General features: G+C 60.9%; 54 protein-coding genes (1 of these 54 only partly in view). 33 read left to right on the top strand and 21 right to left on the bottom strand.

Going from position 1 to position 56,402, the window contains the following annotated elements; translation table 11 throughout:
* Nucleotide 1: 1 nt before the first annotated feature.
* On the bottom strand, nucleotides 2-748 hold the full coding sequence (locus B9Z37_RS07635) for a FadR/GntR family transcriptional regulator (protein ID WP_108312369.1): 747 nt from the start codon (nucleotides 746-748) through the stop codon (nucleotides 2-4).
* A 129-nt stretch (nucleotides 749-877) separates the two neighbouring features.
* On the opposite strand from B9Z37_RS07635, the gene B9Z37_RS07630 reads away from it, so the two are divergent.
* The 15 genes from B9Z37_RS07630 to B9Z37_RS07560 all read left to right on the top strand — a co-directional run bounded on the left by B9Z37_RS07630 (nucleotide 878) and on the right by B9Z37_RS07560 (nucleotide 15,198).
* Nucleotides 878-2,311: an aldehyde dehydrogenase family protein gene (locus B9Z37_RS07630; RefSeq protein WP_108312368.1), complete on the top strand. Its 1,434-nt coding sequence runs from the start codon at nucleotides 878-880 to the stop codon at nucleotides 2,309-2,311.
* 20 nt (nucleotides 2,312-2,331) lie between these two features.
* Nucleotides 2,332-3,228: an NAD(P)-dependent oxidoreductase gene (locus B9Z37_RS07625; protein ID WP_108312367.1), complete on the top strand. Its 897-nt coding sequence runs from the start codon at nucleotides 2,332-2,334 to the stop codon at nucleotides 3,226-3,228.
* Nucleotides 3,225-4,307 carry an isocitrate/isopropylmalate dehydrogenase family protein gene (locus tag B9Z37_RS07620; protein ID WP_108312366.1) on the top strand — a complete coding sequence of 361 codons (1,083 nt, stop codon included), beginning with the start codon at nucleotides 3,225-3,227 and terminating at the stop codon, nucleotides 4,305-4,307. Before B9Z37_RS07625 ends, B9Z37_RS07620 begins: the two co-directional genes overlap by 4 nt.
* A gap of 153 nt (nucleotides 4,308-4,460) precedes the next feature.
* Entirely contained in the window at nucleotides 4,461-5,288 is an 828-nt protein-coding gene (locus tag B9Z37_RS07615; protein ID WP_108312582.1) for a phosphogluconate dehydrogenase C-terminal domain-containing protein, read from the top strand.
* Nucleotides 5,289-5,336: 48 nt separating this feature from the next.
* A complete protein-coding gene (locus B9Z37_RS07610) occupies nucleotides 5,337-6,305 on the top strand; it encodes a TRAP transporter substrate-binding protein (RefSeq protein ID WP_108312365.1) in 969 nt (322 codons plus the stop codon).
* Nucleotides 6,306-6,380: 75 nt separating this feature from the next.
* Entirely contained in the window at nucleotides 6,381-6,893 is a 513-nt protein-coding gene (locus B9Z37_RS07605) for a TRAP transporter small permease (protein ID WP_108312364.1), read from the top strand.
* Entirely contained in the window at nucleotides 6,890-8,182 is a 1,293-nt protein-coding gene (locus tag B9Z37_RS07600) for a TRAP transporter large permease (RefSeq protein ID WP_108312363.1), read from the top strand. The genes B9Z37_RS07605 and B9Z37_RS07600 overlap by 4 nt, the downstream gene beginning before the upstream one ends.
* Before the next feature lie 10 nt (nucleotides 8,183-8,192).
* On the top strand, nucleotides 8,193-9,434 hold the full coding sequence (locus B9Z37_RS07595) for a ribulose-bisphosphate carboxylase large subunit family protein (RefSeq protein ID WP_108312581.1): 1,242 nt from the start codon (nucleotides 8,193-8,195) through the stop codon (nucleotides 9,432-9,434).
* A 5-nt stretch (nucleotides 9,435-9,439) separates the two neighbouring features.
* Nucleotides 9,440-10,822 (top strand): 3-oxo-isoapionate kinase OiaK, encoded by a 1,383-nt coding sequence (oiaK, locus tag B9Z37_RS07590; protein WP_108312362.1) that lies wholly within the window; start codon nucleotides 9,440-9,442, stop codon nucleotides 10,820-10,822.
* Between the two features lie 11 nt (nucleotides 10,823-10,833).
* Nucleotides 10,834-11,538, top strand: a complete 705-nt coding sequence (locus tag B9Z37_RS07585; protein WP_108312361.1) for a transcriptional regulator NanR — start codon at nucleotides 10,834-10,836, stop codon at nucleotides 11,536-11,538.
* A gap of 245 nt (nucleotides 11,539-11,783) precedes the next feature.
* Nucleotides 11,784-12,569, top strand: a complete 786-nt coding sequence (locus tag B9Z37_RS07580; protein ID WP_108312360.1) for a dioxygenase family protein — start codon at nucleotides 11,784-11,786, stop codon at nucleotides 12,567-12,569.
* 22 nt (nucleotides 12,570-12,591) lie between these two features.
* Entirely contained in the window at nucleotides 12,592-13,149 is a 558-nt protein-coding gene (locus B9Z37_RS07575) for a cytochrome b (RefSeq protein WP_108312359.1), read from the top strand.
* Between the two features lie 7 nt (nucleotides 13,150-13,156).
* Complete coding sequence (locus B9Z37_RS07570) at nucleotides 13,157-13,723, top strand: YceI family protein (RefSeq protein WP_108312358.1); 567 nt, start codon at nucleotides 13,157-13,159, stop codon at nucleotides 13,721-13,723.
* A 199-nt stretch (nucleotides 13,724-13,922) separates the two neighbouring features.
* Entirely contained in the window at nucleotides 13,923-14,492 is a 570-nt protein-coding gene (locus B9Z37_RS07565) for a YceI family protein (RefSeq protein WP_205872571.1), read from the top strand.
* A 262-nt stretch (nucleotides 14,493-14,754) separates the two neighbouring features.
* Complete coding sequence (locus B9Z37_RS07560) at nucleotides 14,755-15,198, top strand: universal stress protein (RefSeq protein WP_338066585.1); 444 nt, start codon at nucleotides 14,755-14,757, stop codon at nucleotides 15,196-15,198.
* A 63-nt stretch (nucleotides 15,199-15,261) separates the two neighbouring features.
* Here the strand turns inward: B9Z37_RS07560 and B9Z37_RS07555 are convergent, their stop codons facing one another.
* The 3 genes from B9Z37_RS07555 to B9Z37_RS07545 form a co-directional block, all read right to left on the bottom strand.
* Nucleotides 15,262-16,230, bottom strand: a complete 969-nt coding sequence (locus tag B9Z37_RS07555; protein WP_108312356.1) for a tripartite tricarboxylate transporter substrate binding protein — start codon at nucleotides 16,228-16,230, stop codon at nucleotides 15,262-15,264.
* Nucleotides 16,231-16,278: 48 nt separating this feature from the next.
* Nucleotides 16,279-17,499, bottom strand: coding sequence for an acetylornithine deacetylase (argE, locus tag B9Z37_RS07550; protein WP_108312355.1), 1,221 nt, complete (start codon nucleotides 17,497-17,499; stop codon nucleotides 16,279-16,281).
* Nucleotides 17,500-17,603: 104 nt separating this feature from the next.
* Complete coding sequence (locus tag B9Z37_RS07545) at nucleotides 17,604-18,635, bottom strand: lysozyme inhibitor LprI family protein (RefSeq protein WP_108312354.1); 1,032 nt, start codon at nucleotides 18,633-18,635, stop codon at nucleotides 17,604-17,606.
* Between the two features lie 184 nt (nucleotides 18,636-18,819).
* Here B9Z37_RS07545 and B9Z37_RS07540 point away from each other — a divergent pair, with 184 nt between their 5' ends.
* Nucleotides 18,820-19,137 (top strand): NIPSNAP family protein, encoded by a 318-nt coding sequence (locus B9Z37_RS07540; RefSeq protein ID WP_108312353.1) that lies wholly within the window; start codon nucleotides 18,820-18,822, stop codon nucleotides 19,135-19,137.
* Nucleotides 19,138-19,156: 19 nt separating this feature from the next.
* On the opposite strand, the gene B9Z37_RS07535 is transcribed toward B9Z37_RS07540, so the two are convergent.
* On the bottom strand, nucleotides 19,157-19,615 hold the full coding sequence (locus tag B9Z37_RS07535; RefSeq protein WP_108312352.1) for a YccF domain-containing protein: 459 nt from the start codon (nucleotides 19,613-19,615) through the stop codon (nucleotides 19,157-19,159).
* A gap of 156 nt (nucleotides 19,616-19,771) precedes the next feature.
* Here B9Z37_RS07535 and B9Z37_RS07530 point away from each other — a divergent pair, with 156 nt between their 5' ends.
* The 6 genes from B9Z37_RS07530 to B9Z37_RS07505 are packed head-to-tail and all read left to right on the top strand — an operon-like array spanning nucleotide 19,772 to nucleotide 25,200.
* Nucleotides 19,772-20,746: a Bug family tripartite tricarboxylate transporter substrate binding protein gene (locus tag B9Z37_RS07530; RefSeq protein WP_108312351.1), complete on the top strand. Its 975-nt coding sequence runs from the start codon at nucleotides 19,772-19,774 to the stop codon at nucleotides 20,744-20,746.
* Nucleotides 20,747-20,756: 10 nt separating this feature from the next.
* On the top strand, nucleotides 20,757-21,656 hold the full coding sequence (gene ltnD / locus B9Z37_RS07525) for an L-threonate dehydrogenase (protein WP_240606650.1): 900 nt from the start codon (nucleotides 20,757-20,759) through the stop codon (nucleotides 21,654-21,656).
* Entirely contained in the window at nucleotides 21,653-22,918 is a 1,266-nt protein-coding gene (gene otnK, locus B9Z37_RS07520; RefSeq protein ID WP_108312350.1) for a 3-oxo-tetronate kinase, read from the top strand. Before ltnD ends, otnK begins: the two co-directional genes overlap by 4 nt.
* On the top strand, nucleotides 22,915-23,580 hold the full coding sequence (locus tag B9Z37_RS07515; protein ID WP_108312349.1) for a class II aldolase/adducin family protein: 666 nt from the start codon (nucleotides 22,915-22,917) through the stop codon (nucleotides 23,578-23,580). Before otnK ends, B9Z37_RS07515 begins: the two co-directional genes overlap by 4 nt.
* 15 nt (nucleotides 23,581-23,595) lie before the next feature.
* Nucleotides 23,596-24,429: a 2-oxo-tetronate isomerase gene (gene otnI / locus B9Z37_RS07510; protein WP_108312348.1), complete on the top strand. Its 834-nt coding sequence runs from the start codon at nucleotides 23,596-23,598 to the stop codon at nucleotides 24,427-24,429.
* A gap of 27 nt (nucleotides 24,430-24,456) precedes the next feature.
* Nucleotides 24,457-25,200, top strand: a complete 744-nt coding sequence (locus tag B9Z37_RS07505) for a sulfite exporter TauE/SafE family protein (protein ID WP_108312347.1) — start codon at nucleotides 24,457-24,459, stop codon at nucleotides 25,198-25,200.
* A gap of 6 nt (nucleotides 25,201-25,206) precedes the next feature.
* Here the strand turns inward: B9Z37_RS07505 and B9Z37_RS07500 are convergent, their stop codons facing one another.
* Nucleotides 25,207-26,208 carry an XdhC family protein gene (locus tag B9Z37_RS07500; RefSeq protein ID WP_108312346.1) on the bottom strand — a complete coding sequence of 334 codons (1,002 nt, stop codon included), beginning with the start codon at nucleotides 26,206-26,208 and terminating at the stop codon, nucleotides 25,207-25,209.
* Between the two features lie 12 nt (nucleotides 26,209-26,220).
* The gene (locus B9Z37_RS07495) at nucleotides 26,221-26,895 is read right to left on the bottom strand and encodes a nucleotidyltransferase family protein (protein WP_240606649.1); all 675 of its coding nucleotides are present in this window, start codon (nucleotides 26,893-26,895) and stop codon (nucleotides 26,221-26,223) included.
* 160 nt (nucleotides 26,896-27,055) lie between these two features.
* Between B9Z37_RS07495 and B9Z37_RS07490 the strand changes: the two genes are divergently transcribed.
* Nucleotides 27,056-28,537, top strand: a complete 1,482-nt coding sequence (locus B9Z37_RS07490) for a M20 family metallopeptidase (RefSeq protein ID WP_108312345.1) — start codon at nucleotides 27,056-27,058, stop codon at nucleotides 28,535-28,537.
* The gene (locus B9Z37_RS07485; RefSeq protein WP_108312344.1) at nucleotides 28,537-29,403 is read left to right on the top strand and encodes an alpha/beta hydrolase; all 867 of its coding nucleotides are present in this window, start codon (nucleotides 28,537-28,539) and stop codon (nucleotides 29,401-29,403) included. The genes B9Z37_RS07490 and B9Z37_RS07485 overlap by 1 nt, the downstream gene beginning before the upstream one ends.
* On the opposite strand, the gene B9Z37_RS07480 is transcribed toward B9Z37_RS07485, so the two are convergent.
* The 3 genes from B9Z37_RS07480 to B9Z37_RS07470 form a co-directional block, all read right to left on the bottom strand.
* Complete coding sequence (locus B9Z37_RS07480) at nucleotides 29,369-30,547, bottom strand: MFS transporter (protein ID WP_108312343.1); 1,179 nt, start codon at nucleotides 30,545-30,547, stop codon at nucleotides 29,369-29,371. The two genes, B9Z37_RS07485 and B9Z37_RS07480, sit on opposite strands and share 35 nt — an antisense overlap.
* An 82-nt stretch (nucleotides 30,548-30,629) precedes the next feature.
* A complete protein-coding gene (locus B9Z37_RS07475; protein WP_108312342.1) occupies nucleotides 30,630-31,331 on the bottom strand; it encodes a 16S rRNA (uracil(1498)-N(3))-methyltransferase in 702 nt (233 codons plus the stop codon).
* 7 nt (nucleotides 31,332-31,338) lie between these two features.
* Nucleotides 31,339-32,457 (bottom strand): aminoglycoside phosphotransferase family protein, encoded by a 1,119-nt coding sequence (locus B9Z37_RS07470; protein ID WP_108312341.1) that lies wholly within the window; start codon nucleotides 32,455-32,457, stop codon nucleotides 31,339-31,341.
* Nucleotides 32,458-32,537: 80 nt separating this feature from the next.
* On the opposite strand from B9Z37_RS07470, the gene B9Z37_RS07465 reads away from it, so the two are divergent.
* From B9Z37_RS07465 to rsmA, 3 genes are read left to right on the top strand one after another with little or no spacing between them, the layout of a single operon-like run.
* Nucleotides 32,538-34,973 carry an LPS-assembly protein LptD gene (locus B9Z37_RS07465; RefSeq protein ID WP_240606648.1) on the top strand — a complete coding sequence of 812 codons (2,436 nt, stop codon included), beginning with the start codon at nucleotides 32,538-32,540 and terminating at the stop codon, nucleotides 34,971-34,973.
* Nucleotides 34,966-36,330, top strand: coding sequence for a peptidylprolyl isomerase (locus tag B9Z37_RS07460; protein ID WP_108312340.1), 1,365 nt, complete (start codon nucleotides 34,966-34,968; stop codon nucleotides 36,328-36,330). Before B9Z37_RS07465 ends, B9Z37_RS07460 begins: the two co-directional genes overlap by 8 nt.
* Nucleotides 36,327-37,103, top strand: coding sequence for a 16S rRNA (adenine(1518)-N(6)/adenine(1519)-N(6))-dimethyltransferase RsmA (rsmA, locus tag B9Z37_RS07455; RefSeq protein WP_108312339.1), 777 nt, complete (start codon nucleotides 36,327-36,329; stop codon nucleotides 37,101-37,103). Before B9Z37_RS07460 ends, rsmA begins: the two co-directional genes overlap by 4 nt.
* A 109-nt stretch (nucleotides 37,104-37,212) precedes the next feature.
* Here rsmA and B9Z37_RS14335 read toward each other — a convergent pair whose 3' ends face one another.
* The 7 genes from B9Z37_RS14335 to B9Z37_RS07425 form a co-directional block, all read right to left on the bottom strand.
* Nucleotides 37,213-37,416, bottom strand: a complete 204-nt coding sequence (locus tag B9Z37_RS14335) for a hypothetical protein (RefSeq protein ID WP_146179719.1) — start codon at nucleotides 37,414-37,416, stop codon at nucleotides 37,213-37,215.
* Nucleotides 37,395-37,820 carry a barstar family protein gene (locus tag B9Z37_RS07450; RefSeq protein ID WP_019429907.1) on the bottom strand — a complete coding sequence of 142 codons (426 nt, stop codon included), beginning with the start codon at nucleotides 37,818-37,820 and terminating at the stop codon, nucleotides 37,395-37,397. Before B9Z37_RS07450 ends, B9Z37_RS14335 begins: the two co-directional genes overlap by 22 nt.
* 29 nt (nucleotides 37,821-37,849) lie before the next feature.
* A complete protein-coding gene (locus B9Z37_RS07445; RefSeq protein WP_108312338.1) occupies nucleotides 37,850-38,263 on the bottom strand; it encodes a ribonuclease domain-containing protein in 414 nt (137 codons plus the stop codon).
* Between the two features lie 154 nt (nucleotides 38,264-38,417).
* Nucleotides 38,418-40,721, bottom strand: coding sequence for an NADP-dependent malic enzyme (locus B9Z37_RS07440; RefSeq protein ID WP_108312337.1), 2,304 nt, complete (start codon nucleotides 40,719-40,721; stop codon nucleotides 38,418-38,420).
* Nucleotides 40,722-40,918: 197 nt separating this feature from the next.
* Nucleotides 40,919-41,512, bottom strand: a complete 594-nt coding sequence (locus B9Z37_RS07435) for an MOSC domain-containing protein (RefSeq protein ID WP_108312336.1) — start codon at nucleotides 41,510-41,512, stop codon at nucleotides 40,919-40,921.
* 5 nt (nucleotides 41,513-41,517) lie between these two features.
* On the bottom strand, nucleotides 41,518-42,906 hold the full coding sequence (locus tag B9Z37_RS07430; protein WP_108312335.1) for an aminopeptidase P N-terminal domain-containing protein: 1,389 nt from the start codon (nucleotides 42,904-42,906) through the stop codon (nucleotides 41,518-41,520).
* A gap of 104 nt (nucleotides 42,907-43,010) precedes the next feature.
* Nucleotides 43,011-43,724 carry a nucleotidyltransferase family protein gene (locus B9Z37_RS07425; protein WP_108312334.1) on the bottom strand — a complete coding sequence of 238 codons (714 nt, stop codon included), beginning with the start codon at nucleotides 43,722-43,724 and terminating at the stop codon, nucleotides 43,011-43,013.
* Nucleotides 43,725-43,877: 153 nt separating this feature from the next.
* Here B9Z37_RS07425 and B9Z37_RS07420 point away from each other — a divergent pair, with 153 nt between their 5' ends.
* The 3 genes from B9Z37_RS07420 to gap (B9Z37_RS07410) all read left to right on the top strand — a co-directional run bounded on the left by B9Z37_RS07420 (nucleotide 43,878) and on the right by gap (B9Z37_RS07410) (nucleotide 48,286).
* The gene (locus tag B9Z37_RS07420; RefSeq protein ID WP_108312333.1) at nucleotides 43,878-44,972 is read left to right on the top strand and encodes an aromatic ring-hydroxylating dioxygenase subunit alpha; all 1,095 of its coding nucleotides are present in this window, start codon (nucleotides 43,878-43,880) and stop codon (nucleotides 44,970-44,972) included.
* A 97-nt stretch (nucleotides 44,973-45,069) separates the two neighbouring features.
* Nucleotides 45,070-47,100, top strand: a complete 2,031-nt coding sequence (gene tkt / locus B9Z37_RS07415; RefSeq protein WP_108312332.1) for a transketolase — start codon at nucleotides 45,070-45,072, stop codon at nucleotides 47,098-47,100.
* A 178-nt stretch (nucleotides 47,101-47,278) separates the two neighbouring features.
* Entirely contained in the window at nucleotides 47,279-48,286 is a 1,008-nt protein-coding gene (gap, locus tag B9Z37_RS07410) for a type I glyceraldehyde-3-phosphate dehydrogenase (protein ID WP_108312331.1), read from the top strand.
* 71 nt (nucleotides 48,287-48,357) lie between these two features.
* Here gap (B9Z37_RS07410) and B9Z37_RS07405 read toward each other — a convergent pair whose 3' ends face one another.
* The gene (locus tag B9Z37_RS07405; protein WP_167394341.1) at nucleotides 48,358-48,987 is read right to left on the bottom strand and encodes a Crp/Fnr family transcriptional regulator; all 630 of its coding nucleotides are present in this window, start codon (nucleotides 48,985-48,987) and stop codon (nucleotides 48,358-48,360) included.
* Between the two features lie 207 nt (nucleotides 48,988-49,194).
* Here B9Z37_RS07405 and B9Z37_RS07400 point away from each other — a divergent pair, with 207 nt between their 5' ends.
* Both B9Z37_RS07400 and B9Z37_RS07395 read left to right on the top strand, forming a co-directional pair.
* Entirely contained in the window at nucleotides 49,195-50,430 is a 1,236-nt protein-coding gene (locus tag B9Z37_RS07400; protein WP_108312329.1) for a sterol desaturase family protein, read from the top strand.
* The gene (locus B9Z37_RS07395; RefSeq protein ID WP_108312328.1) at nucleotides 50,427-50,984 is read left to right on the top strand and encodes a DUF6962 family protein; all 558 of its coding nucleotides are present in this window, start codon (nucleotides 50,427-50,429) and stop codon (nucleotides 50,982-50,984) included. Before B9Z37_RS07400 ends, B9Z37_RS07395 begins: the two co-directional genes overlap by 4 nt.
* 48 nt (nucleotides 50,985-51,032) lie before the next feature.
* On the opposite strand, the gene B9Z37_RS07390 is transcribed toward B9Z37_RS07395, so the two are convergent.
* Both B9Z37_RS07390 and B9Z37_RS07385 read right to left on the bottom strand, forming a co-directional pair.
* A complete protein-coding gene (locus B9Z37_RS07390; protein WP_108312577.1) occupies nucleotides 51,033-52,634 on the bottom strand; it encodes a GMC family oxidoreductase in 1,602 nt (533 codons plus the stop codon).
* A gap of 116 nt (nucleotides 52,635-52,750) precedes the next feature.
* A complete protein-coding gene (locus tag B9Z37_RS07385; protein WP_108312576.1) occupies nucleotides 52,751-54,034 on the bottom strand; it encodes a hypothetical protein in 1,284 nt (427 codons plus the stop codon).
* A 274-nt stretch (nucleotides 54,035-54,308) separates the two neighbouring features.
* Here B9Z37_RS07385 and gap (B9Z37_RS07380) point away from each other — a divergent pair, with 274 nt between their 5' ends.
* On the top strand, nucleotides 54,309-55,307 hold the full coding sequence (gene gap, locus B9Z37_RS07380; protein ID WP_108312327.1) for a type I glyceraldehyde-3-phosphate dehydrogenase: 999 nt from the start codon (nucleotides 54,309-54,311) through the stop codon (nucleotides 55,305-55,307).
* Between the two features lie 59 nt (nucleotides 55,308-55,366).
* Here gap (B9Z37_RS07380) and B9Z37_RS07375 read toward each other — a convergent pair whose 3' ends face one another.
* Nucleotides 55,367-56,402, bottom strand: the 3' portion of a protein-coding gene (locus B9Z37_RS07375; RefSeq protein ID WP_108312326.1) for an amidase family protein. Its footprint extends 389 nt past the window's final position; the window shows 1,036 of its 1,425 coding nt (coding positions 390-1,425); its start codon lies beyond the right edge, outside the window; its stop codon occupies nucleotides 55,367-55,369.

Raw genomic sequence — 56,402 nt, 5'->3', positions numbered from 1 at the left:
CTCAGTTAGGCGAGGGCTCCAGCATCCGAATGCGTGCTTTTTCGATGTGACTGCGCATGGCGCGACGGGCACTTTCAGCATCCTGCTGCTCGATGCTGCGGTAAATATCCCGGTGTTCATCCAGCACGTCACGTGTGCGTTGCCAGGGCTTGAGCCGGACCAGGTGCCGGGTCATGTTGACGGCATGGCTAACGTCGTACTGCAGGGTCTCGATGACCTGCAGCATGCGCGGGTTGGCGCTGGCGCGGGCGATGGCTTCGTGGAACTGGAAGTCGAAATGGTGGGCCACATCGCCCTTGGCCGCTGCCTGCTCAAAGCCTGCGAGTGCATCGGCCATGCTCTGGAGGTCGGCCTGGCTGCGGCGCAAGGCGGCCCAGTAGGCGCATTCGGGTTCCAGCACCAGACGCAACTCCTGGCCGTGCAGCCAGTGGCTGATGTCGGGTTCCTGGGGCGGGCGGGCCGAGACCTGCGGCCAGTCCGGCCGCACAAAGGTGCCCGAACCGCGCACCGACTCGATCAGTTGGTCACTGCGCAGTCGGTCCAAAGCCTGGCGCACGACAGGGCGCGAAACCTGAAAAAACGTGGCCAATTGCTGCTCGGAAGGCAGGCGTGTGGTCGGTGCCAATTTGCCGGTCAGGATGGCATGGAACAGGCTTTCGTACACCCGCTCGGCAAAGCGCTCGTGCTTGACGGGCTCCAGCCGCGCCAAGGCACTGTGCGGGGCAGATTCACGCTCGGGTGGTGTCATGGAGGGGCCTGTTGAAGAGATCAATCCATTTTACAAATCAGCAGGGCGCGGGTAAGCCCTGTCAAAGCGTGTCGAATTTCGGTTGCGTCATCCTGTAAACTGAGTTGACAACTTTTCAGGCCATTCCCCATGAAACTGCACTACATCGCCAACCAGCACATCGCGCCCGCATCGGGGCAAGACATCCCGGTCATCGACCCTTCCAGCGGCGAGCAGTTCGATGCCATCGCCCGAGGCAACGCCGCCGACATCGATCAGGCCGTGCAAGCCGCGCGCGAAGCCTTCAACGGTGACTGGGGTCGCCTGACGGCCACCGAGCGGGGTCGTTTGCTGCAGCGCCTGTCGCAGCACATGCTGGCGCACATCGACGAGCTGGCGGCCATCGAGTCGCGCGACTGCGGCAAGCCCACCACCCTGGCGCGTGGCGACGTCACGGCCGTGGCACGCTATTTCGAGTTTTATGCCGGTGCGGCCGACAAGCTCATGGGCGAGACCATTCCCTTCTACAACGGCCACACCGTCTTCACCCTGCGCGAACCGTTTGGCGTGACCGGCCATGTGATCCCCTGGAACTACCCGCTGCAGATTTTTGGCCGCAGCGTGGCAGCATCGCTCGCGGTGGGCAATGCCTGCGTGGTCAAGCCGGCCGAAGACGCCTGCCTGTCGATCTTGCGTGTGGCCGAGATGGCCACCGAGGTGGGCTTTCCGGCGGGGGCGCTGAACATCGTCACCGGCTACGGTCACGAAGCGGGTGACCTGCTGGTGCGTCACCCGGGCGTGGACCATGTGTCGTTCACCGGCTCGCCCCGAGTGGGCCAACTGGTGGTGCAGGCTGCGGCCGGGCACCATGCGCCCGTGACGCTGGAGCTGGGTGGCAAGTCGCCGCAGATCATTTTTGGCGACGCCGACATGGACGCCATGACCACGGTGGTGACCAATGCCATCGTGCAAAACGCCGGGCAAACCTGCTCGGCCGGCAGCCGCGCCTTGGTGCACCGCCCGGTGTACGAGGCGGTGGTCGAGCGCCTGGCCAAGTCCTTTGCCGCCACCCGCACCGGCCCCGCCAGCATGGACCTGAACTGCGGCCCCTTGATCCGCGAGTCGCAGATGCAGCGCGTGCGCAGTTTTGTGGAACTGGCCAAGAGCGACGGCCTGCCGATTGCCGCACAAGGCCAGCTGGTGCCCGAAGCGCCCCAAGGCGGTTTTTACCAAGTGCCCACGCTGATCCGCGATGTGCCGATCGAACACCGCATCGCCCAAGAAGAAATCTTCGGCCCGGTGCTGGCCATCACGCCCTTTGACGACGAAGACCACGCCGTCGAACTGGCCAACGGCACCGAATACGGCCTGGCGGCAGCGCTGTGGACGCAGGACGGCGGGCGCCAGTTGCGCATGGCGCGTCGCCTGCAAAGCGGGCAAGTGTTCGTCAACAACTACGGCGCGGGCGGCGGCATCGAGCTGCCTTTTGGCGGCGTCAAGGCCAGCGGCCACGGCCGCGAAAAAGGCTTTGAAGCGCTCTACAGCTTCACCACGCTCAAGACCGTCACCATCAAACACGGCTGAACGCCACACAGGAGTTTCCAATGAACAACACCCGCATCGGCATGATCGGCCTGGGCCTGATGGGCCTGGGCATCGCCACCAACATCGTCAAAAAAGGCTTCACCCTCACGGCCATGGCGCACCCGGGCAACCAGCCACTGGCTGAGCTGATCGCCGCAGGTGCCACCACCGCACCCACCGCACAGGCGGTGGCGCAAGCCAGCGACATCGTCATCCTCTGCGTCAACGGCTCGGTCCAGGTCGAGGCCATCCTGGCGGGCGACACCGGCTTGCTGGCCGGTCTGCGCGAAGGCATGACCGTGATCGACTGCTCGACCAGCATCCCCGCGTCCACCCAACAGGTGGCGGCCACGCTGGCCAAGCAGGGCGTGCGCTTCATGGACGCGGCCATGACCCGCACCCCCAACGAGGCCATGCAGGGCCGCCTAAACCTGCTGATCGGTGGTGACGCGGCGCTGCTGGAAGAAGTGCGCCCCTTGCTGTCCACCTTTGCCGAAAACATCGTGCATGCCGGGGGCGTGAGCGCCGGCCACAGCATGAAACTGCTGCACAACTTCGTCTCACTCGGCTCGGTCACACTGCTGGCTGAGGCGGCCGCCTGCGCGCGCCGCTCGGGCATCGACGACGCGGTGTTTGTCGAGGTGCTGGAAAAAGGCGGTGGCTGGGGCGCGGCGCTCGAGCGCCTCAAGCCCTACCTGCTGCGCGGCGAAACCTCGGGCCTGCGTTTTTCGATGGGCAACGCCCTCAAGGACCTGGGCTACTACGCCGACATGGCGCGCGAAACTGGCTCGCACGACGCCGCAGCCCAAGCCATGCAGGCCACACTGGCGGCCGCTTGCCAAGTGGTCGACCCGCAGACCTTGCTGCCCGAGTTGGTGGGCCAGTTGGCTCAAGGTGCCTTGAAGGCCAAAGCATGAGCTACGACATCGTCACCATCGACGGCGATGGCATTGGCCCCGAGGTCTGCCAGGCCTCGATCGCTGTGTTGCGTGAAGCCTGCGGCAGCGATCGGCTGAACTTCATCGCTTGCGAGGGCGGTGCGCTGCATTACCAGCGCAGTGGGCAGGTGCTGCCCGACGACACGCTGGCGGCTTGCCGCAGCGCACACGCCATGCTTCACGGTGCGGCAGGCCTGCCGGGCGTGACCTACCCCGACGGCACCGAGGTGGGCAACGACCTGCATTTGCGCCTGCGCTTCAAGCTCGACTTGTTTGCCAATGTGCGTCCCATTCGTTTGCTGCGCGGTGTGCAGTGTCCTTTGAAAGACTGGCAGCCTGGCCAGATCGATTACGTGATCGTGCGCGAAAACACCGAGGGCCTCTACGCCAGCCGGGGCGGCGGTGTGCGTTTGCGCGATGAACTGGCCACCGACACCCTGGTCGTGACCCGCAAGGGGGTCGAGCGTGTGGCGCGTTTTGCCTTCAACCTGTCGCGCCAGCGCCAGGGCGCGCCCCGCGATGGGCAGCGCCGCGTGACGGTGTGCGACAAGGCCAACATCCTCAACAGCTACGCCTTCTTCCGCGCCGTTTGCACCGAAGTCGCCCAGACCTATGCCGATGTGGCCATCGACTACGCCTACGCCGATGCCATCACGGTGCACATGATCAAGAAGCCCGATTTTTATGACGTGATCGTGGCTGAAAACATGTTCGGCGACATCATCTCTGACTTGGGCGCAGGCACTGTGGGTGGCCTGGGTGTGGCGTCGTCGGCCGAGCTGGGTGAACACCACGGCCTGTTTCAGGGCGCGCACGGGTCGGCCCCCGACATCGCAGGGCAAGACGCGGCCAGCCCGGTGGCCACCATGCTGTCGGCGGCGCTCATGCTGCGCTGGCTGGGCGAGCGCCATGCGGACGCCGCTTTGCTCGGCGATGCCAAGCGCATCGAAACCGCCGTGGAAGAAGTGCTGGCGCAAGGCCTTGTGGTGCCTGCCGATCAAGGGGGCAAGGCCCGCTGCTCTGAATTCACCCAGGCGGTTTTGCACCAGTTGCGCTGACAGGCGCTGAACACGGGGACTGCCCGGCCTCTGCATCAGCAGGGTTCGGGTAAGTCTCTATTTTCTTGCCTGGTCAACTCGTCATACCATCAGACCATTAACCCATTGTCCAAGTCGGTTCAGGCCGACCCCATCAACTTTCAGGAAAAACACATGAGCTCCATCGCATTGTTGGGTGCCGGCGGCAAGATGGGCGCCCGCCTCGCCAAAAACCTACAAGGCTCGCCGTTCGAGGTGCGCCACGTTGAAGTCAGCGAAGCAGGCCAAAAGCGCCTGCAAGACGAATTGGGCATCCGCTGCTGCAGCATCGACGACGCGCTCCAAGGTGTGGACGCTGTGATCCTGGCCGTGCCCGACACGCTGATCGGGCGCATCGCCGCCGACATTTCGCCCAAATTGGCCTCAGGCACCATGGTCATCACGCTTGACGCTGCAGCCCCTTTCGCGGGCCATCTGCCCCAGCGAAACGACCTGGTCTACTTCGTCACCCACCCTTGTCATCCCAACATCTTTAACCCCCAAGTGCATGTGGAAGGCTCGCCTGATTATTTTGGCGGTCTGCGTGCGCCGCAATCGATCGTCAACGCGCTCATGCAAGGCCCTGAAGAAGCCTATGCCCTGGGTGAATCGATTGCCAAACTGATTTACCAACCCATCGAACGCTCTTACCGCGTCACGGTAGAGCAAATGGCGCTGCTCGAACCCGGCTTGTCGGAGACCGTCTGTGCGACTTTGCTGGACGTCATGCGCGAAGCCATGGACGAGGTGGTGGCCCGCGGCGTACCCGCCGATGCCGCGCGCGATTTTCTACTGGGTCACATGACCATTCTGTCGGCCGTCATTTTCAAGCAGATCCCGGGCCAATTTTCGGACGCTTGCAACAAGGCCATCACCTTTGGCAAGCCACGTCTGATGCGCGACGACTGGAAAAAAATCTTCGACCGCCAGGAAATCGCCGACAGCATCCAGCGCATCACCTGAGACCTTCATCCCGCCAACCCTTCTCACCACAACTTACAGGAGACATCAATGAAAACATGGCGATTAGCAGCGACCGCAATTTGTGCGGCCATGGGCCTGGGCGCACAAGCGCAAACAACCCTCAAAATTGGCTACACACCCGCGGCCACCTCGCATTACGGCGTGGGCTCCACGGTGCTGTGTGACGAGATCGAAAAAGGCACACAGGGTCGCTACAAGTGCCAGCAATTCCCGGCAGGTTCCCTGGGCGGCGAGCGCGAAATGATCGAAGCCGTACAACTGGGCACACTCGACATCGTCAACACCTCCACCGGCCCAGTCGGCAACTTCGTACCCGAAGTCAAGATCGTGGACATTCCCTTCCTGTTCCGCGACTACGACCACGCTCGCCGATACCTGGACAGCGCAGCCGGACAGGATTTGCTGACCAAATTCCCCTCCAAAGGTTTGGTGGCTTTGGCATGGACCGAGAACGGTTTCCGCCACATGACCAACAGCAAACGCGCCATCGTCAAACCCGCTGACGCGGCCGGCCTGAAGATGCGCACCATGGAAAACAAAGTGCACATGGAAGGCTACAAAGCCTTCGGCATCCAGCCCACTCCTATGGCTTTCCCTGAAGTGTTTGGCGCATTGCAGCAAGGTGCCGTAGACGGTCAAGAAAACCCCATCCCCGTGATCCTGGCTTCCAAGTTCTCGCAGGTGCAAAAGCACCTGTCGCTCACAGGCCATGTGTACTCGCCCGCGCTCTACCTGACATCGCCGCGCCTGATGAACAAGCTCAGCGAAGCCGATAAAAAAGTCTTTTATGAAGCCGCCAAAAAAGCCACAGCGGCCCAGCGCAAGAAAGTCAATGAGGACGAAGACAACGGCATTGCCCAGCTCGAAAAAGAAGGCATGAACGTGGTGCGCAAGGTCGATGGCGCAGCTTTCCGCTCGGCACTGGCCCCGGCCATGGCGTCCTACACCAAGGAATTCGGCGCTGACAACATCCGCAAGATCCAGGACTTCAAGTAATTTCCGACCCTTTCGGCAGCGGCCTGTGCGGAAGCTTCTGCACAGGCCGTTGTTGCAAAAAATCCAGGATGCGCCATGAAAAAATTCGAAGACTATTTCCTCGCCTTCAACCGCTGGGCGTTGATCCTGATCCTCGCCGCCATGTCGGTGATCATCTTCACCAACGTGGTGCTGCGTTACACCACAAGCCAGTCCATAGAATGGGCCGAAGAAGTCGCCCGCCACCTGATGATCTGGCTGACCTTCATTGGCTGTGGCCCCGTGCTGCGTTACGGCGGGCACATCGCCATCGACAACCTGCAAGACAGCCTGCACACCCGCGGCGCCCAGCTCTTGCGCCTGCTGATCGCCTTGCTGATCACCGGCTTTTGCCTCTTTTCCATCTGGTTTGGCATGCAGTACATGGACCGCACCCAATACCAAAGCACCCCGGCCACGCAAATTTCTTTTGCCTGGATCTACATGGCCCTGCCGCTGGGTATGGCCATGACCCTCATCCACTGGTTGTTGATCGTTCGCAGCTACATCGCCCGCCGCGAGTTTGCCAGCGACGCCCACTTTGACGCCACCGCGAGTGCATCCCTATGAGCGCCAGCCTGATCCTCCTGATTTCCGCCTGCATCTACCTGGCCATCGGCGTGCCGGTGGCTTTTGCCTTGGGCCTGTCCACCGTCACCGCGCTGGTCATCTCGGATGCCTATCCCATGCTGGCCTTGCTGAAAGAGACTTTCACCGGCGTGGACAGCTTTCCGCTGATGGCCGTGCCCTTTTTCATTCTGGCGGCCGAGCTGATGAGCGGAGGCTCTCTGACCGAGGTACTGCTCAAGTTTGCGGGCCAGTTTGTGGGCCACAAACGCGGAGGCCTGGGCTACACCAACGTGGTGTCGCTCACCTTCTTCTCTGGTATCTCAGGCTCTGCGCTGGCCGACGCCGCGGGTCCCGGCTCCATGCTGATCCGCATGATGGACAAGGCCGGCTACGGTCGCCCCTATGCCGCAGCACTCACAGCCTCCACCGCCATCGTGGGGCCCATCATCCCGCCTTCGATCATCATGATCATCTACGCACTGGCCGACGACAACGTCTCGGTGGGGGCGTTGTTCATCGCGGGGCTGGTGCCGGGGGTGCTGATTGCCGCAGCCATGTGCCTGGTCAACTACTACATCTCCAAGCAGCGCAACTACAAGGGCGACGGCCAGATGCCCACGGGTGCGGAGATTCTGGCCACCACATGGAAGGCTCTGCCCGCCATCTTGTTGCCCGTGCTGATCCTGGGCGGCATGCGAGCGGGCTGGTTCACCCCCACCGAGGCCTCGGTTGTGGCGGTGTTCTATGCGCTCATTTGTGGCAAATTTATCTACCGCACGCTGGAGTGGAAAGCCGTGCCGGACATCCTCTCACGCTCAGCCCTGCTCACCGCCTCGGTGCTGCTGATCATTGGCACGTCTGCCTCGTTTGCCTGGATCTTGACCATCGAAGGCATGCCGCAAACGGTGGCCACTTGGCTATCGAGCATGCATCTGAATGCCTGGACTTTCCTGATCGTCATCAACGTGTTTTTGCTGATCTTTGGCATCTTCATCGAGCCGCTACCGGGCGTGATGGTGCTGGTGCCGATCCTGGCACCCGTGGCGGCCAAACTGGGCATTGACCCGATCCACTTTGCAATGGTGGTGATTTACAACCTGACGCTGGGCATGATCACACCGCCGGTGGGGGGCTTGCTGTTTGTGACCTCGAACGTCTCCAAGGTACCTCTGACGGAACTGACACGCGAGCTTAAGCCGTTTTTGTGGGCACACGGCGTGGTGCTGGTGCTGCTGACGTTTGTGCCTGCGCTGTCGAATTGGCTGCCGCATGCGATGGGCTTCAAATAAGGAACCGATGATGACGCAAAGAATTGTGGCCAAGTATTGGATGGAGACTGGCGACGACCCGATGCGGGCGGCAGAAACCATTGCGGGTGAACAGTCCAGTGGCACTTTCCTGAAGCTGGCGGCCGAAACCCCGGAGCTCAAGGAACGCTCAGGCGCACGGGTGGAAGCGCTGGACATTCTGGACGTTGTTGATGCCCCCAGTCTGCCCGGCGGCATGGCGTCCAAGCGGTACACACGCTGTCTGCTCACGCTGTCCTGGCCACTGGAGAACCTGGGGCCGTGTCTGCCCACCTTGATGGCCACCGTGGCGGGCAATCTGTTTGAGCTGCGGCAGGTTTCGGGCTTGCGACTTTTGGAATTGCAGCTGCCCGAGGCTTTTGCCCAGGCCTATCCGGGGCCAGCTTTTGGCATGGCAGGCACACGGCGCCTGAGCGGTGTGCAGCAGGGGCCGCTGATCGGCACCATCATCAAACCCAGCGTAGGCCTGAACCCACAGGAAACCGCAGAGCAGGTGAAAATGCTGGTCGATGGCGGCATCGATTTCATCAAGGACGATGAGCTGCAAGCCAATGGCCCACACTGCTCTTTTGAAGAACGCGTGACGGCGGTCATGCGGGTGGTCAACGACGCCGAACAACGCAGCGGCCGCAAGACCATGGTGGCCTTCAACATCACGGGCGAGCTGGACCAGATGAAGCACCGCCACGATTGGGTCTTGCGCCATGGCGGCACCTGCGTGATGGCCTGCCTGAATTCGGTGGGCTTGGTGGGCATGAGCGCATTGCGCCGCCACAGCGCCTTGCCCATCCACGCACACCGTGCGGGCTGGGGCTTCTTGAGCCGCAGCCCGGCGCTGGGCTGGGACTTTGCGGCCTGGCAGCCCTTTTGGCGCTTGGCCGGGGTGGACCACCTGCACGTCAATGGCTTGCGCAACAAGTTCAGCGACAGCGACGAGACGGTGATCGCTGCGGCGCGTTCGGTGATCCGGCCGCTCTTCAAGGACCAGGCCATGGCGGCCGTACCGGTGTTCAGCTCGGCCCAGACCGGTTTGCAAGCGCATGACACCTTCAAGGCACTGGGCAATGCCGACCTGATTTGCACCGCCGGTGGCGGCATCTTCGGCCACCCGCAGGGGGTATCGGCGGGGGTCACAGCGCTGCGCGAAGCCTGGGACGCAGCGCAGGCCGGGATTGACTTGCGCACCTATGCCGCCACGCGGCCAGCGCTGCAAAGCGCGCTCGGTTTTTGGTGAGCGCCATGACCCATCCCGCGCCAGACCACTTGCCCGATGAAGGGCTTTGGCTCGCCTATTACGGCGACGATTTCACGGGCTCTACCGACGTGCTGGAGGCCTTCACAGCGGCGGGCGTGCCCACGGTGCTCTTTCTGCAGCCACCACGCCCGCAAGATTTGGCGCGCTTTCCCGATGTGCGCTGCGTCGGCGTGGCCGGTCAGTCGCGCGGCAAAAGCCCAGCCTGGATGCGCGCAGCCCTGCCCGAAGTGTTTGAGCGCCTGTCGGCCTTGGGCGCACCCATCGTGCAATACAAGGTGTGCTCGACCTTTGATTCATCCCCCGAAGTGGGCTCCATCGGTCAGGCCATTGACTTGGGGGTGCAGCACACCCATGCCCACTGGTCACCCATGGTGGTGGGGGCTCCACGCCTGCAGCGTTACCAGGTTTTCGGGCATTTGTTTGCCGCAGCCCAAGGTGAGGTCTGGCGCATTGACCGCCACCCGACCATGTCGCGGCACCCGGTCACGCCCATGCACGAGAGCGATCTGCGCGTGCACCTGGCGCAGCAAACGCCACGCCGCATCGGACTGGTCAATCTGGCGCAAATGACCCAAGGCCAAGCCGACGACATCCGGCAAGGCTTGCAAGGCCCGGACCAACCGGTGGTCATGCTCGATGTGGCCGATACGCTGTCCCAACGCGAGGCCGGGCGGCTGGTCTGGCAGCAGCGCGGACAAGGGGTGTTCAGTGCCTCGTCTTCCGGCCTGCAATACGCCTTGACCGAATACTGGCGCAGCTGCGGCTGGCTGACGGCACAGCCCTCCTTGCCCCAAGCGCAAGCGCAAACTTGTATCGCGGTGGTCAGTGGCAGTTGCTCGCCCATGAGCGCAGCCCAAATTGATTGGGCTGAAAAGCACGGTTTTCTGACCGAGCGACTCGATGTAGCGAAATGCCTCGACCCGGTGCAGATGGAGGAAGAGATCGTGCGTCTGGTGACGCTGGCCACCGATGCTGTTGCACGTGATGTATCGCCCCTGATTTACTCGGCGCGAGGCCCGGACGACCCGGCAGTCCAAGGTTTTGACGCGTGGGTCCGGCGTGCCGCTTGCGACAAAACCCAGGCGAGCGAGCGCATTGGCATGGCGCTGGCCGAAGTCATGCGTCGCCTCCTGGACCGCACAGCGCTGCGCCGCATCGTGGTGGCTGGAGGCGACAGCTCCGGTGCTGTGGCCAGTCACCTGGGTGTTCAGGCCTTGACGGTATGCGCCGGCATGGCCCCTGGCGTGCCTCTGTGCCGGGTTTGGTCGGATAATCCACACCGCGACGGTCTGGAAATGGCACTCAAGGGTGGGCAACTCGGTGCCCCTTCTTTTTACGGTGATGTGCGTGCGGGACGTGTCGGTTAAGGAATCATGAAGTGGCAGAGCAGATACAGCGGCGCAAGCTCTATCAGGAGGTGCTCGATCGCCTGATGGCAAGGATCACCTCCGGCGAAATCGCGCCAGGTGATCAATTCCCTTCGGAACGCGAACTCATGGAGTTCTACGGCGTGGGCCGTGTGGCCGTTCGCGAAGCCTTGCAGGAGCTGGCTCGCTCGGGCATTGTCGAAATTTCGCACGGCGAGCGTGCCCGGGTGATGGTGCCGACCGCCCATTTGTTGATTGAGCAGATCGCCGAAGGTGCCCGCCATCTGCTGCGCATGCAACCCGAGACCCTGGCACATCTCAAGGATGCGCGGCTATTTTTGGAAGTCGGCATGGTGCGGCAGGCGGCCGAAAAAGCGACACCAGATGACGTGCAACACTTGCGGGAACGGCTGTCGGCACACCAGGCATCGCTGAGCACGCTCGACCAGTTCCTCAAGCGCGACATGGAGTTTCACCGGGAGATCGCCCGCATCAGCGGCAATCCAATATTTCCAGCGATCGTTGAAGCCCTGTTTGGCTGGGCCAGTGAGTATTACCACACCATCGTCCGTGCACCCGGTGCCGAGTCGCTCACGCTGGCCGAGCACCAGCGCATCATCGATGCCATTGCCCAAGGCAACGCCGAAGAAGCGGCCCAGGCCATGACCGATCACCTCACCCGGGCCAGCGATCTGTACCGCCAGGCCGGGCTTTGACGCCCGGGCGTCGGCTAGTCCCCCCCTTGAATGACAGCAAGCCAACGGGGCCAAACGGGGCCAGCGCCAGCTTGCCCGCATAGGATTGCCCTATTGTTGCAATTAATGCAACAAATATTTGTAAATTTGCTACTTTTTCTAATCGATTGAAGCACCTAAAGTTCGATCCATCGGTGGCACACACGCCTGTTTTGGAGTCACCCCTTTAACCCGGACTTGTACCGAACTTTTCACTGCCCACCACCATGACCGCCCCACGCTCTGTCCTGTTTGTGCCCCACGGCTCCCCCATGTTTGCCCTGCACCCCGGTGCGGCAGGCGCGGCCATGAGCCAGCTCGCCACACGCTTAAGCACCCCCCGCGCCATCGTCGTCGTCAGCCCGCATTGGGAAACCGCCGTGCCCACCGTGGGTTTTGCCACCCGACCCGAAACCATCCACGACTTTGGCGGCTTTGACCCCCGGCTGTACGAGATGCAATACCCCGCCACCGGCTGCCCCGAAGTGGCCGCGCAAGTGGTCACGGCTTTGCAAAACGCCGGTTTGCCCGTGGCGCAAGACGCCCAGCGCGGCCTGGACCACGGTGCCTGGATTCCGCTGCGCCAGATGTTCCCAGATGCCGACATCCCGGTGGTGCCGCTGTCGATGCAAAGCCGCCTGGGCCCTGAGCACGCTTACCGCGTGGGCCAGGCGCTGGCGTCTCTGGCAGCACACAACATCCTCGTCATTGCCTCCGGCAACATCACCCACAACCTGCGCGACTTCATGATGGTCAGCATGCAAGGCGGCGCCACACCGGCGTATGTGCAGGCCTTTGCCGACTGGATTCACACCCACATGGTGGAGCGCGATGTGCCTGGCCTGCTGGCGTATCGCCAACAAGTCACGGGGCAGCGCGCCCACCCCACCGACGAACACCTGCTGCCCCTGTTCACCGCTTTAGGCGCTGCGGGCGCTGACGCGCAACCCGAGGCGTTTTTCCGGGGTATCAGTGACCACGTCATCGCCATGGATGGCTACACATTCCACTGAACCCGCATTGAAAGAAAACCCCATGAGCACCCCCACCACTGCGCACTACACCCGCACCGCCAAAAGCCTGCACTGGCTCATGGCCCTGATGATTTTTGGCCTGCTGGCGCTGGGCTTTTACATGAGCGACCTGCCCTTGTCGCCCGAGAAATTGCAGTACTACTCGTGGCACAAATGGGCTGGCGTGAGCGTGTTCATGCTGGTCTGGCTGCGCCTGCTGTGGCGCGCCACGCACCGCCCACCCGCCATGCCGGACCACATGCCCGCCCACATGCAATGGGCCGCCCACGCAGGGCACGCCCTGCTGTATGTTCTGATGATCGCCATCCCTGTGAGTGGCTGGCTCATGAGTTCGGCCAAGGGCGTGCAGACCGTCTGGTTTGGCGTGCTGCCAATCCCCGACCTGCTGGCCAAAGACAAGGAACTGGGCAAGAGCCTGGCCGAGCTGCACGAAGCCCTGAGCATCGGCTTGCTGCTGCTGATCGCAGGCCATGCTGCGGCTGCGTTTTTCCACCACTTTTTTCACAAAGACGACATGCTGCGCCGCATGCTGCCCGGTCGTCGCACTTCTGACCAATGAGGAACCCATGAACACCGTTTTGAAAACCTTGCTGGCTTTGTCTGTGAGCGCACTGGCGCTGCAAGCCCATGCCGCGCCTTACCAGGCCATCGTGCCCGCCAAAAGCAGCGTGACCTTCAGCTACAAGCAAATGGGCGTGGCCATGGACGGTCGCTTCAAGAAATTTGCCGCTCAAGTCAACTTTGACCCGACCAAAGCCGAGCAAGCCAAGGCCAACTTTGAAGTCGATCTGGCCAGCGTGGATGCGGGTTCGAGCGAGGCCGATGACGAGGTTGTGACCAAATCTTGGTTCAATGCCACGGCCTTCCCCAAAGCCAGCTTTGTCGCCAAACAAATCAAACAAACCGCACCCAACCAATACGAAGTGCAAGGCACGCTCAGCATCAAGGGCCTGACCCGCGACGTGAAGTTCCCCATGAAGCACACCGCGCAAGGCAAAGACGGCTTGCTCACCGGCAGCTTCACGATGAAACGCGCCGACTACAGCATCGGCGAAGGCATGTGGGCCAAGTTCGATGTGGTGGCCAACGACATCCAGGTCAACTTTTCCCTGACGACAACGCCCGGCAAATGAACCTGAGCAAACCATGGCCCCCCGATCAAGTCGGGGGTGACAAGAAATGGCCATACCCGCCACCCCATGTCATACCCGCGCACGCGGGTATCCATGCCCTCTTGTATGTCGTACCCGCGAAGGCGGGTATCCATGCCACCTGACCCCATTTCTTCAACCTCAACCTTTCTTCATCACTAGGAGCTTTCCCATGACATCTTTGAAAAAACTCGCTGCCGCTTTGGCTTTCGCATCGATTGCCGCAGGCTCGGCCCTGGCCGCACCTGTGACCTACAACGTGGACGGCTCGCACACCTTCCCGCGTTTTTCGTACTCGCACTTTGGTTACTCCAACCAGCTGAGCAGCTTCAGCAACACCACCGGCAAAGTGGTGTTTGACGCCGAAGCCAAAACCGGCGCGGTGGACATCACCATCGACATGAAATCGGTCAACACCGGCTTTGCCGACTTCAACGGCCACATCCAGAGCGAAGACTTCCTCGACACCGCCAAATTCCCCACCGCCACCTTCAAGTCCACCAAAGTGGTGTTTGAAGGCGACAAGCCCAAAGCCATCGAAGGCCAGCTGACCATCAAAGGCGTGACCAAGCCCGTGACCCTGACAGTGACCAGCTTCCAGGCCATGCCCCATCCCATGATGAAAAAGCCAGCCCTGGGTGCCAATGCCTTCACCACCATCAAGCGCACCGAGTTCAACGCTGGCAAATACGCGCCTTACGTGGGTGACGACGTGCGCATCGACATCGCCATCGAAGCCGTAGCCCAGTAAACCACGGCTCAAGCGCTCTTGCAGCGCCCATCAAAAAGGCCACTCCGGGTCACCGGTGTGGCCTTTTTTTCTGGTGGTGCAGACGCGCTACACACTTCGGTATAGCGCTTCAGGCCGCGTCAAATTGACCGATCGATCTGTGGCAAGTCGACGGCAGCTTTCCTAACATGGGGGTTCATTTCATTCAGAAGCCGTCAACCCCATGCGCCCGGAAACACACACCCTGATGGGACTGGGGTCGCATTCAATTGTGGAGACCACGATGTCCTTGTTCAAAAAAATTCTGGTGCCCATTGATGGCAGCAACACGTCCAACAAGGCGCTGGACTATGCCCTCAAGTTGGCGCAGGCCGACAACGCCGAAGTGCGCCTCATCTATTGCATTGACGAGTTGTCATTGCTCAGCAGCCACGAATATTCCGGCGAGATGGTTCAGCTGGCCCGTGAAAACGGCCACACGATTTTGCAAGGCGGCATGGCGCTGGCCAGTGCGGCCAAGGTCAAAGCCGACACGCGTTTGGTTGACCGAATCGGGCAACGCTTAGGAGAGTCGGTGGCCGATGCAGCGGGCGATTGGGGTGCTGACCTGATCGTGCTCGGCACACACGGCCGCCGTGGCATTGGCCGCGTCTTGCTGGGCAGCGGTGCCGAGCAGGTGATGCGCATGTCACCCGTGCCGGTGCTGATGGTCCGGGGATTTGACTGAAAGCTCCAAGTCACCGGACTGCTTGCACCAGCCCGGTGTGAAACACCGCTGGAAGACTGCCGCTCAATCGATCTTGGCACCCGAAGCCTTGACCACTTGCGCCATGCGCACATAGTCGGCGGCCAGCAGCTTGCCAAAGTCGGCATTGCTCAAGTCGCGAGGCTCAATGCCTTGCTTGTCCAAGCGCTCCAGGATGACCGGGTCTTTGAGCAACTTGCTCACTGCCGCGTGAATGCGGTTGGCCTGCTCGGCGGGCACTGCGGCGGGGCCTAAAAATCCAAACCACGAGTCAAACTGGTAGCCGGGCAAACCGCTTTCGGCAATCGTGGGCAAGTCGGGCAGGTATTTGCTGCGCTTGGGCGAAGTCACACCCAGCAGACGCACACGGCTGTCTTTGGCAAAGGCCAGCGCACCAATGCTGGCTGCGATCACGGCTTGCGCCCGACCTGACAAGACTTCATTGATCGCCTCTCCGGTGGCCTTGAGTGGAATGTGCACCACATCAATACCCGCCAGCCCCGTGAAGTAAGCCATGGCCAAGTGCGTAGCGCTGCCCACACCGGCTGTCGCATAGTTCATCTTGCCCGGGTTGGCCTTGGCGTATCGGATGAATTCGGCTGTGGTCTTGGCGGGTACATCGGGGTGCACCATGAGCACATAGCTCGCGCTGCCAATGTGCGCCAGAGGTGTGAAATCCTTTTGTGGGTCGTAAGCGAGCTTGGTGTACAGCGATCCGGCAATGTTGTGGCTTGCAGCTGCAGCCACCATGACAGAACCATCGGCCTCAGCACGGGCCACATAACCGGTGCCCACGGTGCCACCTGCACCCGCACGGTTTTCCACGATCACGGTCTGCCCCAAGGCCATGCCCATTTCTTGCGACAAGGCGCGTGCCAAAGTGTCTTGCACCCCACCGGATGCAAAAGGCACGACGATGCGCACCGTTTTGGTGGATTGGGCCTGGGCCAAACCCATAGCCGACAGCAAAGCTGTGCCCAAAGTGGCCGTCAAAATTTCACGCCGTTGCATCATGAGAGTTTCCTTGTGAAGGTTTCAAACCGTTAAAAAATCAAGCCACGATCAGGCCAAGCACACCCGGTCGGCCAAGCGGCGCATGAAGCGCTCGCACCAGGCCAGTTGCTCCAACGTGACCCATTCGTTGGGCTGGTGTGCCTGCGCGATGTGGCCGGGGCCACACACGATGGTGGGCACACCCGCCTGGTGGAACAGAGCAGCTTCCGTGCCAAACGACACCTTGCCCGCGCCGCTGGCCGGATCAACCTCGGCGCAGTCAAAACAGAGCTGCGCGATCTCGCTGTCGGCCGCCGTGGCAAAACCGGGCAGCACCGATTTGAGTTCGTGCGTGATGCCGGTGCCTGCGGCCACCGCCTGCATGGCGGGCACCAGGCTCTCGCCAAAGGCTTTGGCCCGGGCAAACAGGTCTTCGGGGGTATTCATGTGGTGGTGGCGGATTTCCCAAGTCACCTCGCATTGGCGCGGGATGATGTTGAGCGCGGTGCCACCTGCGATGACGCCCGTGTGCACCGTGGTGTGGGGCACGTCGTAAATCGGGTCAAACGGACCGTTTTGCACCAGTTCGCGGTGCATGCTTTTCAGGTTGGCGACAAACTCGCAAGCGATCTCGACGGCGTTCACACCCAGCGGCGTGAGCGAAGAATGCGCCTCAAAACCGTGCACGGTGGTTTTGTAGGCGTGCTTGCCTTTGTGTGCAATGACCACCTGCATGCCGGTGGGCTCGCCCACGATGCAGCCTGCGGGCTTGAAGCCCTGGGCCTGCATGTCGGCAATCATGCGGCGCACGCCGATGCAGCCCACCTCTTCGTCGTAACTGAAAGCCAGGTGGATCGGGCGCTTGAGTTTTCTTTTCAGCAACTCGGGCACCATCATCAAACAGGTGGCACCAAAACTCTTCATGTCGGTCACGCCGCGGCCGTACATCTTGTCGCCGACCACGGTGACCTTGAACGGGTCGGTGTCCCAGGGTTGGCCGTCGACCGGCACCACGTCGGTGTGGCCCGACAGCACCAAGCCACCCACTTTGGTCTCGCCATCGTGCGCGGGCAGCGTGGCCCACAGGTTGGCCTTTTGGCCGCTGTCGTCGTAGGTGCGGCTGCACGTGATGCCCAAATCGTTCAGGTAAGCCTCGGTCCAATCGAGCAAAGCCAGGTTGCTGTCGCGCGAGACGGTGGCAAAGGCGATCCATTTTTCGATCAGGGGCAAAGCGGCCAAGTCAGCGGCCTGCGCATTCGCCAGGGCGGCTTGAGAAAGTGGGGCGTTCATGCGGAATTCCGTGTCAAAAAACCAAGGTGTCAGCGTATCCGCACAAATGTCAGTCCCCCTGACCCCAGAGTGACACGCCACCCTCTGACGAACCATGTGAGCGATTAATTGTTGAGCTCGGCAATTCTGGATTGGTAGGCAGCGACCAGGCAATCTTTGTCCGAGCAGGTTTTTTGGCTGTTTCGAAGCCACAGTCTTTGCTCGGCCTTGAGTGCGTTCACGTCTGCTGCCTTTTGCCGCGCACCGGCGTAAGCACTGGCCATGTCGACATCCAACTTGGACAGCTCGCGGTCACTGCAAATCAAGCGCTCTTGACCCGTGCTGGCCTTGGTGCAATCAAAACTGGGGGCAAATGGGTTGTTGTCCGCCACGACTGGGGCTGGGGCGGAGGGGGCATCGGCCTTTGCTGGGACGCTGCGCGGTTCAGTCGGGGCAACCGCCGGGGCCGCAGGCGTGGATGCAGCAGAGGCCGCGTCTTTTTTAAACAACCCCCAAATGGCATCCATGATTTTTTTGAAAAATCCAATGACGCTGTCCACCCATGAAACGTCTTTTTGAATGACCGCATAAAACTTCTGCGGATTTTTGAAGGCAACAGACATGGGCACACTCCATGTCACGCTCTTGCCATCGTCTGCCATTTTGCCGTTCGACTCCAACACCTTGGGGGCGGCAACAGACCAAGAGATGTTGCGACCCGCCAACATGGCGTCCAGCATGCCATCCATGCCCATGGTCTCCTTGCTGTTGCCCTGAAAGTCAATCACGCTGTCGATTCTGTACTGGCCGCCATCCAGTTCGGTGATGCGAACCATCTCGGATTTGTTTTTCTCGCCCGTTGAAAAGTTTTTGAACTTGTCGATAGGGCCTTGGGCCGTGATCACACAAATGATGTTCCCGCCAGAAGCGGATTCCTGAACATCGACCACCACGCCTTCTTTTTGCTGCGAGCCGAAATCCCCACAAAAACCACCTTGCTTTTTGTCTGCAAAGGCGGCCACTTTGGCGTCCACCCTCAATTCAGCCCGGTAATTCAGCTGGTCTTTGATCAAGGTGATTTTTTGATCCAAATCGATACAAGCGACCAGAAAGATGGGCAAGACCAAAAATGCGGTCCATTTGATAAATTGTTTCATGTTGATTTTGATGAAATGAAAATTAATTCTATATTGATTGATTTGGCCGTGACGGCCTCAAAAGGTGCTGCACCAAACGGTGCCTGGCTCTGTCCGAGCCCCATGGTTTGCCACGAACGTCACCTTGCCGACAACGGTAGCCAGTACGCCGTTTTAGAGTGACCCATTTTATTTTGGAGTTTTCATGGCCATTTACGAGCTGCGCACCTATTCCGTGATCGTCGGGAAAATGCCCGAAGTCATCTCGCACTACCAAAACGAGGGCTGGCCTGCGCTGGCCAAGCACCCGAAAAAACTGGTGGGCTATTTCACCGGCGATGTGGGCGCGCTGAATGAGCTGATCCATGTCTGGAAGTTTGACGATGACGCCGACCGCCGCGCCTTCTGGGCCGGGGTGTTTTCAGACCCAGATTTTTTGGCCTTTGCCGCCAAGATCCGCCCCCTGATGCGTGAGCAAAACAACAAGCTCATGCTGTCTGCACCTTGGGGCCCGCAGCCCTGAAGCGACAGGACTGGGCTGCTCAACTCCGGCGAAGACGGGCCACCTCGGCCCGCGCATTGTGCTCGCGCGCAGCAGCCGCCACCTCTTTGCTCACAATGGTTTTGCCCACGGGTGCCAGCGCAATGCCCGCCAGCTTGAGGTGCTGAATCCCGAAAGGGATGCCAATGATGGTGAAAAAGCAGGCCACTGCCGACACCACATGGCCCAGCGCCAGCCAGACACCGGCCAACAAAAACCAGACGATGTTGCCCAGCAAACCCAAAGTGCCGGTGCCCAAATCATCCTCTTGGGTCAGTTCCTTGCGGTTGATGGCTTCACGACCAAACGGGAAAAATGTGAAGTTGCCAATCACCATGCAGGCCCGCCCCCATGGAATGCCCACGATCGAGACAAAAGCGATCAAGCCTACCAGCCACCACAGCAGGCCCATGAACACACCGCCCAGGATGAACCACAAGAAATTACCAATAGCGCGCATGCTTTTTCTCCATTTTGTTCATCGACAAGACATGCTACCGCAGGGCGGACTGGATGACGGGGACTCTTCCCTAGGTCAACACAGGACAAATCCCGATACACACCCACACAAAAATTTGTATGATGACCTGATCAATTTCCCATCAGGAGACACTCCATGCAACGCAGAAACTGGATCGTGGCTGCCGCCGCCTTGTCCATGGCCACACCTTTTCTGGCCTCATCCGCTTTGGCGCAAGCCTGGCCCGCACGCCCCATCAAGCTGGTGGTGCCGTTTCCACCCGGAGGCCTGATCGACAACATGGCCCGTTTGGTAGCACCCAGGCTGGCACAAGAGTTGGGTCAGCCCGTCGTGATCGACAACAAGCCCGGTGCGGGCGGCAACTTGGGTGCGGCCGAGGCGGCACGCGCTGCGGCCGATGGCTACACCTTGCTCATGGCCTCGCCGCCGCTGACGATCAGCCCGGCGTTGTACAGCAAGCTGCCGTACAAACCGGAGCAAATCGCCCCCATCGCCTTGCTTGGCCGCGTGCCCAATGTGCTGATGGTCAACCCGGCTTCAGGCATCAACACCCTGGCCGAATTGACGGCTTTGGCCAAATCCAAGCCCGGGCAGCTCAATTACGCATCCAACGGGCAGGGCACGTCTCTGCACTTGAGTGCCGAGTTGTACAAAAGCCAATCGGGCGCGTTCGTCACGCACATCCCTTACCGGGGCGCAGCGGCGGGCCTCACCGGTTTGATGGCGGGTGAGGTGAACATGATGTTCGACAACCTGCCTTCGGCACTGGGCTTGATCCAAAGTGGCAAGCTCAAAGCCTTGGCCGTGACCACCCCCCAACGCAGCAGCGCCTTGCCGAACGTGCCCACCATGGAAGAAGCCGGGATGAAGGGGTATCAGGTGTTTGCATGGTTTGGCGTGGCAGCCCCTGCTGGCTTGCCTGCCCCGGTGCAGCAAAAGCTGGAACAGGCATTGGAGCGCGTGGCCAGCCAACCCGAGGTCAAAACGGCCATGCTCAAAGCGGGTGCAGAGCCTGCCTGGGCCAACGCGCAAGGTTTGGCCAGCTTCATGCAGGCTGACATGGCGCAATGGAAAAAAGTGGCGGCATTCGCCAAAATTTCACTGGATTGAGGACACCCACATGACAACAGTTGGATTGATCGGTTTGGGGGCCATGGGCTCGGGCATGGCGGCTTCTCTGCGCCGCGCCGGCCACAGTGTGCACGTGTTTGATGTGCGCCGTGAAGTGGCCGAGGCTTTCACAAACGCAGGGGGCACGGCGCACGACACGCTGGCCTCGCTGGGCGCCGCGTGCGATGTGATCGTGTCGGTGGTGGTCAATGCTGCGCAAACCGAGAGCGTGCTCTTTGGCGATGGCACCACCCCCGGTTGCGCGGCCAGCATGAAGCCCGGCAGCGTGTTCGTGATGTGCTCCACCGTCGACCCGAACTGGTCGGTGGCGCTGGAAGCACGGCTGGAGGCCATGGGCCTGCGCTATGTGGATGCGCCCATCTCGGGCGGTGCAGCCAAGGCGGCCTCGGGCCAGATGACCATGATGACGGCGGGCAAGCCTGAGGCCTATGCCCTGGCCGAGCCGTTTTTGAACGCCATGGCCGCCAAGGTCTACAAGCTGGGCGAGAGCGCAGGCGCGGGCAGCAAGGTCAAGATCATCAACCAGCTGCTGGCGGGCGTGCACATCGCCGCCGCAGCCGAGGCCATGGCGCTGGGCCTGCGCGAAGGTGTGGACGCAGCGGCACTCTACGAAGTCATCACGAACAGCGCAGGCAACAGCTGGATGTTTGAAAACCGCATGGCCCATGTGCTGGCGGCAGACTACACGCCGCTGTCGGCCGTCGACATTTTTGTGAAGGATCTGGGCATCGTGCTCGACATGGCCCGCTCCAGCAAGTTCCCACTGCCGCTGTCCAGCACCGCGCACCAGATGTTCATGCAGGCCAGCACAGCCGGCTTTGCCAAGGAAGACGACAGCGCGGTGATCAAGATTTTTCCGGGCATTGAGTTGCCGAAAGGCAAGGCATGAAGATCAAACTCGGTTGCATTGCCGACGACTTCACCGGCGCCACGGACCTGGCCAACAACTTGGTGCGTTCGGGTATGCGGGTGGTGCAGACGATTGGTGTGCCCACATCCCCGCTGGCCGCTGATGTTCATGCCGTGGTGGTGGCGCTCAAGTCGCGCACCATACCTGCCGCCGAAGCCATTGCCCAGTCGCTCGACGCCTTGAAGTGGTTGCAGGCGCAAGGCGCAGAGCAGATTTATTTCAAATACTGCTCCACGTTTGACAGCACGCCCGAGGGCAACATCGGCCCGGTGACCGAGGCACTGATGGACGCGCTGCAGACCGACTTCACCATCGCCACCCCGGCCTTCCCGGACAACGGGCGCACCGTGTTCAAGGGTTACCTGTTTGCGGGCAATGTGTTGCTCAACGAGTCGGGCATGCAAAACCACCCGCTCACGCCCATGACCGATGCGAACTTGGTGCGCGTGATGCAGGCGCAAACGAAACGCCAGGTGGGCTTGATCGACTACAAAACCGTGGCACAGGGCGAAGGCGCGATCCGCGAACGCATCGCCGCACTGCGCGCCGAAGGCGTGGGCGTGGCCGTGGTGGACGCCACCAGCAACGACGACCTGCACCTGCTCGGGCCTGCCTTGAAGGGCATGCCACTGGTGACGGCCGGTTCGGGGGTAGCCATCGGTTTGCCCGCCAACTTTGGCTTGAAGCCTTCATTGCAAGCGAGCCAGTTGCCAGCAGTCCGTGGCTTGCAGGCGGTGCTGTCGGGCAGCTGCTCGGTGGCCACCAACGCACAAGTGGCGCACTTCAAAACCACGGGGCGGCCCGCGCTGGCCATCGCCCCGGCCAGCTTGATGCATGGCCAAAGCGAAGCTGTCGTGCAGCAGGTGCTGGCCTGGGCCGCGCCGCTGCTCAAAGACGGCCCGGTGCTGGTGTACTCCACCGCCGAGCCCGCGGCCGTCAAAGCCGTGCAGGCGCAGCTGGGTGTGGCCGAAGCAGGCGCTTTGGTCGAGCACGCGCTGGCCACCGTGGCCCGTGGCCTGGTCGATTTGGGTGTGCAGCAGTTGGTGGTGGCGGGTGGTGAAACCTCGGGTGCCTGCGTGCAGGCACTGGACATTGCGCAGCTGCAGATCGGCCCGCAGATCGACCCGGGCGTGCCTTGGTGCCATGCACCTTCCAGCAAGGGAGGGGTGCACATCACGCTCAAGTCGGGCAACTTCGGCACTGAAGATTTTTTCAGCAAAGCCTTTACAGTGCTGGCATGAACTTCACCGAATCCCAAGCCCGCGAAGAAATCTGCCGCGTGGGCCGCAGCCTGTTCGAGCGCGGCTACGTGCACGCCACGGCGGGCAACATCAGTGTGCGACTGGACGATGGTTTTCTCATCACACCTACCGACGCGTGTCTGGGCTTTCTGGACCCGGCACGTCTGGCCAAGCTGGACCTGCAAGGCCAGCAAGTCAGTGGCGACAAGGGCAGCAAGACCATCGCCCTGCACCGGCAGATTTACGCCGCAGCTTGTGAGCACGATGCCGACACGCGCTGCGTGATCCACACCCACAGCACGCACTGCGTGGCGCTGAGCCTGAACCTCCACGGGCCTGAGTTGCTGCCGCCTATCACGCCCTACTTTGTGATGAAAGTCGGCCACGTGCCGCTGGTGCGTTACCACCGCCCAGGCAGCCCCGATGCTGCCAAAGAAGTGGCTGCATTGATCCGCAGCCATGCAGCGCAAGGCATACCCGTCCGGGCCGTGATGCTGCGGCGCCTGGGGCCCAATGTGTGGCACGACACGCCTGCAGCGGCCATGGCCACGCTCGAAGAACTCGAAGAAACCGCACGGCTGATGCTGCTGCAACCCCACACCCCATCACTGCACGCCACCGAGCTGGACGAACTGCGCCAGACCTTTGGTGCCCGCTGGTAAAACCTGAAAGACCCCATGCCCCGCTTTGCCGCCAACCTGTCGATGATGTACCCCGACCTGCCGTTTCTGGACCGCTTTGAAGCCGCGGCCAAAGACGGTTTCAAGGCGGTGGAATATTTGTTTCCTTATGCCTTCCCAGCCCAAGAGCTGGCCGCCCGCCTGAAGGTCAACGGCTTGCAGCAAGTGCTCTTCAATGCCCCACCGGGCGGCACCGACACCGACAGCTTTGGCAAGGCTTGGGATACGGGCCAACGGGGCACGGCCAGTGTGCCCGGACGCGAAGCCGAGTTTCGCACCGGTTTTGCACAAGCACTGGTTTATGCCGAGGCGCTGAACTGCCCACGCATACACGCCATGGTGGGCCTGCGGGCCGAGGGGGCCAGCCCTGAAGCGGCTGACGCCACACTCATCAGCAACGTGCAATGGGCCGCGGCCGAAGCAGCCAAGGTCGGGCGCGATGTACTGGTCGAGCCCATCAACACGCGCAGCGTGCCGGGCTTTCACCTCAACCGCCAGGACCACGCGCACCGCATCGTGCAAGCGGTGGGTGCGGCCAATGTGAAGGTGCAAATGGACCTGTTCCACTGCCAGATCGTGGAGGGCGACCTGAGCACCAAGATCGCCCAGTACCTGCCCACGGGCCGGGTGGGGCATTTTCAGATTGCCGAGGTGCCCAACCGCCACGAGCCGGGCACGGGCGAGGTGAACTGGACGCACATCTTCCAGACCATCGACAAGGTGTCGGCCGAATGCGGCTGGGATGGCTGGATCGGCTGCGAGTACAACCCGGCCGACGCTTCGGCGGGGGGCACTTCGCGGGGCTTGGAGTGGGTGCGTCCTTATCTGTGAATCAAGGGCGTTGTGACCTGAGCTGTGATGGATGATCCTCATTACCTGATTTGGGCGGGCCTGGCTGCAGCCATGGTGGGTCTGTCCAAAGGGGGCTTGCCCACGGTGGGCATGCTGTCCGTGCCCATTCTTTCGCTGTTCATGTCCCCGGTCAAAGCAGTCGTGATGCTGCTGCCCATCTACATCATCTCTGACATGGTCGGGTTGTGGTTGTACCGCAAAAATTTCAGCGCCATCAATCTGAAAATCCTCGTTCCGGCTGGCCTGGGCGGTGTGTTGATGGGCTGGCTCACCGCCTCGCTGGTGTCCGACACGGCCGTGAAAATGATGATCGGTCTCATGGGGGTGGGCTTTGTGCTCAACGCCTGGCGCAAGCGCAATACCGCGCAAACGCCGCGCCCGGCCAGCCGGATCAAGGGACTGCTGTGGGGCGGCTTGTCCGGTTTTACCAGCTTCATCTCACATGCGGGTGGCCCACCGTTTCAGGTTTACCTGCTGCCCCAACAACTGCCCAAGCTGGTGTTTGCCGGCACCTCAACCTTGTTTTTTGCTGTCATCAACCTGGCCAAACTAGGGCCTTACCACCAGCTGCAGCCCTATGGCCCCAATGATCTGACGGGCGCACTGGTGCTGATCCCGTTTGCCTTGGTGGGCACCGTGGTGGGCGCTTATCTGACACGCAAAATCGCCGACGACTGGTTCTTTAAATGGGTGCAGGTGGGCTTGCTGTTGGTATCACTGAAGTTGATCCTGGACGTTGTCCGGGCTTGAACCCCTTCAACCCGACCTGCACACCGTCTGCGAACCTTCCCAGTTGCTGAGTGCCTGACCGAGGTCCACTCCACGGCGCATGGCGGTCATTTCGGCCACGATGCTCAGCGCGATTTCGGGCGGGGTCAAAGCACCAATGTTGAGCCCCACCGGACCGTGCAACTGGCGCACCTCGGCTTCGCTCACGTCAAAGTCGAGCAAGCGTTTGCGGCGCTGCGCGTTGTTGTGCAGCGAGCCCAATGCGCCCACATAAAACGCAGGGGTACGCAGGGCCTCCATCAGGGCCAAGTCATCGAGCTTGGGGTCGTGCGTCACCGCGACCACAGCGCTGTTGTAGTCCAGGCGCATGGCCAGCACCAGGTCGTCGGGCATCTGGGTCGACAGGGTCACGTCGGCCATGGTGTCCCAGCCTTCGTGGTATTCGGTGCGCGGCTCGCACACGGTGACCTGGTAGTCCAGCGTCACGGCCATGGCAGCCAGATAACGCGAAAGTTGCCCGCCACCGACGATGAGCAAGCGCAAACGCGGGCCGTGCACCGTGGTCAGGCTCTGGCCATCAAATTGCAGCTTGTCGCCTTCGGTCGCCACCACCATGCGCACCATGCCGGTGGCCATGTCCAAACGGCGCTCCACGCGCTGGTGCTGCGCGATCAGCACCAGCAGCTCGCGCAGTTGCGATTGGGGCGACAAAGGCTCGAGCACCACCTGCACCGAGCCGCCGCAAGGCAGGCCAAAGCGGTGCGCTTCTTCGGCGGTCTGCCCGTAGGTGGTGGCCTCGGGCATGCGCAGCGCCAGCTCGCCAGCGGCCACGCGGCGGATCAGATCGTCTTCGATGCAGCCGCCCGATACCGAGCCGGCCACCTGGCCATCACCCCGGATGACCATGAGCGAGCCCGGTGGGCGCGGAGCCGAACCCCAGGTGCGCACCACCGTGCCCATGACCACGCGGTGGCCCCGGCTTTGCCAGTCGAGGGCGGTGCGGATCACGTCGATGTCGATGCTGTTCATGTGTGTCTGTTTTTAGAGGTCCAAATCGTGCGGCCAGCGCAGGCTTTGCCCCGTCAACTGTTCTACGGCCAGGCGGTCTTCTTCATTGTCCACGTCCAAGCGGTAATGGCCATCGGGTGTTTCCCAGCGGTACACGGCTTCGGGGTACGCCTGCTGCCATTGGCGTGCGCCCATGTCCACATCACCCGCCAAAATTTGCGCCATGACCATGCGGGTAAAGACGACCGGGTTGCCCGGCAGGCCTTGCACGCTCGGTTGCAGCAGCTGCGTGCCGAGCGGGCGTTGCGCAAAAGCTTGCAGCAACGCTTGCACTGCCCGCACATCGATCAAGGGCTGGTCGGCCAAGGCCACCACCACCGCATCGAGCCCGGATGGCAAGGCCCGCAAACCGGCACGCAGTGAGCTGACGTGGCCATCATCGGGTTGCGGATTGAGCACCGGCTGTGCTGACCAGCGGGCCAATGCCCCCTCTTGCAGGATACGTTCGGCGTGGTGCCCCAGCACCACCCGAATGGGTGCCACACCCGCCAATGAAAAAGCCTGCAATTGCCGCTCCAGCAAGCTCATGCCGCCTTGCTGCAGCAAGCATTTGGGCCGATGGCCCATGCGGCTGCCCGCACCAGCGGCCAGCACCAGGCCGCCAATCTGCGGTTCTGGCCCCGATGTGGGCTGTACAAGCGGTGTCACGTTCAATGGAGCACTCTGGATCAGTTGCGGACCGGCCATTGTGCCGGGTCCCGGACCATGCTGCCGCGTTCGCGTCACCTCAGCGCATACCCACCGTGACCAGCCTTGTCCAAAAGCGCTACAGTGTTTTTCTTTTGTGCCGACCCGAGGAGCCCCCACCATGAACGCCCCCCTGCACCGCGAAATGCCCGAAGGCACGCTCGACAGCGCCCGCGCCCTGAACGACGTCACCCAAGCCTGGGACAGCAGCATCCTGCCCGAGCTGAAAAAATACATCGAAATCCCGGCCAAGTCGCCCTCGTTTGATGCCGACTGGGCTGCGCACGGTCACATCGAGACCGTGTTGCGCAACGCCGCGCAATGGGTGGAAGCGCAAAAGGTCGAGGGCCTGACGCTCGAAATCATTCGCTTGCCCGGGCGCACGCCGGTCATGTTTTTTGAAGTGGCGGCCACCCGCAGCGCGGGCGAAGGCTCGGGCCAGACCGTGCTGATGTATGGCCACCTGGACAAGCAGCCCGAGTTCAATGGCTGGCGCAACGACCTCGGCCCCTGGACCCCTGTTTACGAAGACGGCAAGCTGTATGGCCGCGGCGGGGCCGATGATGGTTATGCAGTCTACGCCAGCATCGCGGCGGTGCAGGCGCTCAAAAGCCAAAAGACACCGCACCCGCGCATCGTCGGCCTGATCGAGACCTGCGAAGAATCGGGCTCTTACGACCTGCTGCCTTATGTGGACGCGCTGCGCACCCGCCTGGGCGATGTGGGTCTGGTGATTTGCCTGGACAGCGGTGCAGGCAATTACGACCAGCTGTGGCTCACCACCAGTTTGCGCGGCATGGCCAGCGGCACGCTCAAGGTGCAGATCCTCACCGAAGGCATCCACTCGGGCGATGCGTCGGGGCTGGTGCCGTCGAGCTTTCGCATCATGCGCCAAGTGCTCGACCGCCTCGAAGACAGCGCCACAGGCCGCCTGCTGCCCGCGAGCTTTCACTGCGAAGTGCCCGCCGAACGGCTGGCGCAAGCGCAGGCCACAGCGGCCATTCTCGGCGACGAGGTGTACAAACGCTTCCCTTGGGCCCATTACGACTGCGGCGGCTCGACCAGCTTTGCGCTGCCCACCACCACCGACCCAACGCAAGCCCTGCTCAACCGCACCTGGACACCCACACTCAGCGTGACCGGGGCGGAAGGCTTTCCAGCGCTCAAGGACGCGGGCAATGTGCTGCGGCCCTACACCGCCTTCAAGCTGAGCCTGCGCCTGCCGCCGCTGATCGACGCAGCGCAGGCCGTGGCCGAAATGAAAGCACTGCTCGAAGACAACGCGCCTTACCAGGCCAAAGTCACCTTTGAAAGCGGCGGCGGTGCCACCGGCTGGAACGCACCCGACACCCTGCCGTGGTTCGAGCAAGCGCTCAACAGTTCGAGCCAAGCGCACTTTGGTGCGGGCGTGGGCTACATCGGCCAGGGCGGCACCATCCCGCTCATGAACATGCTGAGCGCGGGCTTCCCCAAGGCGCAGATGATGGTCTGCGGCGTGCTCGGCCCCAAGAGCAACGCCCACGGCCCGAACGAGTTTTTGCATGTGCCTTATGCCAAAAAACTCACTGCTGCCGTGGCCGAAGTCATGGCGCGGATGCCTTGATGACCAGCATCACGCGCCCCTCCATTTCACGCCCCAGTCTTTCGGCACTGCCAGGCGAAGCAGGCCAGCTGGCGGTTTATGACTGGACCATGCCTGCGAACAAGCCCTTGGGCACCGTGCTGTTGGTGCATGGATTGGGCGAGCACGCCGGACGCTATGGCGAGGTGGCGGCGCATTTGCACCAGTGGGGTTTTGCGGTGCGGGCTTACGACCAGCAGGGCCACGGCCAGTCAGAAGGCGCTCGCGGTGACCTGCTGCGGCCGGGCAGTTTGCAGGCCGATTTGTGCCGAGTGATCGACGACACGCGGCAGCGCCCGGCTTTGGCCAGTGCCCCGCTCATCTTGCTGGGCCACAGCATGGGTGGGCTGGTGGTGGCACGCACACTGGCCGAACAACTGCGGCCGGTGGATGCCGCAGTGTTGTCGTCGCCGGCGCTGGGGGCGTTTCCCAATCTGTTGCAGAAAATGCTGCTGGCCACCTTGCCCCGCGTGGTGCCGCACCTGCGTGTGGACAACGGCCTGAAAGCCGAGTTCGTGTCGCGAGACCCGGACGTGGTGAAGGCCTACAAGGCCGATGCCCTGGTACACCGGCGCATCTCAGCGGGCCTGGCCGCATGGATTTTGGAAAACAGCGAGAAAACCCTTCATGCTGCGGAGAAGTGGGAAGTACCGACTTTGCTGCTGTATGCAGGGCAAGACAAACTGGTCAATGCGCAGGCAAGCGCTGACTTTGCCTACGCAGCGCCGCAGACCGTGGTGCAGGCCCAGTGCTTTGAGGGCATGTACCACGAGATCTTCAACGACCTGTATCGCGCCCAGGTGTTCAACGCGCTCAAACGCTGGTTGCTTGCACGCTTTTCTGCTTGAGCGCCATCCACACCAAGGCCACACCGGTCAGCGCCACGGGCAGCAATGAGCCGATGTTCAGCCAGGTCCAGCCCTGCGTGGTGACCAAGGCACCCGAGGCAAACGAGGTGACGGCCATGGTGGCAAACACAAAGAAGTTGATGGCGGCCTGACCCCGGTCTTTTTCAGCAGGGGTCCAGGCCTTCATGGCCAGGGTGGTGCTGCCCGTGAACAAGAAGTTCCAGCCTAAGCCCAACAAGAACAGAGCGATCAGGAACTGGTGCAGTTCGACCCCGGTGAGGGCGATGGCGATGCAGGCGAAGTTGATCACCACGCCCACGGCCATGATCTGCAAGGTGCCAAATTTTTTGATCAGGTGGCCCGTGAAAAAGCCGGGCGCGAACATGCCGATCACATGCCACTCCAGCACCAGTGCGGCATCGTCAAAACTGAAACCGCACACCTGCATGGCGAGCGGTGTGGCGGCCATGAGCAGGTTCATCACGCCATAACTCAGGGCTGCAGCAGCTGCTGACACGATGAAAACCGGCTGACGCATGATCTCGCCCAAAGGGCGGCCCGTGCTGTCACCGGGCTTTTTGGCAGGCATGACCGGAAATCGAATGAAGCTCATGCACACCATGGCCAGCACCGCCACAACACCCAGGGCCATGTAAGCCCCAAGAAACGGCGTTTCATGCAGGGTGCGGGTGCGCGAAGCCAGATTGGGGCCGACGATGGCGCCGATCAAGCCACCGGCCAGCACCAAAGACACGGCTTTTTCGCGGAAACTGTCTGCGGCCAGTTCGGCTGCGGCAAAACGGTAGAGCTGCCCGTTGGCGCTGTAGTAACCCGCGATCACCGTGGCCGCCACCAGCAACCAGAAGTTGTGGCTCCATGCGGAATAAGCGGCCAACAAGGCCGAAAACAAAGCCACACCCAGGCCCAACTGAAAAGACACCTTGCGCCCCCAGCGTGACTGGCTCTTGGCCACCAGGCCGGTTGACACGGCACCGCCTACCACGTACCCCATGACAGGCAAAGTCGCCATCCAGCCCAGCGGCGCAATGCTCAGGCCTACCAAACCGTTGATGGCAATGAAGGTGACGTTGTTGGTCAGGAACAGGCCCTGGCAGAGGGTGAGGAGAATCAGGTTGGCGTTCATGCGGTCAGTGTATCGCTTGTCGCTTATGAAGCGGGTCGCCTTGGCCCATCAAGCGCCGACAACGCAAAGAATGTTGGGCGGGTCAAGCGCAAACAGCCAACACGGCCAAGGGCGCCGTCTCGGCGCGCAGCACGCGCGGCCCCAAGGTGATTGGCGCAAAACCCGCAGACAGCGCGGTCGCCTCTTCCGAAGGACTCAAGCCGCCTTCGGGGCCGCTGAGCACGGTCACAGCTGCGGAGCCTGTCATTTGTGCCAAGGGTCGCGTACCTTCTGACAGAGACAACACCCAGCGCTCGCCCGCTGCGGCTTGTTTGAGCCACTCGTTCAGCGTCACAGCAGGGTGAACCATGGGCACGCGGTTGCGCCCGCATTGCTCGGCAGCCGCCACGGCCACACCTTGCCAGTGCGCCAGTTTCTTCTCGGCCCGCTCGCCCTTGAGCTTGAGCACGCTGCGCTCGGCCACCAAGGGTGTGATGCTGGCCACGCCCAGCTCGGTGGCTTTTTCGACCAGCCAATCCATGCGGTCGTTGGCGGTGATGCCCGCCAGCAAGTGAACGACACGCGCCGCTTCACGCTCCAGCGGGCGGTGCGCGCCGACCTCGACATCCACATCGCTGCGGCCCATGCGGGTGACGGTGGCGTCAAATTCGCCGCCTTCGCCGTTGAACAGGGTGATCACATCGCCTGGCTGCAGGCGCAGCACCTGCACATGGCGGGCAGCACCAGCAGGCAGGCTGAGGGCCAAACCGGTTTGCAGGGGGGCAGGGCAGTAAAAACGGGCCATGGTCGACTCACATGCGGCCGTAGGCAAAACCGACCTGGGGGGTCGTGCCTTCGATCTCGTCGATCACCTTGAGCAGCGGGCCGAGTTCACGGTAGCGGTCGCAGGCCTTGCGGATGTAGTGGATGAAGCGCGGCGCATCGGCCAGGTATTTGGGCTTGCCGTCGCGCAAGGTCAGGCGGGCAAAAATACCAGCCACCTTGAGGTGGCGCTGCAGGCCCATCCACTCCACGGCGCGGTAGAACGCGCCAAAGTCGCTGTGCCAGTCTTCAAAGTCCATCAACCCGGCTTTGCGGGCTTTTTCCCAATAGCGGATGGTGATGTCGAGCACAAAGTCTTCGTCCCAGGTCAAGAAGGCATCGCGCATCAGGCTGGCCACGTCGTAAGTGACGGGGCCGTAAACCGCATCCTGGAAATCCAGCACGCCGAGTTGCTGGCTCAGCGGGCCTGTTCCATGGGGCATCATCAGGTTGCGCGGCATGAAGTCGCGGTGCACGTACACGCTGGGTGCAGCCAGGTTGCGTTGCACGATCAAGGCAAAAGCCTGCGCCAGCGTCTCTTGGTCTTTGCCTTGCAGCTGCACTTTTTTGTGCTGGCCCAAGTACCAATCGGGGAACAGGCTCAGCTCGCGGTTGAGCAAAGCCGCATCGTAGGGTGGCAACACGCCAGGGCGCGAGGCCAGTTGCCATTGCACCAATGTGTCAACCGCCTGCATGTACAGCCCATGGTTGGCTTGGGGGCGCTCGGCGTCGATGGCCGACATCATGGTGGCATCGCCCAAGTCGCTGAGCAACATGAAGCCATGGGCTTCGTGCCAGTCCAGCACCACGGGGGCGTTCAGGCCCGCGTCTTTCATCAAGGCGGCAATGCGGACAAAGGGCTCCGAATTTTCTTTGTCGGGCGGGGCATCCATGACGATGCGGCTGTCGCCTTGCACAGTGTCCACCCGCAAATAGCGGCGAAAGCTGGCGTCGGCCGATGCGATGCGCAAGGTCTCGGGCAAGAGTCCCTGCGTTGCAGCGATGCCCGCGATCCAGTCGTTGAACAAACCCTGCCGTACAGGGTCTGCCCAGCTGACTTCTGAAACAGGTGCAAGCGAGGGGATTGGGGATAAGGAGGGGTGGCTCATGGATAATCGCATTCTACAAAGCCTGTTGGCCCTCACTCAGGGCAAAGACAGGCGGCTTCTTTTCCCAATTTTCCCAATTTGTGGTCCTCCATTCCGCTTTGCCATCACTGCCGCTGACTCCCGCAGCCATCTCTGCCCCACGCGCTGTGGCGGTGGCGGCTGCCTTGTTGACGCTGGGCGTCGGCTGGGCACAAGCCCAACCGGCAGGTTTGCCCTTGCGCAGCAGCCCTTTGCTCGAAGAAAAAGTCTCCGAGCGTCAGCAGTCCGAAGGTGCGGTCTTTGTAAAAGGCGCACAAATCACGGCGCGCCCCGACATGGACTTGGTGGTGCAAGGCCAGGCCAGCATTCGGCGGCCCGGGTTGGCGGTGAGCGCAGACCGGGTGGACTACGACCAGACCCAGGATGTGGTGGACGCCTCAGGCAAAGTGCGTGTCAGCCGTGAAACCAGTGTGTTCGTGGGGCCACACCTAAATCTGAAAGTCGACAGCTTTCAGGGCACTTTTGACAAACCGGATTTTGAGCTGTACAGCAGCGGCGGCTACGGCCAAGCGGCGGTGGTGGAGTTTGTGGACAACAAGCGCACCATCCTTCGCCAAGCCAACTACACCACATGCCGACGCACACCCGGTCCGGAGTGGCTGCCTGAATGGCTGCTGAAAGCCACCCAACTGACGATCGACGAAGAAGAATCCACCATCGACGCGAAAGGCGTGCAGTTCCGCTTTCAGGATGTGCCCATTTTTGCAGCCCCCTCCGTCAGCCTGCCTTTGTCCAACGAACGCAAATCAGGCCTGCTGCCCCCTTTGCTCAGCGTCGACACGGTCAATGGCGTTGAGGTGGCACTGCCCTATTACTTTGACATTGCCCCCAACCGCGATGCCACAGTCACCACCCATGTGATGAGCCAACGCGGCATCGCTGCAGACACCGAGTTTCGTTATCTGGAACGGGACTACAGCGGTCAAGTGCGTCTGAACCTGATGCCGGCCGACAAATTGCGGGACTCGAATCGCTGGGGTCTTTCAAGCCAACACAATGGCGGCATTGAAACCGGCTTGGACAGTGTGGGTCGCATTGGACTGGGCTTGACCTTGAACCGGGTCAGCGACAACAACTACTGGCGCGACTTCCCTCGCTCAGGCCTGGTACTGACCCAACGTGTTCTGCCCTCAACAGGGGTCTTGTCCTGGGGGCGTGGCGACTTCAGCATGACCGCCCAAGTGCAGCGCTGGCAAAACCTGCAAGAAGCAGCCCCACCCTACGACCGGGCACCACAAATCACCATGCGCTATGGCCAATGGAATGCCGAAGGCCTCGATTGGTCGGTGGTGGGTGACACCACACGCTTTGAGGCCGACTATTCACGCGTGGCCAGTTTGGTCAGTGCCGGGATCTTGCCGCGCAACGGTGAGCGCAGCTTCATACAAGCGCAAGTGAGCCGCCCATGGATTCGCCCTTGGGGATTCGTCACACCCAAGGTACAGCTGCACGCCACGCGCTACCAGATGGACCGCGCCCTCGACAACGGTGCCACGGCCGTGAACCGGGTCTTGCCCACTTTCAGTGTCGACTCTGGCCTGGTGTTTGAACGCGAAACCCGCTGGTTTGGCCGCGATGTTTTGCAGACCCTGGAGCCCCGCGCTTTTTACGCCCGAACGCCCTACAAAAACCAGGACATGCTGCCGGTTTATGACAGCGGAGCCACCGACTTCAACCTGTCCACCATCTTCAGTGAAAACGCCTATGTGGGACAGGACCGTCTGGTGGACAACGATGCGCTGACTCTGGGCCTGAACAGCCGGTTTTTTGATGCAGGCACGGGCGCTGAAATGCTTCGGGTGGGTGTGGCACAACGCATCCGGTTTTCCGATCAACAGGTCAACTTGTCATCCAATCAGGCCGACAGAGCCGCTGGACTGAGCGATATTTTGTTTGGCGCGGGCATCCGCTGGGATGATCGGTGGTCATTCGACGGCACCATCCAGGCCAAGAACCAGACACACGAGATCAGCAGAACCACCCTGCAAGGGCGTTACAGTCACAGCCCTTACCGCGTCATCAACATGGCTTACCGGGCCAACAACCAAATCACGCCCAAAACCGAATTTGTGGACATCGGCTGGCAATGGCCTGTGAGCGATCTGCTCGGCAGGACCGACCGGCAAGCAGAAACGGCATGGACGCGGACCTCCGGCCAAGGTCTGGGGCCCGACCGCTGGTACACGGTGGGCCGCCTGAATTACAGCCTGAAGGAACGCAGTCTGGTGGACACCTTGGTTGGCCTCGAATACGATGCGGGCTGCTGGCTGGGCAGGGTCGCCTTTCAGCGGCTGCAGACCAACGTCTCCAGTGTCAGCGCCAGCAGCGCCACCAGCCGCATCCTGTTTCAACTTGAATTCGTTGGTTTTGCACGCGTGGGCGTCAGCCCATTGAAGAGCCTCAGTGACAACATTCCCCGCTACCAATACCTGCGCGACAGCGCGGTCCAACCCAGTCGGTTCCAGCACTATGAATAAACTGTTCTCTCCCGCTCGTTCAGCTTGGCTGGCCTCCATCCTGGGTGCGGTCAGCCTGCTCGGCACGCCCGGTGTTTGGGCACAAACCCCCAATGTGGCACCGGTCAAAGCCTCCACCGTCGCCATCCGTCAGGCGGATTTCATTGTGGCGGTGGTCAACTCCGAGCCCATCACCAACCGCGACGTTCAGGTGCTGCGTCAGCGCTTGGCCAACGAAACCACAGCACGCGGCGGCAGCAAGCCCGATACCAACGAACTCACACGGCTGGCCGTAGAACAACTGATCAATGAAAAAGCGCAGTTGCAGCAGGCACGCGATGCAGGCATCAAAATCGAAGATGAGGCAATCGACCAAGCTGAAGTCAATGTGGCGGCCAGCAACCAGTTGACGCGTGATGAAATGCACAAGCGTCTGGCACAAGACGGCATTGCGCTGAGCACGTTTCGCGAGCAGTTGCGGACACAGCTGACGCTCAGCCGTTTGCGTGAGCGCGAGATTGAAGGCCGCGTCCGTGTCACGGATCTGGAAGTCGAGCAATTCCTGCGCGAGCAGCTGAAGGCCCAAGCGGCGCAACTGCCTGCTGAGCTGAATCTGGGCATGATCCTGATTGCCGTGCCGGAAAACAGCAGCGAATCGGAAACCAAGGCCCTGAGCGAGCGCGCCGCAGACATCGCACGCCGTGCGCGTGGCGGTGAAAGCTTCTCCGATTTGGCCAAATCCTTTTCGCAAGCCACTGACCGGGGTGCCAATGGCGGCGACATGGGCCTGCGCCCCATGGACCGCTACCCCGATTTGTTTGTCAACGCCACACGCAGCTTGAATGTGGGTGACGTCTCTGCCCCGGTGCGATCTGCCGCAGGCTTTCACGTGCTCAAAGTCATTGAGCGTCGCCAGGCCAACACCTTGCTGGTCACGCAAACGCGGGCCCGTCACATCTTGCTGCGTCCTTCTGCGCAAATGTCACAAGCCCAGGCCGTGGCCAAGCTCACAGAAGTGCGCCAAGCCGTGGTTTCTGGCAAAGCTGACTTCGCAGCCGTGGCGCGCCAGATGTCACAAGACGGCAGCGCACAGCAAGGCGGCGACCTGGGCTGGGCCAACCCGGGCATGTTTGTGCCCGAATTCGAACAAGTCATGAACCGCCTGCGCCCAGGCCAGGTGGCGGAACCGCTGGTGTCGCGCTTTGGTGTGCACCTGATCGAAGTCACCGACCGCCGCAACGCGCCCATGAGCGATCAAGAACAACGCACCATGGCCCGCAGCGCCCTGCGTGAAAAGAAACTCGACGAAGCTTATGCCACCTGGGTCCAAGACATTCGCGGCCGGGCTTATGTCGAGATGCGCGAGCCACCCCAATGAAACACATTGCACGCAAACGGTTTGGTCAGCACTTTTTGACCGACGGCGGCATCATCGATGCCATCGTGGACGCCATCAACCCCGAGGCAGGCCAGCCCATGGTTGAAATCGGTCCGGGCCTGGCCGCGTTGACGCAGCCCCTGGTCGAGCGCTTGGGGCATTTGACGGTGATCGAGCTGGACCGAGATCTGGCGGTGCGTTTACGCGAACACCCGCACCTGTCGGTGGTGGAGTCGGATGTCTTGAAAGTCGACTTCAGGGCGCTGGCCACGCAGATGCTGACAGGCAGCACCACAGGTGCTTCCAAAATCCGCGTGGTCGGTAATCTGCCCTACAACATCTCGACGCCCATCCTCTTCCATTTGCTGGCGCAAGTGGACGTGATCGAAGACCAGCACTTCATGCTGCAAAAAGAAGTGATCGACCGCATGGTGGCCAAGCCCGCCACCTCGGACTACAGCCGCTTGTCGGTCATGCTGCAATGGCGTTACGACATGGCCAACGTGCTGTTTGTGCCCCCCGAGAGCTTTGACCCGCCCCCCCGCGTGGACAGCGCCGTGGTGCGCATGGTGCCTTTGGCACAGCCACCCGAGGTGAACGTCAAAACGCTGGAAACGCTGGTGCAAGTCGCCTTCAGCCAGCGCCGCAAAATTTTGCGCAACACCTTGGGCAAATGGCTTGAAGAAAAAGGCTTTGCGGGCAACTTTGACCTGCAACGGCGCGCGGAAGAAGTGCCCGTGGCCGAGTTTGTGGCTTTGGCCCAGGCCGTTTAATCGGCATCGGCATCGGCATCGGCACAGCCTAGGTCAAGGTCAGCGCCAACGAAAAAGCCCGTCATGGACGGGCTTTTTCATGTGCCGCAAACAGCGACTCAACGCGTGATCAGGCTGCTGCGAGCCAGTAACCTGCGTTGAATGGGCTGCTCATGCGCAGCGCCAACGGCGACACGTCCACCAATTTGTCGGTGGGCATTTTTTCGCCTTCTTCGATCGATTCGGCCATCACGGCGTCCTCGGCTTGTGCCTCAATCGCCCGTCCTGCTTGGCTGTTTTGCGCAGAACGGGCTACAGAAAAGAATAGAAGCATCGGAAGGGTATCTTCCTGTCTCCCCAGTAATCGGCGGTGTCACGGAAGATGTCCAGCAATTGCTCGCGGGCTTCCTTGTCGAACTTGACATGTGCGGGAATCTGCTCGAGCACCACGATGAAGCCAGGCTGCGGGCCCGACTTGTGCAATGGGTCGGTCATGCAGTCGTACAGGGCATCAAAGTTCTTGCCGAAGTGCGAAGGCAGCGTGAATTGCGCACCAATCAGGTCCAGCACGTCTTGTTTGCTCTGGGCTTCGGCCAGGTTGGCGTACAAAAAGTGGTGACCCAACCCTTGGGCGGCCTCTTGCAAGTCGCTCACGCGGTAAGCGCGAATCGACTGCACGATGTTGGACCGCACGCCCTTCAGGGGCGCCTCTTGGTCGTGACGAATCGGCGTGTCCATCTCCGTGGTCTTTCTCTAAAGTCAAAAAATCAAGGCTTGTCGACGATCACGCGAAAACTCGCGTAATGGTCCTGTGTGTAGTAGCAGGTCTGTGGATTTCGGGGAACCTGGCCACCGCAAACGATGCGCCGCGCTCCGCGATGCTTCACCCCGGGTGTTCTGACGGTGTATTCACGGTAAAACCCCCGCACTTCGCGCGGCAGAATCCGCTCGCGGTTGCCAAAAACCGTCCCGTCCTTTTCATGCGGAAAAGGCCCCCCCTTGCGGATAAGTTGGTACGTTTCTTGGCCTTCTCGCGGCAAATCTGTCACCGACATGGTCGATGAAGTTTGTGCTTCGGTGGCTGGACGGGCCTGCACCAAAAAAGTGCAAATTGATAACACCAACCCCAAAAGCACCGGCATCCAGCGCTGCGGGGCGGCGATTTGTCGCGCCACTTTCATGAAAACACCTTTCAGAAGTCCCCGGGTTAACCCGAACACTCGAAGGCACTAGTGTGAGGCAAACGCCATAAAAAAGCAAGCGATTGCCCAATAAACAGGCAAAGCCTGTCTGGGCATTCCAACATCAAGTTAGCGCTTGCTGTCGTTTTATGGCTTAACGCGCGGCGTTGGCATCGGCCACAGTCAGGGCTGTCATGTTCACAATCCGGCGCACGGTGGTGCTGGATGTCAGGATGTGAACTGGCTTGGCAGCACCCAACAGAACGGGGCCAACGGCAATGTTGCCGCCCGCTGCGGTCTTGAGCAGGTTGTAGGCAATGTTGGCGGCATCAATGTTTGGCAAAACCAACAAATTCGCATCACCGATCAAACTGCTGTTGGGCATGATGGCCTGTCGTGCTGCCGCGTCCAATGCAACGTCACCGTGCATTTCGCCATCCACTTCGAGCCAAGGCGCATTTTTACGCAACAACTCCAACACGTCGCGCATCTTGACGGCGCTGGGTTGGTTGGACGAGCCGAAGTTCGAGTGTGACAACAACGCCGCCTTGGGCTGGATGCCGAAACGGCGCATTTCTTCGGCTGCCATGATGGTGAACTCGGCCAATTGCTCGGCTGTCGGGTCGTAATTCACGTGGGTGTCCACCATGAACACCTGGCGGCCCGGCAGCATCAAACCGTTCATGCAGGCGTAGGTGTTGACGCCTGCGCGCTTGCCGATGACCTGGTCGATGTAGTTCAGGTGCATGGGGTTGGTGCCCCAGGTGCCACAGATCATGCCGTCCACGTCGCCTTTGTGCAGCAACATGGCGCCAATCAGCGACAAACGGCGACGCATTTCGATTTTGGCGATCTGCTGCGTGATGCCCTTGCGCTCGGTCAGGCGGTGGTAGGTCTGCCAGAAATCGCGGTAGCGGTGGTCCAGCTCGACGTTGACCACATCGTAGTCCAGCTCTTCTTTCAGACGCAGGCCGAATTTTTCGATGCGCTCGGCGATCACGGCAGGACGACCGATCAAGGTGGGACGGGCAATGCCTTCATCGACCACGATCTGGGCGGCGCGCAGCACGCGCTCTTCTTCGCCTTCGCTGTAGGCAATGCGTTTTTTCAGGGCGCGCTTGGCAGCCGTGAAGATGGGCTTCATCATGGTGCCCGAGGCGTAGACAAAGCCTTGCAATTTTTCGCGGTAAGCGTCCAGGTCTTTGATGGGGCGAGAAGCCACACCACTGTCGGCGGCCGCTTGCGCGACCGCAGGTGCGATCTTCATCATCAAGCGCGGATCAAACGGCTTGGGAATCAAATACTCCGGGCCAAAAGCCAGAGGCTCACCCACATAGGCCGCTGCAACCACTTCACTTTGTTCGGCTTGCGCCAACTCTGAAATGGCATGCACAGCCGCAATTTCCATCTCCAGCGTGATGGTGGTCGCACCGCAGTCCAGCGCACCCCGGAAGATGTAGGGGAAGCACAGGACGTTGTTGACCTGGTTGGGGTAGTCGGTGCGGCCTGTGGCCATGATGGCGTCGTCGCGCACGGCCTTGACGTCTTCGGGATTGATTTCAGGGTTGGGATTGGCCAACGCAAAAATCAAGGGCTTGGCCGCCATGGACTTGACCATGTCCTGCTTGAGCACGCCCCCCGCAGACAAGCCCAAGAACACATCGGCACCAGCAATCACTTCGCGCAGCGTGCGGTGCTCGGTTTTTTGCACGAACTGGATCTTGTCTTCGTCCATCAACTCGGTACGACCTTCGTAGACCACACCCGCCAAATCGGTCACCCAGATGTTTTCGCGCGGGATGCCCAGCTTGACCAGCAGCCCCAAGCAAGCCAAGGCAGCAGCGCCTGCGCCAGAGGTGACCAGCTTGATCTTTTTGGGGTCTTTGCCCACGATCTTCAAACCGTTGAGGATCGCCGCGCCCACCACAATGGCCGTGCCGTGCTGGTCATCGTGAAAGACTGGAATCTTCATGCGCTCGCGCAGCTTGCGCTCAATGTAGAAGCAGTCCGGTGCCTTGATGTCTTCAAGGTTGATGCCGCCAAACGTCGGCTCCAACGAAGCGATGATCTCGACCAACTTGTCGGGGTCTTTTTCGTTGATCTCGATGTCGAACACGTCGATGCCCGAGAACTTCTTGAACAGCACGCCCTTGCCTTCCATGACCGGCTTGCTGGCCAGTGGGCCGATGTCGCCCAAACCCAGCACGGCAGTGCCGTTGGTCACCACGCCCACCAGGTTGCCCCGGCTGGTGTACTTGAACGCATTGGCCGGGTCTTTGACGATTTCTTCGCAAGGCGCAGCCACGCCAGGGGAATAAGCCAAGGCCAAGTCGTGCTGGTTGACCAGCTGTTTGGTGGCAGCAATGGCCACTTTGCCGGGGGTGGGGAACTCGTGGTATTCGAGAGCGGCTTTGCGCAACTGGGCGCGTTTTTCTTCGGCTTGGACCTTGTTGGTCATTTTTTGCTCCGTTGTAGGGATGTGCTGTCAGGCGTGCCAGGGTTCAGCAGCCAATCTGGATGACAAATGATTTGTCAACATCCAGGGCGACAGTCAGACAGTATTTTCATTGTAGACCCCTGATTCGAGGGATCAGGCCTGGGTAATGCCCCTCGCAAGTGAGTTGGCTTTTGACTTTTGCGCACAAATGGCGGCATTCAACGCAAATGCTTCCACGCTTTGTGCTTCAGGGCTTGCGCCACACTGATGGATTGCGGACCCGAAATGACTTCGAAACGGGCACCCGCTTGCAAGCGACCCGGCCGGTCCACCGCGAGATAAAACCCGCAACGCCCGCTTTGCACCATGTCTTTGGCCGCATGGGTGTAACCCATGACCGCGTTGAATTTGCCGCAGGGCTCACGCGGCTGCGTCACACGCAAAACCACATCACCAAAGTCCAAGCTGTCGCCGATGAAAATATGTTCTTCCAGCAGGCCTTGCAGACTGAGGTTTTCACCCAGATAACCGGGGGCCAGCTCTTCCACGAACATCGTTGCGCCCTGCGTCTGGCGCTGGGCTTGCCACCAAGTCAGGTGCTCTGAAGGCAAGGCATACACCGCCTTGCTCAGGCCGCCGTGCACACTCAGATCGGCCTGTTCGTCGCCGGCCAAACCCAGCTGCCCCACGGACACAGGGCCTTGCACGGGGGTCTTGCCAATGGCCGACATGAGCTTGCGCCCACCCACCATGAGCGGCTGAACCTGGCCGACTTGGATCGACCGCACACAGGTGCCTTGAAGTCCCGTCATGTGACTCAGGCTTTCATCAAGGCTTCAATCTCCTCTGCCTTGACAGGCACACCACGGGTGATCAACTCACACCCGGTGACTGTGACGATGGCGTCGTCTTCGATGCGGATGCCGATGTTGTGGAATTTTTCGGGCACGCCAGGAGCTGGGCGTACATACAAGCCTGGTTCGATGGTCAGCACCATGCCCGGCTGCAGGATGCGGCTCGGTCGGTCTTTGATCAACTCGCCGCTCAGCGGGTCTTGGCGTTCGCTGATCTGGCCCACCTGCGAGGGCTCGACATAGCTGCCGCAGTCGTGCACGTCCATGCCCAGCCAGTGGCCAGTGCGGTGCATGTAAAACTGGAAGTAGCTGCGGTTGGCGATCACGTCTTGCGCGTTGCCGACCTTGTTCTTGTCGAGCAGGCCGACATCGAGCAGGCCCTGAGCCAGTACGGCCACCGTGGCTTCGTGCGGATCGACAAAACGGGCGCCCGCTTTGGTGGCTGCCACGGCCGCGTCTTGCGAAGCCAGCACCAGGTCGTACAAAGCGCGTTGTGGCCCGGTGAATGTGCCGTTGGCCGGGAAGGTGCGGGTGATGTCGCTGGCGTAACCGTCCAGCTCGCAACCGGCATCGATCAACACCAGATCACCGTTTTGGATCAAAGCGGTGTCGGCGCGGTAATGCAACACGCAGGCATTGGCCCCGCCCGCCACGATAGAGCCGTAGGCCGGGTACTGCGAGCCGCTTTGGCGGAACTCGTGCAGCAACTCAGCGTCCAGGTGGTATTCACGCACCTCTTGCCCCGCACGCAGCATGGCCGCGCTGCGCTGCATGGCGCGGATGTGGGCGCGAGCGCTGATGGCGCTGGCGCGGCGCATGATGTCTTGTTCGTGCGCGTCTTTCACCAGCCGCATCTCATCGAGCAGGCTGCACAGATCGCGCTGCTGCTCGGGGCACAAAGCGCCGTAACGCACACGGGCCCGCACCGACTGCAGCCAGCCGTTCACCAAACTCTCCAGCCCAGTGTGGATGGCAAAGGGGTACCAAACGGTGCTGCGGTTTTCCAGCAACTTGGGCATCTGAGCGGCCATCTCGCCAATGGGTAAGGCCCGGCTCACGCCCAAAGCAGCGGGTGCCGCGTCTGGCCCCAGGCGGATGCCATCCCAAATTTCGCGCTCGAGGTCTTTGGCTTGGCAAAACAGCGTGCACTCGCCCTCGGCTGTGATCACCAAGCTGGCGTGCGGCTCGGCGAACCCGGTCAGGTAATAAAAGTAGCTGTCATGCCGGTACAGGTAGTCGCTGTCGCGGTTGCGCTGGCGCTCGGGCGCGGTGGGGATGATGGCGATACCGCCTGCGCCCAGTTGGGCAGCGAGGCGGGCACGGCGTTGGGCGTAGAGGGCGTTAGAAGTCATCTGAACATTGTAGGAGGCCGCCCCTGGGTTCGAGTGCGTTCAGGGCACTAGACCCATTGGTGAGCAGGGGCTCGCTTGCACGGGCAACAAAACCTCGGGGTCACCTAGCTCTGATTGAGCTGCGCCAGCCGCTCGGGCGTGCCCACATCGGTCCAGTTGCCCGCATACACCTCGCCTGTCACCTGCCCACGGTCCATCGCCGAGCGCAACAAGGGAGCCAGCGCCAGCGCGGTGCCCTGGGGGTTGCCCGCAGGCACACCGCAATCGACAAAAAAGGCTTTTTTGTACAGCGCGATGGTGCTGAAGGTGTGGTCGCGGCCTGCCGCCCCTTTGGGCAGATTCAGCACCAGGCCTTCGGCCGACAAGCCAAAGTCGCCGCCCAGGTTGTGCGCCGGGTTGGGCACCAACCACAGGTGGGCCAATGCAGGGCTGGCGACAAAACGTTGAAAGGCCTGAGTCGTGAACACGAAATCGGGCGCAAACACATCGCCGGCCACCACCCAAAACACCTCAGCCAAGCGGGGCAGGGCGCGAACAATGCCGCCAGCGGTTTCCAGCGCCTGGCCAAAGTCCTGGCCTTCGTGGGAGTAACTGATCTGCACCTCGGGCAAGCCGGGCCAAGTGGTGCGGTCGCCAAAATGCGCCGGAATCTGCTCACCCAACCAGGCGGTATTGACCAGTTGGTGGAGAAAACCGCCCCGTGCCAAGGCCTGCATGGGCCACTGCATGAGTGGCTGGCCGCGCACGGTCAGCATGGGTTTGGGGGTGGTGTCGGTGAGGGGGCGCATGCGCTCGCCGCGTCCTGCGGCGAGGACCATGGCTTGGGCCGGAGCCGTACCGAGCGTAGACGGGATCGGAGCGTTTGAAATCGACATGGTGGGATATTGCCATGCTTTGAGGCGCTCTCGGGACAGGACGAGCCGACCTGGGAGACCTACACTGTTTCCCGGACATTCAACCCTCAAACTCCTATGACACGCCCCCTGCCCGCCGTCATTGCCGCCGCACAAAACGCCTCCGATCGCATGGCCGACCGGCACACACCTTTTGTCATGAACGACTGGTACGTGGCCGCCTTTGCCGAGGAAATTAAGGAAGAACTGCTGGGCCGCACCCTGCTGGGACGCCAATTGGTTTTTTACAGAACCAGCACGGGGCAGGTGGTGGCACTCGAAGACCGCTGCCCGCACCGCTCTATGCCACTGTCGGCAGGCACATTGACCCAAGACACCATCGTGTGCGGTTACCACGGCCTGCGCTTCAACGCAGAAGGCGACTGCATCGAAGTCCCCTCACAAGCCAACTGCCCCAAAAACGTGGGCATCCGGTCCTACCGCACCCACGAACGCGGTGCCGTGGTCTGGATTTGGATGGGCGAGGCAGAGCTTGCCGACCTGTCCAAACTGCCGCCACAAGACTGGATGGAAAGCGGCGAGTGGGAGCGCTCACAAGGCTATTTGAGCCTTCAAGGCAGTTATGTGCGCCTGCACGAAAACCTGCTGGACCTGACGCATTTGAGTTTTTTGCACGCCAAAAGTTTTGGGACGCCCGATTACGCCAAAGCGGCCTTTGAAAGCGTCATCGGCGATGGCCAATTTGCCTTGCTGCGAAACGTCGTGCCCACCACCTTGCCCCCGGTGTGGGCCATTCCCACAGGCTTGACCGGACAGGGCCAGGCTGCCCGCATCGTGCGTTCCGAATTTCGCAGTCTGGGGCTGCACGAGGTGTCGGTGACTTTCTACGATTGCAATTTGCCCGAAAACGAGCGCCCCCAGTTTCGCATCCGCACTGCGCACATGCCCACGCCCGAAACCGCCACCAGCACCCATTACTTCATCGTGCACGGACGCGATTTTGCTTTGGGCAACCCCGAGACCACACGCTTCATGCACGATCAGTTGTTTGTGGCTTTTCAAGAAGATGTGGACGGTCTGGCCCTGCAAGAGCAGGCCTTGGCCAGCACCCCACCCGAAGATTTGTACGAGTTTTCAGTGGTAGCCGATGCCCCGGCCGTGGCCATGCGCCGTTATGTGCTGGCTCGGCAGCGCCAGGAGGCACCGGACTGAAGCTGGCTTTGTTCTTCGCCATCCCTGCGCCTTGGGCCCCAGCGGACAACCGCTAAAATCACGGGTTTTCCCGACCTCATCACCGGAGTTGCCCTACATGGCCAATACACACAACATGGCGAACGCCATCCGCGCCCTCGCAATGGACGCCGTTCAACAAGCCAACTCCGGTCACCCCGGTGCGCCCATGGGCATGGCCGACATGGCCGTGGCGCTGTGGGGCGATCACCTGCAACACAACCCCAGCAACCCGCACTGGGCCAACCGCGACCGCTTTGTGCTGTCCAACGGTCATGCCTCGATGCTGATCTATTCGGTGTTGCACCTGACGGGTTACAAGCTGTCGGTCGATGACCTGAAAAACTTCCGCACGCTGCACAGCAAAACCGCAGGCCACCCCGAAGTAGGCGTGACCCCCGGCGTGGAAACCACCACCGGCCCACTGGGTCAGGGCATCACCAACGCCGTGGGCATGGCGCTGGCCGAAAAAATGCTGGCTGCCGAGTTCAACCAAGAAGGCCACGCCATCGTCAACCACCACACTTATGTGTTCCTGGGTGACGGTTGCCTGATGGAAGGCATCAGCCACGAAGCCGTGGCCCTGGCTGGCGCCTGGAAGCTGAACAAACTGATCGCCCTGTACGACGACAACGGCATCTCGATCGACGGCAAAGTCGCCCCTTGGTTCATCGACAACACGCCCCAGCGCTTTGCCGCCTGCGGCTGGAACGTGATCGACGCTGTGGACGGCCACGACGCTGCGGCCGTGTCCAAAGCCATCGCTGCCGCCAAACACAGCGCCGACAAGCCTACTTTGATCGTCTGCAAAACCGCCATCGGCAAGGGCTCGCCCAACCGTGCAGGCACCTCCAAAGCCCACGGCGAACCTCTGGGCGCTGAAGAAATCAAACTCACCCGCGAAGCCCTGGGCTGGACGGCCGAGCCCTTCAAGATCCCCAAAGAGGTCTATGCCGACTGGGATGCGAAAGTTGCCGGCAAAGCCCGCGAAGCCGCCTGGAACACCGCATTTGCCGCTTACAAAGCCGCCTTCCCCGCACAAGCCAAAGAGTTTGTGCGCCGCATGAAGGGCGACTTGCCCAAGAACTTCAACCAAGTGGCGTTTGACGCCGTGGTCGCCGCCCACACCAAGGGCGAGACCGTGGCCAGCCGCAAGGCCAGCCAGCTGGCGCTCGAAGCCTTCACCGCCGCGCTGCCCGAAATGCTGGGCGGCTCGGCCGACCTGACCGGCTCCAACCTGACCAACACCAAGAGCACCCCCGCTTTCCGCGTGGACCTGGCCGGTGACGTGGTCAAGACAGCCGAAGGCCAAATCGGTCGCCACATCAACTACGGCGTGCGCGAATTCGGCATGGCCGCCATCATGAATGGCGTGGCCCTGCACGGTGGCTACATCCCTTACGGCGGCACCTTCCTCACTTTCTCTGACTACTCGCGCAACGCCATCCGCATGGCCGCGCTGATGAAGCAGCGCGTGATCCACGTCTTCACCCACGACTCCATCGGTCTGGGCGAAGACGGCCCGACCCACCAGTCCATCGAGCACGCCGCCAGCCTGCGCCTGATCCCTGGCCTGGACGTGTGGCGTCCGGCTGACACGGCCGAAACCACCGTGGCCTGGGCCGTGGCCCTGCAAAACGCGAACCGTCCTTCAGCCCTGCTGCTGTCGCGCCAAAACCTGGCTTACTCACCCAAGAGCGATCTGGGCGACATCAGCCGTGGCGCGTATGTGCTGTCTGAGCCAGAACACGTTGGCATGAAGAAGACCCACGGCGTGATCATCGCCACCGGCTCTGAAGTGCAACTGGCCCTGGCCGCGCAAAAGCTGCTGGCCGAACGCAAGATCGGTGTGCGCGTGGTCTCCATGCCCAGCACCAATGTGTTCGATCGCCAAGACAGCGAATACAAGCAAAGCGTGTTGCCCAAAGGCCTGCCCCGCGTGGCGGTCGAGATGGGCTCCACCGACGGCTGGTGGAAATACGGCTGCGCCGCTGTGGTCGGCATCGACACCTACGGCGAGTCGGCCCCAGCACCTGTGCTCTTCAAACACTTCGGCTTCACCGCCGAAAACGTGGCCGACACGGTCCACGCCGCACTGCTCAAGGCCTGATCGTTGGCCACGGCGCCCCTCACGGGGTGCTGCGTGCCACAACGGCCACTGACCGGCCGGACCCCTTCCTCGCCCACAAGGCGCTGAAGCCAGGTCCGGGGATCAGGATTCTGAAAGGGTCTTGGTTTCCAATCCGGTTACGTAACGGTTTAGTAACTTATCTCCTGAGGCTCTCACCATGACCATCAAGCTGGGTATCAACGGATTTGGCCGCATTGGCCGTCTGGCTTTGCGCGCCGCACTCAAGCACGGCTACGACGACATCCAAATCGTCGGCATCAACGACCCCAAGCCCGCCGACTACCTGGCCTACATGCTCAAGTACGACAGCGTGCACGGCCGCTTTGATGGCACCGTGGACTTCACCGAAGACACACTCATCGTCAACGGCAAAAAGATCAAGCTCTCGCACGAGCGCGACGCGCACAACCTGCGCTGGGGCGAGATGGGCGTGCACACCGTGCTCGAATGCACGGGCCACTACCTGACCGAGCCCACCAGCCAAATGCACCTGGCTGCGGGCGCCAAGAAGGTCGTGATCTCGGCCCCGTCCAAAGACAGCATCCCCATGTTCGTCTATGGCGTGAACCACAAGAAATACGCAGGCGAAGCCATCGTGTCGAATGCGTCATGCACCACCAACTGCTTGGCCCCCGTGGTCAAGGTGCTCAATGACAAATGGGGCATCAAGCGCGGCCTGATGACCACCGTGCACGCGGCCACCGCCAGCCAAATGACCGTGGATGGCTCCTCGCGCAAAGACTGGCGCGGTGGCCGTGGCATCCTCGAAAACATCATCCCCAGCAGCACGGGCGCGGCCAAGGCCGTGGGCGTGGTGATCCCCGAAATCAAGGGCAAGATCACTGGCATGGCCTTCCGCGTGCCCACCTCCGACGTGTCGGTCATTGACCTGACCGTGGAACTGAACAACGACGCCAGCTACGCCGAAATCTGCGCCGAAATGAAAGCGCAAAGCGAAGGCGCCCTCAAAGGCGTGCTGGGCTACACCGACGAAAAAGTTGTCTCCACCGACTTCCGCGGCGAGTCTTGCGCGAGCGTGTTCGACGCGACTGCAGGCATTGCGCTCGACAAGAGCTTCGTCAAGATCGTCGCTTGGTACGACAACGAATGGGGCTACGCCAAGCAGTGCCTGGAGATGGTGCGGGTGGTGGCTAAGAAGAAGTAACCTTCTATCTGCACCCTGCCGCAATTTCCAGATACCGCACGCTCATTCAAACCATCCGTGAATGGGCTCGGTTACTCCAAATGACCTTCCGCAAAATGGTTGAGACGAGTCCAATCTGGGATCGTGAATTGACCGTATCCCGGAACAATCAATCCCTCTTGCTCTAGTTGCTGTAGCAACTGATTGGCCGTTTGCCGTGAACACCGCGCTTGGCTGGCCAATCTGGCTTGTGTCACATACAAAGTCACACCGTTTTGATCGGTTTGCCTGTTTTGCTCCTGCGCCAAAACACTCAACAATTTGGCCATCCGTTGCACGGGCGTGGCCAACACGGATTGACCGGTCCATTCAATGAGCAATCGCATGCGATGGCCAATCATGCGGATAACCATAGGGTAAATCTCGGGATACTGGACGCAAAACGACTGGACATCTTTGACGGGCAAAGCCAAACAACTTGATGATGCGCTGATGTAAAAATCATGCGTGGGCGCCTGGGTCATGAATACGGCCAACCATGTGACCCACCCCCCTGCGGCGATGTGGCCCACAACAATTTCCGAACCCGAAATATGGCGCGTCACAAGTTCAACATGCCCAGAAATGACCAAACGCAAATGCGTTGGTGACTCCCCCGCAGCACTCAGCAAAGTCGGCAACTTAAAGTGCTCAATGCGGGCCACGCGGACCAAGTCTTCCATGGCTTCGGCACCCACGGCGGCGAAGACAGTCTGGGCCAAAATTTCACGCACATTTGTCCCAGATATAGGGTTTGTCATAGTGACTCTGTTCTCTATTTGTCGGCTGGCCGACATTCATCTGGCGACGAATCTTTCAGACTCGCAAGAGGCCATGCGCACAGTTTGACACAGGCGCTGGGAGAAAAATCAACAAGGAACTTTGCGCTCATGGGTCTTATTCTTTACGCCATCCCATTTTTTCTGGGGTTCATTGCTCTTGAATTCTTTCTATCCAAAAAGAGGGCTGTACAGGTTTATCGTTTTCACGATACGGTGACCAGTCTGAACATTGGCTTTGTCAGCGAGACGATACGCTCCGTCTTGAAACTGATGTCCATCTTTGTCTACGCCTTGGTGGTGGACCAAGTTGCCGCTTTTGAATGGGACATCGGACATCCGGCCGTTTGGATCGTGGCGTTCTTTATGTATGACTTTTTTTACTACTGGGCCCACCGAAGCGGCCACGAGGTGAACTTGCTGTGGGCGTCTCACGTGGTCCATCATTCCAGTGAAGAATTCAACCTGTCTACGGCTCTTCGGCAATCTTGGACCAATCAGGTTTTTTACTGGATTTTTTATCTGCCGATGGCCATTGTGGGCATCCCCGTCAAGGTCTTTGTGATCACGGCATTGGTCAGTGCCTTGTATCAATTTTGGAGTCACACCCGATTGGTCGGCAAACTCGGTTGGGTGGATCGTATTTTCGTGACCCCCTCCAATCACCGCTGCCACCATGGGCGCAACGACTATTGCATCGACAAAAATTATGGCGGCACACTGATCATTTGGGATCGAATTTTCGGCACCTACACCGAAGAGCGCGACGACGAACCTGTGGTCTACGGCACCTTGACGCCATTGAACAGCTGGAATCCTGTTTGGGGCAATTTCAAAAACTACACCACACTTTGGCGTGACATGCGCAACGTCACAGGCTGGCGCGAAAAACTCCACGTGATGTTTGCACCACCTGGGATGGTGGGTGGCAAGACTGACCCTCTCTCAACGGCGCAGACTTCAAAACGATTTGAAACGCCCGTCACCCGCAGACAGATGGTTTACGGCTGGCTCGCCTCGGGTGTTGTATTGGCCATGGTCATTGAGCTTTTGCGAGTGTCTTCTCATTTGAGCTGGTCCGAGCGGGCGACTTTCACCTTGATGATCGTGATCAGTACGGCTTTTCTCAGTCGCGTTTTTGAAAGCCGCATTCGTGCTGCCAAGCTCGAAGCCTTGCGCTGTCTTTTAACGCTGAGTCCTGTGATCGCAGGGTTATGGTTCTATCCGGTCCCGCTTGTTGTCCGCGGTATTGCCTTGGCGACGCTGCTGATTTCATTGACGCTTTTGCGCTCACTGCACCAGGAAAGCACCTCGGCCATAAGGTCGAACACACTGGAAATCGCATGAACCTGCAAGCACTTTTTGATGCTGCCTTGGCGATGGTGTGTTTGGCATTGGCCTTTGATGCCAGCAAGGCGCGACCTGCGTGGCGACTCAGTCAATTGCTTTTGGCTGCTGCAGCCATTTTGGGTGCTTTGCGTTTTTCGGAACTGCTGCCCATGCCTTCACTCCACCAATTTTTCTCCATGCTGGGCGCTGGGGTGGGCTTGCCATTGCTGGCCATGGCCGTCATTCAGCCTGACAGTGCGGTGGCGACGCAGCGCCGATTTGCATGGATTTATGCCATCGTTGCAGCGACTGCCTGCATTTTTCTGGTCATGGTGGCCCAGATCAAAGCATGGACAGCGGTTTGTGCGCTGCTTTCTGCACTGTGCATTTTAGTTTTGGCCGTCAAAAATCAAAAGAAGCTCACCGCTTTGGGCGGCCTGCTGTTGCTGATGACATTAACGGCTTTTGCTTTGAAATTGAATGTGCCGCCGTTGTTGCCTGGTGATTTGTTGCACATCGGTATGAGTTTGAGCTTGCTGGTGTTGTGGACGGGTTCCAAACGATCGGTCTAACTCACGTCAACCAGCGCTCTCACACCCTGAAATACATCGGCCCATAGATCATTTGTGCAAGGCTTTGATCCAATCCGCCGCCTTCTCCGCAATCATGATCGTCGGCGCGTTGGTGTTGCCGCTCACGATGCGCGGCATGACCGACGCGTCGACCACGCGCAGGCCGGGTACGCCGTGCACGCGCAGTTGCGCGTCCACCACCGCCATCTTGTCTTGGCCCATGCGGCAGGTGCCCACCGGGTGGTAGACCGTGTCGGCGTTTTGGCGAATCCAGTGGTCCAGTTGTTCGTCGGTGCGGGCATTGGCGGATGCCGCCCACTCTTTGCCATACGCTGCCAGCGCAGGCTGAGCCAGGATGAGCTGGGCTTGGCGAACACCATCACACAAGCGCTGCAGGTCACGCGGGTCGCTCAAAAACTGCGGGTCAATCAGCGGTGCGCTGTTCGGGTTGCGGTCGGCCAATTGCACGCGGCCCCGGCTGTCGGGTTGCAGCAAGCACACATGCAAAGAGTAGCCATGCCCCAGCGTCAGTTGGCGGCCATGGTCCACCAGTTTGGCCACCACAAAATGCAGTTGAATGTCCGGGTGCGCTTCATGGGGGCGGCTTTTGTAAAACGCGCCGCCCTCGGCAAAGTTGGTGGTCAGGCGCCCTTTGCGGTGTTTGTGCCATGCCCACAAGGCTTGCAAGGTGTGCCATGTGCCTTTGGGTGACACGCCGATCAAATCGGTTTGCCCAGGCGCATCGGCCACCAGCACCGCGTCCGGATGGTCGTGCAGGTTTTCGCCCACGCCGGGCAAGTCGCGGAGCACCTCGATACCCAGGCTTTGCAGGTGCGCAGCAGGCCCAATGCCTGAGCGCATGAGGATGGCGGGCGACTGGAAAGCGCCTGCACTCAAAATGATCTCGCGGCGGGCCGTCACGGTCTGGGTCTTGCCACCCTGCACGGTGTGCACATGGCGGGCCACGCCATCCACCAAGCCAATGCGGTCCACCGTCACGCCGGTCACGACGTGCAAGTTGGGGCGATCACGATTGGGCGTGAGGTAGGCCTTGGCGGCGCTGAACCGTTCGCCCGCCTTCTGCGTCACTTGGTACAAGCCCACGCCTTCTTGGGTGGGGCCATTGAAGTCGGTGGTGTGCGCCAAACCCGCTTGCACACCCGCCTCTACAAAGCGTTTGGAAAACACATTGGGGCTTTGCAGGTCGGCCACGTTCAAGGGGCCGTTTTGGGCATGCCACTCATTGTGGATGCGCTCGTTGTGCTCTGCCTTGAGAAAGTAGGGAAACACCTCGGCCCACGACCAACCCGCGCAACCCATCTGGGCCCAGGTGTCGTAATCCACGGCTTGGCCCCGGATGTAGGCCATGGCGTTGGTTGAGCTGGAGCCGCCCAAGGTGCGGCCACGCGGTTGGAACCCGATGCGGCCGTTCAAGCCGGGTTGCGGCACGGTGTTCAGGCCCTCCGAGACAATTTCGGTGCGGGCCATGAGCGCAATGCCCGCAGGGCAATGGATCAAGGCGCTGGTGTCGGGCGGTCCGGCCTCGATCAGGGCCACCTGCACGGCAGGGTCTTCGCTCAAACGACTGGCCAACACGCAACCGGCCGAGCCGCCGCCCACGATCACATAATCAAACTCCAAAATGCCCATCTCTGCCTTTCGCAGGCGCTGCCGCCTTAGGGTCATCGCCACACGGCGAATCAAAAAGACTTTTTACCCGGTTTGCTGAACTTGACGCACCGGGTTTGCACGGACATGGGTATTCTTCAAAGACCTACATACACAGGTGCAAAGCCACCGCCGGGTGTTCTGAAATTGGTGGTCTGGCCTTGGTACAAACGCGCAGCCAGCGATTGCACCTGCCCATCGTACGTGTAATTGCGCACATCGAACTTGAGCACCTGAGCCGATTCGCCACCCGAAATCGTGCGCTCGCCCGGAGCCACCAAAGCTTGGGCGATGTAACCCCCGGCCAGAATTTCCCCCCAGACGCGGTGGGTCAGTTTGTCGCCCCGATACGCAGCCTTGCCGCCATAACCCGCAAAGGGCTTGAAGAAATGGTGCTTGCGCTGCGTCCACAAATGCTCGGCGTTGGCCGGGGTCACCACCTCGGTCTGAGGAATGCCATCCAGCAACACCGCTTGCGTGGCAGCTGGTACACCCATGGCCGTCAATGTGTTTGCGTTAGACAGCAAAGCCAGATTGCGCTTGTCGGCCAGCAGGGCATGGGCTTGCGGGTGAGGCGTCAAGACCACGGCGTCCTGCAAATAGGCCTCACGCAAATGGGCATGGGCCGACTCGCTCAGTGCGAAATCGGTCAGTCGGTTGTAGACCAGATCGATCGCGATGTTGTCAAACCAAAGCCGGTTGTCGCGCCAGGCCAGCTGCGAAGGGTCGGCAATGACCGCCTGCACGCCATGGCGTTTGAACAAACTCTGGAAGAGCAAAAACTCTGGGTACAGGTATTGCTGCTCAGGTGACGCATCGACGATGGCCACGGTTTGCAAGGGGCGATCGGGTTGGGCCAGTCGCCACTCGTTTCGAAACATCGCCACGAACGCGGACTCCAGTGCATCGACCTGCGCCGCCGTGGGCACCATGGCTTCGATCTCGGAACAACACGCACGCTGCGCCCGGGCCAGCAAGGCGTTGAGCAGCGCCCCGCCGGCATTGGTGTTGACCTCGATCAGGCCAAAGCCTTGGCCATGTTCGTTGCCATGAACATGAAAGTCATAGCCCATGAACACGCTTTTGGCACACGTTGGGTGCCGGGCAATGGGGTCTGAACGGGCCAGCACTTCTTCGCGGTAAGTGGGCAAAGCGACGACAGACTCCAAGGCCGAGATCAATCGGGCCATGCGCTGCACCTGCGCCTGCGAAAGCACCACCGGCCGCGCCGAAAAAAGCGAAGGCAAGCGGTCGCGGACCAAATCAAACAATGCGGGGTTGCCAATGTCTGCCGCCATGGTGTTCGCCAAGGCCTGGTCGTCCAGGCTGATGCAAAAACATTCGCTGTTGAAGTTGTCGGTGTTGATGTGTGCGGTGTTCACGGGGCTGCGTCCTGGCTTGGGGCTTAAGGGCATCTTATAGGCAGGCCAAGTGCTGCTGACGGTTGGATTTTGCAGGACAGTGCGCTGACACGCATCCATGGTTCCCCCCCAATGCAAAACGGAACATTCCGCAGTTACAAAACTAGAACAAACCCACACGAGCCACCCGACATGTAACAAAGTTTCACAATTTCGCATACGATGGTTACATAGGCACTTGTCGCTGATCGCGATGAACAGCCCCCCACACACATTCAACGAAAGAGAGACAAACATGACCACCAAAATCGGCATCAACGGATTTGGCCGTATCGGCCGCATGGTGTTCCGCGCAGCGGTGCAGAACTTCAACGACATCGAGATCGTCGGTATCAACGACCTGCTGGAGCCCGACTACCTGGCTTACATGCTGCAGTACGACAGCGTGCACGGCCGCTTTAAAGGCACTGTGGCCGTGGAGGGCAATACCTTGGTGGTCAATGGCAAAAAAATTCGTCTCACGCAAGAGCGCGATCCGGCCAATTTGAAGTGGAACGAGGTCGGGGCCGATGTGGTGATCGAAGCCACCGGCCTGTTTTTGGACAAGGACAGCGCAGGCAAACACCTGGCCGCAGGCGCCAAGAAAGTGGTGATTTCAGCTCCGTCCAAAGACGACACGCCCATGTTTGTGTACGGCGTGAACCATGCGACATACGCCGGGCAAGCCATCATCAGCAACGCCAGCTGCACCACCAACTGCCTGGCCCCGATCACCAAAGTGCTCAACGACAAGTGGGGTATCAAGCGTGGCCTGATGACCACCGTGCACGCGGCCACCGCCACCCAAAAGACCGTGGACGGCCCGAGCAACAAGGACTGGCGCGGGGGGCGCGGCATTTTGGAAAACATCATCCCCAGCAGCACGGGCGCGGCCAAGGCGGTGGGCGTGGTGATTCCGGCGATCCAAGGCAAACTGACGGGCATGGCGTTCCGCGTGCCCACATCGGATGTGTCGGTGGTGGACCTGACCGCAGAGCTGAACAGCCCTGCCACCTATGCCGAGATCTGCGCCGAGATGAAGGCCCAAAGCGAAGGCGCGCTCAAAGGCGTGTTGGGCTACACCACCGACAAAGTGGTCTCGACCGATTTCCGTGGCGAGGTCTGCACCAGCGTGTTCGACGCCGATGCAGGCATAGCGCTGGACAGCACCTTCATCAAGGTGGTGGCCTGGTACGACAACGAGTGGGGTTACTCCAACAAGTGCCTGGAGATGGCGCGGGTGGTGGGGCGCTGAGTTTTTGCTGGCGAGACCTTTGGGCTCGCCCTGTTTGGCAACAAAGGCCCGTTGCTAAATCAGCCACGGCCCATCAAATAATCCAGCGCCGAAAACTTCGCCGCTTGCTCGATCACCTCGCCCGCAGCCAGCATGCGGTCTTCGCGGAATTTGGTGCTGAGGATTTGCACGCCCACGGGCAAGCCGTTCACCACCCCGGTCGGCACCGACAGGCCGGGCAAGCCCAGCGTGGCGGTGCTCAGCAAGGGCGCTTGCGCCAGCAGGATTTGTGCGGTGCGTTCGGCCGATCGCTGATCGTCGTCGATGGGGAATTGCCGCTCCCAGGAGTTGGGCATGAGCAGCACCGGGTACCGCGCCAAAAACACCGCCCAGTCGCGGGCGATGTTGAAGCGCCGGGTCATGGCTTCCAGATATTGATCGCGGTCCCACACGGGGTTGATGGCCATGTAGTGGCTGAGGGCTGTGCGCAAAGCGTCGTCGCCGTGCTCGCGCATGAAGGGCTCACCGCCCCGGCGCATGTCGTTCATGACCATGTGAAACTGCATGGCCGAGACCTCGGCAAAGTGCGGGGGCTCGGCCTCTTCAACCGTGTAGCCAGCCGCTTCCAACCAGCGGGCGGCCTGGTCCACCGCTGCGCTCACAGTGGGGTCAACAGCCGAATGCGCCCAGCTCCGGAACACCGCCACGCGGGTGGGCTGCTGGGCATCGGCAAATTCCAGCGGGGCTGGTACCCATTGCGGGTCGAGTGCCAAACTTTGGGGCGTGCCTTGCGCCATGACTTGGAGAGCCAGACGCGCATCGGCCACCGTGCGGGTGAGCGGGCCTTGCACCGACATTTGCTGGTTGCTGATGATGCGGTTGGGGGCGCTGGCCTTGTAAGACGGCACCCGGCCCACCGTGGTGCGCAGGCCCACCACCCCACAGGCCCAGGCCGGGTAACGGATCGAGCCGCCATAGTCGTTGCCGTGCGCGATCGCGCCCATGCCCAAAGCGGTGGCCACGGCTGCACCGCCACTGGAGCCGCCGGGTGTGACACCCGCGTCAAACGGGTTGAGTGTACGGCCATGCAAGGCGTTGTCGGTGAACCAGCGCAGC

It is taken from the genome of Limnohabitans parvus II-B4, from assembly GCF_003063455.1.
Taxonomy (GTDB): domain Bacteria; phylum Pseudomonadota; class Gammaproteobacteria; order Burkholderiales; family Burkholderiaceae_C; genus Limnohabitans_A; species Limnohabitans_A parvus.
The sequence above is the reverse complement of the archived record's forward strand: the minus strand, read 5'-3'. Positions and strand labels throughout refer to the sequence as shown.

Coding starts and splice junctions, on each gene's coding strand:
- B9Z37_RS07635 (WP_108312369.1), bottom strand. CDS start 748: ATGACACCACCCGAGCGTGAATCTGCCCCGCACAGTGCCTTGGCGCGG.
- B9Z37_RS07630 (WP_108312368.1), top strand. CDS start 878: ATGAAACTGCACTACATCGCCAACCAGCACATCGCGCCCGCATCGGGG.
- B9Z37_RS07625 (WP_108312367.1), top strand. CDS start 2,332: ATGAACAACACCCGCATCGGCATGATCGGCCTGGGCCTGATGGGCCTG.
- B9Z37_RS07620 (WP_108312366.1), top strand. CDS start 3,225: ATGAGCTACGACATCGTCACCATCGACGGCGATGGCATTGGCCCCGAG.
- B9Z37_RS07615 (WP_108312582.1), top strand. CDS start 4,461: ATGAGCTCCATCGCATTGTTGGGTGCCGGCGGCAAGATGGGCGCCCGC.
- B9Z37_RS07610 (WP_108312365.1), top strand. CDS start 5,337: ATGAAAACATGGCGATTAGCAGCGACCGCAATTTGTGCGGCCATGGGC.
- B9Z37_RS07605 (WP_108312364.1), top strand. CDS start 6,381: ATGAAAAAATTCGAAGACTATTTCCTCGCCTTCAACCGCTGGGCGTTG.
- B9Z37_RS07600 (WP_108312363.1), top strand. CDS start 6,890: ATGAGCGCCAGCCTGATCCTCCTGATTTCCGCCTGCATCTACCTGGCC.
- B9Z37_RS07595 (WP_108312581.1), top strand. CDS start 8,193: ATGACGCAAAGAATTGTGGCCAAGTATTGGATGGAGACTGGCGACGAC.
- oiaK (WP_108312362.1), top strand. CDS start 9,440: ATGACCCATCCCGCGCCAGACCACTTGCCCGATGAAGGGCTTTGGCTC.
- B9Z37_RS07580 (WP_108312360.1), top strand. CDS start 11,784: ATGACCGCCCCACGCTCTGTCCTGTTTGTGCCCCACGGCTCCCCCATG.
- B9Z37_RS07575 (WP_108312359.1), top strand. CDS start 12,592: ATGAGCACCCCCACCACTGCGCACTACACCCGCACCGCCAAAAGCCTG.
- B9Z37_RS07570 (WP_108312358.1), top strand. CDS start 13,157: ATGAACACCGTTTTGAAAACCTTGCTGGCTTTGTCTGTGAGCGCACTG.
- B9Z37_RS07560 (WP_338066585.1), top strand. CDS start 14,755: ATGTCCTTGTTCAAAAAAATTCTGGTGCCCATTGATGGCAGCAACACG.
- B9Z37_RS07555 (WP_108312356.1), bottom strand. CDS start 16,230: ATGATGCAACGGCGTGAAATTTTGACGGCCACTTTGGGCACAGCTTTG.
- argE (WP_108312355.1), bottom strand. CDS start 17,499: ATGAACGCCCCACTTTCTCAAGCCGCCCTGGCGAATGCGCAGGCCGCT.
- B9Z37_RS07545 (WP_108312354.1), bottom strand. CDS start 18,635: ATGAAACAATTTATCAAATGGACCGCATTTTTGGTCTTGCCCATCTTT.
- B9Z37_RS07540 (WP_108312353.1), top strand. CDS start 18,820: ATGGCCATTTACGAGCTGCGCACCTATTCCGTGATCGTCGGGAAAATG.
- B9Z37_RS07535 (WP_108312352.1), bottom strand. CDS start 19,615: ATGCGCGCTATTGGTAATTTCTTGTGGTTCATCCTGGGCGGTGTGTTC.
- B9Z37_RS07530 (WP_108312351.1), top strand. CDS start 19,772: ATGCAACGCAGAAACTGGATCGTGGCTGCCGCCGCCTTGTCCATGGCC.
- ltnD (WP_240606650.1), top strand. CDS start 20,757: ATGACAACAGTTGGATTGATCGGTTTGGGGGCCATGGGCTCGGGCATG.
- otnK (WP_108312350.1), top strand. CDS start 21,653: ATGAAGATCAAACTCGGTTGCATTGCCGACGACTTCACCGGCGCCACG.
- B9Z37_RS07515 (WP_108312349.1), top strand. CDS start 22,915: ATGAACTTCACCGAATCCCAAGCCCGCGAAGAAATCTGCCGCGTGGGC.
- otnI (WP_108312348.1), top strand. CDS start 23,596: ATGCCCCGCTTTGCCGCCAACCTGTCGATGATGTACCCCGACCTGCCG.
- B9Z37_RS07505 (WP_108312347.1), top strand. CDS start 24,457: ATGGATGATCCTCATTACCTGATTTGGGCGGGCCTGGCTGCAGCCATG.
- B9Z37_RS07500 (WP_108312346.1), bottom strand. CDS start 26,208: ATGAACAGCATCGACATCGACGTGATCCGCACCGCCCTCGACTGGCAA.
- B9Z37_RS07490 (WP_108312345.1), top strand. CDS start 27,056: ATGAACGCCCCCCTGCACCGCGAAATGCCCGAAGGCACGCTCGACAGC.
- B9Z37_RS07485 (WP_108312344.1), top strand. CDS start 28,537: ATGACCAGCATCACGCGCCCCTCCATTTCACGCCCCAGTCTTTCGGCA.
- B9Z37_RS07480 (WP_108312343.1), bottom strand. CDS start 30,547: ATGAACGCCAACCTGATTCTCCTCACCCTCTGCCAGGGCCTGTTCCTG.
- B9Z37_RS07475 (WP_108312342.1), bottom strand. CDS start 31,331: ATGGCCCGTTTTTACTGCCCTGCCCCCCTGCAAACCGGTTTGGCCCTC.
- B9Z37_RS07470 (WP_108312341.1), bottom strand. CDS start 32,457: ATGAGCCACCCCTCCTTATCCCCAATCCCCTCGCTTGCACCTGTTTCA.
- B9Z37_RS07460 (WP_108312340.1), top strand. CDS start 34,966: ATGAATAAACTGTTCTCTCCCGCTCGTTCAGCTTGGCTGGCCTCCATC.
- rsmA (WP_108312339.1), top strand. CDS start 36,327: ATGAAACACATTGCACGCAAACGGTTTGGTCAGCACTTTTTGACCGAC.
- B9Z37_RS14335 (WP_146179719.1), bottom strand. CDS start 37,416: ATGCTTCTATTCTTTTCTGTAGCCCGTTCTGCGCAAAACAGCCAAGCA.
- B9Z37_RS07450 (WP_019429907.1), bottom strand. CDS start 37,820: ATGGACACGCCGATTCGTCACGACCAAGAGGCGCCCCTGAAGGGCGTG.
- B9Z37_RS07445 (WP_108312338.1), bottom strand. CDS start 38,263: ATGAAAGTGGCGCGACAAATCGCCGCCCCGCAGCGCTGGATGCCGGTG.
- B9Z37_RS07440 (WP_108312337.1), bottom strand. CDS start 40,721: ATGACCAACAAGGTCCAAGCCGAAGAAAAACGCGCCCAGTTGCGCAAA.
- B9Z37_RS07435 (WP_108312336.1), bottom strand. CDS start 41,512: ATGACGGGACTTCAAGGCACCTGTGTGCGGTCGATCCAAGTCGGCCAG.
- B9Z37_RS07430 (WP_108312335.1), bottom strand. CDS start 42,906: ATGACTTCTAACGCCCTCTACGCCCAACGCCGTGCCCGCCTCGCTGCC.
- B9Z37_RS07425 (WP_108312334.1), bottom strand. CDS start 43,724: ATGGTCCTCGCCGCAGGACGCGGCGAGCGCATGCGCCCCCTCACCGAC.
- B9Z37_RS07420 (WP_108312333.1), top strand. CDS start 43,878: ATGACACGCCCCCTGCCCGCCGTCATTGCCGCCGCACAAAACGCCTCC.
- tkt (WP_108312332.1), top strand. CDS start 45,070: ATGGCCAATACACACAACATGGCGAACGCCATCCGCGCCCTCGCAATG.
- gap (WP_108312331.1), top strand. CDS start 47,279: ATGACCATCAAGCTGGGTATCAACGGATTTGGCCGCATTGGCCGTCTG.
- B9Z37_RS07405 (WP_167394341.1), bottom strand. CDS start 48,987: ATGGAAGACTTGGTCCGCGTGGCCCGCATTGAGCACTTTAAGTTGCCG.
- B9Z37_RS07400 (WP_108312329.1), top strand. CDS start 49,195: ATGGGTCTTATTCTTTACGCCATCCCATTTTTTCTGGGGTTCATTGCT.
- B9Z37_RS07395 (WP_108312328.1), top strand. CDS start 50,427: ATGAACCTGCAAGCACTTTTTGATGCTGCCTTGGCGATGGTGTGTTTG.
- B9Z37_RS07390 (WP_108312577.1), bottom strand. CDS start 52,634: ATGGGCATTTTGGAGTTTGATTATGTGATCGTGGGCGGCGGCTCGGCC.
- gap (WP_108312327.1), top strand. CDS start 54,309: ATGACCACCAAAATCGGCATCAACGGATTTGGCCGTATCGGCCGCATG.